The following is a 57671-nucleotide window of genomic DNA, read 5'->3' as shown; positions in this document are numbered from 1 at the left end:
CTGCTCGAGCGGGTCGAAAGCAAGGTGCAGATCGAAATCGACCGCATCATGGCGGCGTACGACCTGAAGGTGTGGCGCGAGAAGGTGGCGGAGCTGCTGCCGCAGCTGGAGCGCGATGCGATCCGCGAAGCCGGCGCCACCGCCGAAACCAGCGAAGACCGCATCAAGCGCCACACCACCGAACTGATGGACCGCCTGAAAGGCCGCGCCCGCACCCAGTTGTATGCGCTGCTGGACGACCGCAAGCAGGGCGGCCTCGAATTCGTGCTGTCGCTGCTGGAACAGGTGAAAGGGCGCCTGCACCAGCGCGACCTGACTAACGCGGAGCGCAACGGCAAGCGCTATCGCGACATCCGCGACGCGCTGCGCACCCGCCAGGTCGAGGAATCTCTCAACCACCTGTCGCAGGCCGCGTCCAAACTGTTCGGCAAGGACGCCCAGGCGCGCGAAGTGATGGCGCACCTGAAGCGCGACATCGCCGACTACCTGCGCTTCCACCTGCTCGCGGTGGCGGCCGGCCAGTCGGTCGAAGTGATGCGCGGGATGTCGGCCTGGCTGGGCGACCCGCAGTCGCTCGATGAACACGGGCAGCCGCGCTGGAGCGGCATCGCCGGCGAATTCCAGGAGGGCCGGCGCAGCGTGCAGGCCATGCTGGGCGCGGTGGACCAGCGCATCGGCCAGTTGCGCGCCGACGCGCAGCAGGAGCACGCGACCTACATCAAGCTGGCCAGCGACCTGGTGCCGGAGCCGGCCAAGCTGACCGGCGATATCCGCGAGTGGAGCGAAGAGGTGCTGCTCGAATTCGGAGGTTCCGCGCGTTTGTTCCCGCAACTGGGCGACGACCGCATGCGCGCCAGCCTGCTGCTCAAGCTGTTCCGGCGCGCGCAAACCCAGCTCTCGGTGGAACTGGCCGCGGGCGAGGCGCCGTCCGACCCGCTGCTCGAACGGCTGTCGGCGATGTCGCCGCAGGAACGCGCGCGCATCTTCGGCGAGTGGCTGCGCAGCGCCATGCCGTGGATTAATGCGCGCTTTTCGGCCGAATTCACGCCGCGCGCCGACCAGTTCAAGTGCTTCATCGGCGTCGGCGACGTCAACGCATGGCGCCGCATGGAGGCAGAGATCCGCGCGGCCGTGCCGACCGGTTCCTTCCACGGCGACCTGGTCAACATCGTCAACACAGGTATCTCCGGCAAGGCGGTGTGCTACATCGAGCTGTCCGGCTACCCGATGACGGTGCTGCGCGGCCTGCCGACCTGGCGCACCTCGTACCAGATCGAGAACCCGAAGATCCCGACCCACCTGCACTTCGACTCGACCCGCTTCCGCCATCCGATTTCGCCGTCGATGGACGAACTCAATCGGCTGGCCGACGACTACGAATGGTTCCTGCAGGCGAACGCGCTCGGCGTCATCAAGCGCAAGCCCGACCTGGCGGACCGTGAGGCCTCGTTTCAGCCGCGCGGCCAATACCTGTTCGAAGTCGAACCCGGTTCCGGCGAATGGCTCCAGATCGGCAACGAGTTCGCGATCCGCTCGAACGGCTTGCCGCCTTACTACCGCGAGCAGGTAATCGCCGCGGTGCAGCGCAAGCTGGCCGGTATGGGGCCGAACCAGTTCATCCTGCTCGCTGCCCTGATGCGGCATTACCAGCAGCGCGTGTACGAGCCCAAGCTGGAGATCGACGAGACCGGCGCCCAGCTGCCGTCGCCGTCGCTGCCGAACATCACCGCGCGACGGCTGTACGACCAGTGGCTGCGGCGCGCGACGGCCTTGAATCCGGCGGCGAGCGGCGCGCGGGTCGATGCCGCGATGGCGAGCCTGGCGCAGTGGACCGAGCCGGTGCCGGATTCGGCCAGCGACGCTTATCACTGGGAAGTGGAGCGCGAGGCCGACAAGCGCGTGATCCGTGCCGACGTGCTGGCAAGCGACGAGCGCGCCGGCGAGGTGCTTGAAGCTGGCGCGGCGCCCGCGGCGCCGGCCGGCGCGCGCTACAAGCTATTCCTTGGCGGGGCGCAGCAGGGACCCTACGCGGTGGACGACCTCGCGCGGCGCATCGCGCGCGGCGAAGTCACGCGCGACACCAGGGTGTGGAACATGCAGTGGAATCCGAAGGCCGACAAATGGCAGTACGCCGGCCACATGCCGGAGCTGGCGCCGCTGTTCGCCGACGCCATCCCCGATCCCGACGACGACATACCCGATCCGACGTGAACATCGACCTGCAAAACGAGGTGATTTACCGCTGCGTGAGCAGCGGCTGCAAGCGCCCGATGCCGCGCAGGGTGAACTTTTGTCCGTACTGCGGAACCAGCCAGGATACCGGGCTGCCGCCAGCCGGGGAGCCGGCGCCGCGTCCGGCGGTGTCGATCGCAAAGTCCGAGCCGCCGCTGGCCTATCCGGCGCCGGCGGCGCCTGTCCCGGCGCCGCCACCGATGGTCGCTGCGCCTCCGCCTTCGGTGCGCGCCGCCGTGCCCGCGGCGCCCCCGCAGCGGGAGCCGGTGCGCTTGCGATGGTGGCTGCTCGCGCTCGGCGCGCTGTGGCTGATATGGATCGTGCAGCGGCCCGACACGAAGAACTTCGATGCGCGCATCGAGAAGGCGATTGCGCTGGCGACGGACTGCAAGCCGGCGCAAGCGCAGTCGGAGCTGATTGCGCTGCAGGAGAATGGGGCGACGCCGGCACAGCTGCTGCGCGTGCAGGCGGCATTGAACGACGCCGACGCCGCATGCACCGCCAAACGCGGACGTGCGCGCGCGGCGCCGAAGCCGGTCCGGCCGCCGCCTACCCAGCAGGCGCAGTCGGCGCGCAACCTCATCGCCGATGCGCGCGAGGCGCTCGACCGCGGCGACTACAAGGCGGCGTCGGACAAGATGGAGGTGTGCACGGCGATGGTCGATGCGGGCAACCGCGACTGCATTGCCTTGAAGGCGCGGGCGGACCGGCTGCAGATGGACTTCCAGCGCTGCCTGGCCAGCGGGCGTAACTGGATCGGCGACCAATGCCAGTAATTGGCGTCAAGGGCAAGTTCACGCGGCGCCGGCAAACCCGGGGTCAGGTCCGGCGGACCTGACCCCGGACCTTGGTCCGCGGCGTGTGTCATTTTTACAGTGGCGCGATTTGCACCGGTATGCCCGAAAGCACCGCGTTGCCCGACAGCGGATCGCGCAGGTTTTCGTCGAGCAGCGCGTTCAGGTTGGCGCCCGGCCGTTCGGCGGCGACGCCCATGCGCACGCCGGGCTGGTCGTGGCCCCAGCCGTGCGGAAGGCTGACCACGCCCGGCATCATCTCATCGCTGACCTCGACCTGCGCCTCGATGCGGCGCGCGCCGTTGGCGATTGCGGCCATCGCGCCGTCGGTCAATCCCAGGCGCGCCGCATCCGTCGGATGGACCAGCGCCGTGCAGCGGAAGGCACCCTTCGCGAGTGCCGGCAGGTTGTGCATCCAGCTGTTGTTGGAGCGCAGCTGGCGCCGGCCGATGATGACCATGTCCGCGGCGGGCGCATCGAGCTGCGCGGCCGCGCGCGCCAGGTCGTCGAGCAGCATCCGCGGCGCCAACTCGATCTTCCCGGATGGCGTGCGCAGCACCTCGGGTATGCGTGCCTCCAGCGGGCCCAGGTCGATGCCCGACGGCGCCGCCTGGATCGCGGCCAGGGTCAGTCCCCCCGGCTTGCGGCCGAACTGGTCGCCATACGGACCGCTGCGCAGCGCGAGGTCCAGCATCCTTTCGACACCGCGCCGCGGCGCCAGCGCAGCCATGACCGCGCCGGCCGCATCGCCCACGGCGCGCTTCAGTTCCTCTTCCAGCGCGGCGTCGTCGATCGCTTCGATGTCGGCATGCGCGCCCACTCCTTGCGCGATGGCGCCGATGCGCAGCATGCTTTCCCACTCGTCGGGCATGCCGTCGGCGCGCGCCAGCACCGGCGCGCTGTAGCGCGCGTGATTGCGGTGCGACAGCTGGGTGAAGCTGACGTCATAGTGGGCATCCTCCAGCGGCGCCGGCCCGGGCAGGATCACATCCGCATGGCGCGTGGTCTCGTTGAGGTAGATGTCCAGGCTCACCATGAAGTCGAGCTGGCCGAGCGCGGCGGCCAGGCGCGGCCCGTTCGGCGCCGACAGCACGGGGTTGCCGGCGATGGTGATCAGGGCCTTCACCTGGCCGGCGCCCGGCGTCTCGATCTCCTCGGCCAGGCAGGTGAGCGGCAGTTCGCCGGCCACCTCCGGCGCGCCGGACACGCGCGAGGCATAGCGGCCGGTGATCACGCCGCGGCCGGCGCCGGGCTTGCCGCGCGTGTTGGCCGAAAACGCCGCGGCCTTCGGGAACATCGCCCCGCCTTCCTCGTCGAGATGGCCGGTCAGCACGTTGATGACGTCGATCAGCCAGGAGGCGAGGGTGCCGAATTGCTGGGTGCAGGTGCCGATTCGCCCATAGATTGCGGCGCGGCGGGTCGTCGCGAGCGTGCGCGCGAGCCCGCGGATCACCGGCGCCGGAATCGCACAGCGGGCGGCCACGCGCTCGGGCGAGTAGGGTGCGAAGGCCGGCTCGAGCTGCCCGAGCCCTGCCACGTGACCGGCCAGGCGGCCGAGGTTCACCAGCTTCTCGTCGAACAGCGCGTGCGCGATCCCGAGCAGGAAGAACACGTCCGATCCGGGCCGGATGAAATGGTGGGCGTCGGCGATGCCGGCTGTCTCGGTGCGGCGCGGGTCGACCACGACGATCCTGCCGCCGCGCGCGCGCAGCGCTTTGGCCTTGCCGCGGAAGTCCGGCACGGTCCACATGCTGCCGTTCGAAACCATCGGGTTGGCGCCGAGGATCAGCAGGAAGTCGCTGCGCTCGATGTCGGGCACCGGCACCGTCAGCCAGGATCCGAACATCAGCCCGACCGACAGCATCTTCGGGACCTGATCGACGCTGGACGCGGAGAACAGGTTGCGCGTGCCGAGCGCGCGTGCCAGCCGCGGGAAGTACAGTTGCAGGCTCATTTTGTGGGCGGTGGGGTTGCCCAGCACCGTGGCGACGGCGTTGGCGCCGCCGGCCGCGATCACCGGCGGCAGGCGCCGTTCGATTTCGGCATACGCTTCGTCCCAGCTGGCTTCGACGAACACGCCGTCGCGCTTGATCAGCGGCGTGCGCAGGCGGTCGGGATCGTCCTGCAGCTCTTTCAGGCCGATCGCCTTCGGGCACAGGTAGCCTGCCGAGAACACGTCGTCCTGGTCGCCGCGGATGTGCACCACGCGCTGCTCCTCGAGCTCGACCCGCAGGCCGCAACATGCTTCGCAAAACGGACAGATTCGATATGCTGTACTGGCTTGCTCGGGCATGGCGGGCTCCATTTGAAATCGCACGGTCGTTCGATTATCGTGAGGAGTATGCGAACTGTCAACCGCGATGTCGCCGCGCGGTGTATGCTTGCAGGCAACAAAACCCGACAGGAGGAATCATGAAAGCAGTATCGATATTGGCGGCGCTGGCGCTGGTCGCCGGACTGTCCGGCTGCACCAGGAAGGACGAGACGATGGGGCCGGCGCAAAAGGCCGGCGCCGCGGTGGACGCGGCCGGCGACAAGGTCGCGAACGAGATGCACGAGAAGATCGACCGCGCCAACGCGGCGGCCAAGCAGGTGGCCGATTCGGCGGCGCAGACGCGCGAAAACATCGAGAAGCAGACCGCGGATGCGGCCGCCGATGCGAGCCGCGGGCTCGAAAAGGCGACCGAGGAAGTGGGCAAGAAGGTCGAGCGCGCCGGCGAGAAGATTCAGGAAGCGGCGAAGAAGTAAAGTCGCCCCGTACTAGGCGCTGGTTGTATCCGCGGGCGCGGCCGCTCTCGCCGCGTCGCCCAGCACCACGGTCATGTCGACGAAGCCGGCGCGCCAGGCCTGCTCGAGGTCCTGCTCGATGCGTTCCATCGTGGTCTCGCCGAACCTGGCGAAGCCGCGCACGCCATAGGCCCGGTTGCGGCCGTGGCCCTTCGCCATGTACAGCGCCATGTCGACCAGATTGACGGCGCGCTCCCACGGCAGCGGATCCTTGCCCGGCGATAGCGGGAAGGGCGCGAATCCGATCGACACGTTCACCGATATCTGGCTGCCCTGGTAGTCGATGGTGTGCGACGAAATCCCTTCCAGCAGGCGCCGCGCCACATCGTCGACACCGTTGCGCGGCACCGCCGGCAGGAAGGCCAGGAATTCTTCGCCGCCCCAGCGCACGATCATGTCGGTTTCGCGCAGGATCTCGCGCAGGTTATCCGAGATCATGGTCAGCACCGCGTCGCCCGCGGCGTGGCCATGGGTGTCGTTGACGTGCTTGAAATGGTCGACGTCGATCAGGAACAGGGCGCCGACGATGTCCTCGCCGGCGGCCGGCGTGGCGCGCTGCTCCACCGGCACGGCCACCGTGCGCATGAACTCCTGGAAATGGCGCCGGTTGTACAGCGACGTGAGCGGATCGCGCGAGCTTTGCTGCTTGAGCTCGAGGTTCTTCACCTCGAGCTGGGCGTTCGCGTGCCGCACTTTGCGATACAGCATGCCGACGATGACCGCGGCCATCGCGAACACCACCGCCAGCAGCCACCACACGCGCTGCTGCAGGCGGCGATTGTCGATCTCGGCGGACTTGACCTGGTTTTCGCGGCGCAGCAGCTCGATCTGTTTTTCCTTCTTGTCGGCCTCGTAGCGTCCCTGCAGTTCGAGCACGGCTTTCTGGCGCCGCGTTTCGAACAGCTCGTTCGACAGCGCGCGCTCGCGATGATAGGCGCCGACCGCGGCCACCATGTCGCCGGCCCGCTCGAGCGCGAGGCCGTACTCCATCATCAGCTCCTGGAGCTGCGGCTTGTCCCCGGCCTTTTCGTACACCGCCAGGCCCGCTTCGAAGCTGCGCTTGCCCTCGGTGAGGCGGCCCATGCCCAGGTAAGCCTGGCCGATGTTCACGCGCGCCGTGGCTTCGGTAGTGTCGGAGTGGATCGGCCGCGCAACCGCGATGGCCTGGTTCGCGTAGCTGACCGCCCTGAGGTAATCGCGCTCTTTCAGGTAGCTGTCCGACAGGTTCACCAGCGTGGTCGCGACCATCTTGTCGGCGCCGATCCGGCGCTCGAGCAGCAGCTCGTCGAGCAGCGCCTTGAGCGCGCGCTTCGGCTGGTTGGTTTCGATCGCCAGACCGTACTCGGTGCCCTTCAGGCTCGCCAGGCGGCCGATCGATCCGGTCTGGATCGCTGCCGGCGTGGCTTCGGCAAGCGCCTCGAAGCCTTTGTCGTATTCCTTCATCTTGGTGTACAGGACCGCCAGCGCATTCAAGGCCATGACGGTCTGGATCGGGTGGCCGTACTGGCGCGCCATCGCCGCTGCGGTCTGCAGCTTGTTCAGCGCCTCGGGAAAATTGCCGTCTTCCGCGTACGCATTACCCGACGTGATGGTGGTGCTGATCTTCAGCGACATGTCGGCGGTGGTGTGGGCGACCTTCTCGCCTTCCCATGCATAGTGGTGCGAGAGCTTCAGGTCGTTCATCGACGAGAAGACGTACGCTTTCGCCATCAGGCCCTTCGCCCGCGCCACTTCGTTGTGCTGGTCGCGGCCGAATGCGATCAGTTCCTCGGCCAGCGCCATCGCCTCGGTCTTGCGTCCGACGTTGCGGTGCGCGAGGCAAAGCTGGTTGAGGAATTCGGCTTTGGCGTCGACGCCCGCGGCGCGCCCTTCCTGCTCGATACTAAGCAGCATCGCCAGGCCGCGCTGGGGGACGTAGCGGTTCATTTCGCGGATCTCGTCGAGCCGCTGATCGAGGTCGGCGCGCGGCTGCGCAAACGCTGCGCCGACGGCCAGCGACAGCGAAACCAGCAACGCGGCGATTTGGCGTTGCGATGAGCTGGGTGAACCTGCCAATTCGTTTTCCTTGTGGACGGCAAGACTGTGAATCGAGTATAGAGTAGTTGCTGAACGGAAAATCTCTTTCGTGTGGGTTTTTTGGAAAATTGGCCTGCATTGCATGCCACATCGATACCGCATTTCACGAACCTGTTGGCCCCATGCCACGCTTGCCGTTATGTCATCTGTCGGGCGTTTTCGGGATTCCGTCGCAGATTGGCGATCCGACCGCCGGCGGCTTGGCGATCAACGGCGCCGCTAGACCGACAGCTGCTGCAGCAGGTACAGGCGCTGGTACAAACCGCCGTCGATGCGCATCAGCGCATCGTGCGTGCCGGATTCCGCGATGCGGCCGTGATTGAGCACGACGATGCGGTCGGCGTCGCGGATCGTCGACAACCGGTGCGCGATCGCGACAATCGTCACGCGGCCGCGCAATTCGTCCAGCGCGACCTGCACGATTTGCTCGGTCTGGCTGTCGATGTTCGAGGTCGCCTCATCGAGCAGCAGGATCTTCGGCTGGCCGGCCAGCGCGCGCGCGATGGCGATCAGCTGCTTCTGCCCGGTGGACAGGCGCGAACCGCCTTCGCCGAGCGACGTGTCGTAGCCCTGTTCGAGCGCCATGATGAAGGCATGCGCGTGCGCTGCCCGGGCCGCAGCTTCAATCTGCTGTTGCGACAGGCCGCGTCCCATGTCGATATTCTCGCGCGCGGAGGCCGCCAGCAGGAACGGGTCCTGCGGGACCAGTCCCACATCGGCGCGGAAGCGCTCGTTGTCGATGCCGGCCAGTGGCTGGCCGTTCATCTCCATCGTGCCTTCCTGCGTGCTGTAATAACGCAGCATTAACGACAGCAGCGTCGACTTGCCGCTGCCGGTGTGGCCGACGATGCCGACGAAGGCGCCCTGGGCGATATCGAGGCTGAGCCGATGGAGCACGGTTTGTCCGGGCACGTAGGCGAAATTGAGGTCGCGGATGCGGATCGCCGGGACGTTGTGCGCCGGCGCTTCCCGAGTCGATTCCCTGCCGGCGGCGTGTTCCGGCGCGCCCGGCTCGTCGAGCAGCGCGGCCACGCGGGCGGTCGCCACAACCGCCTGCTGCAAGCCGCTGAACTGCATCGTGATCTGGATCAGCGGCTCGACCACGCGCGCAATGTAGCTGATGAACGCGTACAGCACGCCCACTTCGACCGCGTTCATCTCGCGCCGGCCGAAGCTGAAGATCACCACCGCCAGCAGCACCACGTTGAGGAAATCGAGCGCGGGGCGCAGCAGGAAAGCGTTGGCGCGCAGTTCGGCCAGCCGCGCCTTGTAATGGGCATGGTTGGTGTCGCCGAAGCGCTGGGCGAAGCGGGCCTCGGCATTGTTCGCCTGCAGCACGCTCATGCCGCCGATCGACTCGGCCATCTGGCCGTTGATGTCGCTGCGCAGCGCGCGGGCGCGAGTAACGGCGGGCGCGGACATGCGCTGGTACAGCCAGACGATCAGCACGACCGCCGGCACCAGCGCGAGCACGATCAGCATCAGGCGCCAGTCCAGCCACGCCATCGCCGCCATCGTACCGACCAGGACGATGGTGCTGTCGAGGATCACGAACAGCACCTGTATGTACAGTGTCTTGACCGCTTCGGTGTCGTTGGTCACGCGGCTGACGAGCTGCCCGGTGATGGCCTGGTCGAAGAACGCCATCGGCAGCCGCAACACGTGGCCGTAGACCCACTCGCGCAGGCGCTGCACCGAGCGCATCGCCAGGCCGGACAGGCGTACCAGTTGCAGGTAGCGCAGGCCGGAGGCGATCCAGCCGCTGATCAGCATCCCGCCCAGGAGCGCCGCCATGCGCGGCCAGTCCATGTGGTGCGGCAGCAGGTGCTGGTCGATCAGCGCCTTGCCGAGAATCGGCCCGAGTACTTCCAGGCCGGCGGCGAGCGCGAGCCACAGCACGGCCCAGCCCAGGTGGCGGCGGTCCGGATGGGCGGCGCGGCGCAGCAGGCCGACCGCGCGGGCGCCTTGCTCGTGCATGGACTTCGCTTGCGAATCAGGCGGCATCGAGGCTGGCCTCCAGTTGTTGATAGCGCCACTGGCTGGCGTACCAGCCATCCGCCGCGAGCAGGGCGTCGTGGCTTCCCGATTCGGCGATGCGGCCGTCGCGCAGCACCACGATCAGGTCGGCGCCGGCGACCGCCGACAAGCGGTGGCTGGCGATGATCGCGCTGCGTCCAGGCTGCTCGCGCCGCAGTTCTTCCAGGTGCTCGAGGATGCGCGTTTCGGTGCCGGTGTCGACTGCCGACAGCGCGTCGTCGAGCAGCAGCAGGGAGCTCTCGGCCAGCAGCGAACGCGCGATCGCGACGCGCTGGCGCTGTCCGCCCGACAGCGTGATGCCTTTTTCGCCGACGTGGGTCTCGTAACCTTGCGGGAAGCGCAGGATGTCTTCGTGGATCGCCGCCATGTGCGCCGCATGTTCGAGCTGGGCGCGGGTGGCGCCCGGCCGGCCCAGCGCGATGTTGTCGGCGATGGAGGCCGAGAACAGGAACGACTCCTGCGGCACCCAGCTGATCGCCGAGCGCAGCGTCGCCAGCTTGTAGTCGGCCAGCGCGTGGCCGCTCCATGTCACGTGGCCGTGCTGCGGCGTGGCCTGGCGCAGCAGCACCCGCAGCAGCGTGGACTTGCCGGCGCCGGTCGGCCCCACCAGCCCGAGCGTCTGGCCGGCCTGCAGCGACATCGACACCTCCGCCAGCGCGGGCGCATCCTGCCCGGCGTAGCGGTAGGTCACGCCGTCGAGCGCCAGGCGTCCGGGCTTGAACGTGGTGACGGCGCCGTGGTCGTCGACCGAGAGCGGCGCATCGAGCAGCGGCTGCAGGCGCGCCCACGCCGCGCGTCCGCGCTCGATCAGCGACAGCACCCAGCCGGCCGCGAACATCGGCCAGATCAGCTGGCCCAGGTACATCGTGAACGCGGTCAGCGCGCCGATCGTCAATTCGTTGTGCCAGACCAGGTAGCCGCCCAGGGCCAGGGTGAGGAAGCCGGCGGCCGTCAGGGTCAGGCCGACCGCCGGTTCGTAGGCGGCTTCCCACTGCTGCGCGACCAGGCTGGCGTCGGATGCGCGCGCCGCCAGTTCGCCGAACTGCTTCGCGCTGCGCTGCTCCAGCCCGAGCGCGCGCAGGGTGCGCACGCCGGACAGCGATTCCTGCACGTGGTCGTTGAGCGCGGCGAAGCGCTTGAGCGAGTCGGTCGACGCGGTGTGGATATGGCTGGAGATGCGCCAGAACGCCAGCGCCATCAGCGGGAACGGCAGCAGGGCAATGGTCGCGAGGCGCCAGTCGACGCCGAGCATCATGATCGCCAGGACCATCACCAGGGTCAGGCTGCCGTCGAAACCAGCCAGCATCGCTTCGCCGGCCGCCATCTCGATGGCGTCGATGTCGTTGGTGGCCAGCGCCATCAGGTCGCCGGTGCGCTGCTTCTGGTAGAACGCCGGCCCCTGGGCCGACAGGCGCGCATAGAAGCGCGTGCGCAGGTCGACGCCGAGCTGGTAGGCCGCGGCGAACAGGCGCAGGCGCCAGCCGACCCGCAGCACGTAAATTGCGACGCCGAGGCCGAGCAGCTGCGCAAGCTGCAGCCACAGATCGTGCTCGCCAAGGCGGTGCGCGGCGAGTCCGTCGATCATGGCGCCGATCTTGCGCGGCACCCAGACCGTGCATACGGCGACGCCGGCCAGCATCAGCCCCGACGACGCGTACGCACGCCAATGCCGGCGCACGAAGCCGCCGATCAGCCTTGATAAACTCATTCCCATTCCCTGCCGGATGCGCCCGCAACAAAAAAGCGGGCCGAAGCCCGCTAATTTACTACCTTTGGCGTTCCGGCGTGCGCCGGCGCGTTACTTCTTGCGGGCCGGTTTCGACGCCGGCGCGCCGGCCTTTTTCGACACGATCTCCGGCGTGCCGGACACCGGCGCATGCGGCGGCTGCGCTTCGACCGGCTTGACCGGCGCGACCGCAATCGGCTTGGACGACGACGGCACCGGGAACGATGCGGCGCTCGGTTTCGGCATGCTGTCCGCCTGGCCGGTCGCCTTGGCGATCGGAGTCGGTTCTGCGATCGGCGCCGGCTCGGCGGCTGGAGCTTCGGCGACCGGAGCCTCGCCGAATTCGAGCACCGGCTCGGGCATCACCACCACAGGGCGCGGCTCGGGAGCCAGCGCCACCAGGGTGAGCGAAGCCTGCGCAGGCGTCGTCGGAGCAGGAGCGGCCGCTACCGGCACCACCGCCAGGCTGGTGGCGATGCCGAACAGCTGGCGACTGTACGAGAGCACGCTCTCGAACTGCGACTGGGTCTGGCGGGTGATGAAGATCAGGTCGCGCGGATCCTTCGCCGCCGCCACCTGGCGCACCAGGTCCGTCGACTTCTCGAGCGCGGCGCGGGTGGTGTCGAAATTGAGGGCGATGAGCTTTTCCGCGCCTTCGAAGGCTTTGCCGGTGAGGGTGCGGAACAGGTTGAACTGCGCGTCGAGCTGCTGTGCGCGTGCTTCGGAAAACTGTGCGGGAATGAGGGCCATCTGGATTCCTTGTGGTCGTTTATGATGCGCTGCAATATTAATCCTAGTTTATCGGCGAACGCTGGGCTTGCAAAGCATTATTTCGGGCAACTTTCGTTGAGATATCGTGCGATGCAACATGCATTGCTGGGTCGCAATTAGATGCGCGAATTCTGTCGCAAAGCCGCTACAATCGAGGCGTCCCCACGCACAACAGGAGCGCACATGGATCTCGTCGTTCGCAACGCCAGCCTGGCCGATGGCCGGCACGGAATCGACATCGCGATCGCCGACGGCCGCATCGCCGCGGTAGGGCCGAAGCTGGCGCTGGCCGGCGCGCGCGAGATCGACGCCTGCGGCGACCTGGTCACGCCGCCCTTCGTCGACGCTCACTTCCACATGGATGCGACCCTCAGCTACGGCCTGCCGCGCGTGAACCAGTCCGGCACGCTGCTCGAAGGGATCGCGCTGTGGGGCGAGCTGAAACCGCAATTGCAGCAAGACGCGCTGGTCGAGCGCGCGATGCAGTACTGCGACTGGGCCGTGGCGCGCGGCCTGCTGGCGATCCGCTCGCACGTCGACATCTGCGACGACCGGCTGCTGGCGGTGGAAGCGCTGCTCGAGGTGCGGCGCCGGGTGGCGCCCTACATCGACCTGCAGCTGGTGGCGTTTCCGCAGGACGGCGTGCTGCGCAGCGCGACCGCCTTCGACAACCTGAAACGCGCGATCGGCATGGGCGTGGACGTGGTGGGCGGCATTCCCCATTTCGAGCGCACGATGGCCGACGGCGCCGAGTCGGTGCGGCTGCTGTGCGAATTCGCCGCCGAGCGCGGTCTGCGCGTCGACATGCATTGCGACGAATCGGACGATCCGATGTCGCGCCATATCGAAACGCTGGCGCGCGAGACCCATCGGCTCGGGTTGCAGGGCAGGGTGGCCGGATCGCACCTGACGTCGATGCATTCGATGGACAACTACTACGTCAGCAAGCTGCTGCCGCTGATCGCCGAATCGGGCGTGGCGGCGATCGCCAACCCGCTGATCAACATCACGCTGCAGGGGCGCCACGACAGCTACCCAAAACGGCGCGGCATGACGCGCGTGCCCGAACTGATGGCGGCCGGCGTCGACGTCGCGTTCGGCCACGACTGCGTGATGGATCCCTGGTACGGCCTTGGCTCGGGCGACATGCTGGAAGTGGCACACATGGGACTGCACGTGGCGCAGATGACCGGGCAAGCCGCGATGCACCAGTGCTTCCTCGCGGTGACCGAAACGCCGGCACGCATCCTCGGCCTGGAAGACTACGGCATCGCCCCCGGCTGTCACGCCGACCTGGTGATGCTCGATGCCGGCAGTACGGTCGAAGCGATTCGCCTGCGCGCCGCGCGCCGCATGGTGATCCGGCGCGGCCAGGTGGTCAGCGAAGCGCCGCGCGCGGCTTCCGCGTTGACCCTGCCGGGCCGCCCGAACGCGGTCGATTTCAGGCTGGGACGCTAGCGGCGATGCTAGAATCGGCGGCATTCGAACCAGTGGGGACACACTTAGCCATGCAGATTTTGGAGACAGAGCGCCTGCGCCTTCGCTTGCTGACGCAGGACGATGCGCCGATCTACCTGGAGGTCGTCAACACGCCAGGCTTCATTAAATTTATCGGCGACCGCGGCATCCGAACGGAGGACGCAGCGCGCGAAGCGATCGCGGCCGGCCCGATCGCGATGCAGGCGTCGCTCGGGCATTCGCTGTACCTGGTCGAGCGCAAGGAAGACGGCGCTCCGATCGGCATGTGCGGCCTGATCAAACGCGAAACGCTGGAGGACGTGGATATCGGCTACGCCTACCTGCCGCAGTTCAGCGGCAAAGGCTATGCGACCGAGGCGGCGGCCGGCGTGCTGGCCTATGCGCCGTCGATCGGCATCCGGCGCCTGGTGGCGATCACCTCGCCCGGCAACGACGCTTCCGACGCGGTGCTGCGCCGGATCGGCATGCGCCTGGAAAAGCTGGTGTACCTGACGCCGGAAGACAAGGGCACCCAGCTGTTTTCCTACGACTACTGAATTAGTACTTCGTGCTCCCGAACGGGAAGAACCAGGCCAGCGGCTTGTCCACGCGTGCCGCCCACGATTTCTCGTTGTGGGAGCCGCCTTCCGCCGCCACGAAGAACAGGTCGACCCCGGTCAGGTAGCCGCGCGCCAGCATCGCGTCGCGCATCAGCTGCGTGTCCTCCAGGCCGTCGTCATTGGTGCCGGCGTCGATGTAGAACTTCACCGGCACCCGCTTCGGCAGGTTGGTCACCAGCGAGCGCTTGTTCCACCAGAATGAGCTGGACACGCCGCCCGCTTTCGAGAACACCTCCGGATGGTGTTCCGCGATCACGACCGAGGCGATTCCTCCCAGCGACGAGCCCATGATGGCGGTGTTTTCCTTGCCGGGCAGGGTGCGCAGCGTCTTGTCGATCATCGGCTTGACCGTGTCGACGATGAACGCCTCGTAGGCATCGAGCTTGCCGCCTCCGTGCTTCGGATCGCAGCAGGGCGTGTACTCGGAAATGCGCGCCGGCGTATTGTCGATGCCGACCACGATCACTTCATCCATCGCGCCGGTGGCGACCAGGCGGTTGATGGTTTCGTCGATGCCCCACTCCACGCCGAAGGCCGCGGTCTTGGCATCGAACAGGTTCTGCCCGTCGTGCATGTACAGCACCGGATAGCGTTTTGCGCGGTTCTCGTTGTAGCTGGGCGGGTAGTAGATGCGCAGCGAACGCGTGTCGCCAAGCTGCGGCGATGCGACGCCCGGCATGATCTCGACCTTGCCGAACGGCGCGCCGAAGAACGGATAGATGTCGACCGTGCTGCCGGCGGCGAGCTTGTAGACGCCGCCTATCGAGACCTTGTCGCCCAGCGAAGGCTTCATGCTGACGTCGCCCAGCGCATCGGGCCAGTCGTAGGTCCACACATTGGCGGCGCCGGCTGTCGCGCGGGCGCTTTTCGACCACGTCATCGGCCCTTTGTCGCCTAGGACTGCGATGCTGCCTTTGCCGGAGTCGTAGTGGATGCGGACCGTGGTGGCGCCGGCGCTGGCCGCCAGCAGGAGGGAGAGTGCGCCAAGGGAGATTGTTTTTTTCATTTGACCTTCAACAGGCGTATGCCGTAAATATCGAACTTGTTCGACGCGCCATCCGCGCCGCCTGCCGCACTGAAGGTGCTGTTACTTTGCAGGTAGCTCATGTTATAGAAATCGGAGAGTTCAAGCTGGATTTTTCCAGCGGCGAGGCGAACCGCCATCGGGGTAGACCAGTTTTCGGCGCGCCCGTGCGGCAGCTGGATCACATGGCGCGCAAGCAGGCGCCCCGCCATGTCCTTCACGGCCAGCCATTTGACGCCGCCGCTGATCCCAAGGTTGATCTGGTTGGCAGAGTTGCGGTATTTGACCTGCACCTGGTAGATGCCGGCTTGCGGCACATCGAGGCTGCCGACCGCAAAAGTGTCGGCCGGCTTGCCCCATCCCTTGAGTGCAGGGGTGACCGGATATTCAATCGTGGGCCCCGCACACATCGGCGCACTGTGATGGCTGCGGTTGCCGCTGTCCGGATACACCGCTTCGACGGCATAGCAGCCGGTGTAGCTACGGTCCGACCATGCTCCCGCGGACAGGTTCGTCGCGACGACCTTGCCGTCGCGGTAGACGTTGTAGACCGCGCCGGCGCTGCCGCCTGCAATGTCGAACCGCACCGTGCCGGTGTCGTCGCGCGTGAAGTTGGCGATCGCAGGTTCGCGCGGGCCAAACACCGCGCTCGATTCCTTGTATGGATCGGCGCCGACGCGGCGGATCGCCTGCTGCCCCGGCGCCAGCCTCCCGAGCCGGATCTCGATGGTGTTCTCTGCCTTCAGGCCGTCCCAGGACACCGCTGGCGACGCCCGAGCGCCATTCACGATAACTTCATCGACGAGGTAGAACCCATTGACGGATGATGCGGGAGGCAGTTTGATCGTCACCGAGATCGACTTGCCGTGCAAGCGCAGCCTGTTCAGCGTGATGGAATCAGATGCGCCGAACGTCTCGCGGCGCAGGCGGCTCGTGATGAATGGATTGATGTCCATGCCGTGCGTGCTGGTGGAAATGCCGAACACATTCTCGACCACCATGCCGAGATAAGCGCCGACGGACCACAGCTGGCGTTTTGAATTTATGACGGGACCGATCAGCGACGGGTTCTTCTCGTCGAGCAGCAGCGGCTGGCCGGAAAGCCACTCGAGGTTCTCCATATTCGACACGTTCAGCGCGGCGCCGCGCATCAGCGACTCGTACGCGGCGTCGGCCACGCTGACATTCCCGATCTTTGCTGCCGCCTTCAAGCCGTAGGCCGTCACGAACGGCCACATCGCGCGGTTGTGATATACCGGCATCCTTTGCTGCTGCGGGTAGATCACAGGCGCGCCCATCGGGCCGTGCGGATAATGCGCAAGAATCGAGCGCGCCCGGTCGCCGCTGACGATGCCGGTGACGATCGCCAGCGACTGCCCAAGCCAGTCGAACTTGTGCATCGGCGCGCCATCGAAGTGGGGCGCGGTCAGGCTGCTGTACATGCCTTCGTCCTGCAGCCACAATCGCTGGTTGATCGCGCGCTTCAGGTCCAGCGCCCAGGCGTCGTGTTTCTTCGCGATTGCTGGCTGTCCCTGCTCGCGCGCGAGCATCGCCGCCAGGGTCAGCGCCTTGTAGTGGGCGACGTTGGTGGACAGGGCTTTGGATGTCGCCAGCGAGGCGATGTCGCTGGTGATCCAAGCGGCGTAGCTCTGGTCGCGCCAGTCGAGGAAGGACTGCTCGCCGGTGTACAGACCGTCGGCCGGATCGTAAGCGGCCAGTCGGTCGTTTTCGATGGTGTTGACCAGCGCCTTCAGCGCGCGCGGGGCGAAAGCCTTGCGCTCCGCCTCCGGCAGCGTCTTGAGCGCTTCCTCGGCGCCGAAAGCCCAGGTCACGCGGTCGGTGCTTACCGGCCAGCTGCCGCCGCTGCCGGTGTCCTGGATGATCTGCAGGCTGTCGGCGGGGCCAAGCCCTGGCCGGTAGCCGGACAGCTTGAAGTCGAGCGAATGCATGACGCGCACGGGATCGAGCATCGCCAGGCCAAGGTCGGCGGCGTACGACAAATCGCGCGTCCAGACGTAATGCCATTTTTCGCCGGTCTCGAAGCAGTCGCACGGGATGGCCGCGCCGCCGTTGTAATTGCCGTCCTTGATCTCGCCGACCGAATCCTGCTTCATCTCGGCGCCGGCGAGTGCGAACAGCGCGTCGAACGCGAGATTGCCGCTGCGGACCGTCGGCAGGTCGGCCGATTCCTGGTAACGCGCGAACTGGGGACCGGGATCGCGCAGCTGCAGCGTCGTCGATTGCACGTACTCGCGCAGCGGCGCGCCTGCATCCTTGACCGAGAAACGGGCGGTTTCCTGCTTGCCGTCCCAGGTTGGAAACGTCAGGGAAACGGTGGGCTGCTGGTGTGGATCGCCCGCTGCTACCGGCGCGTCGGCAATCCGTACCACCCGCAATACCGGCGCTGCCGACATGTCGACAGTGAAGCGGTAGGCGCCGGTCCGTTTCACGAACAGGAAATCCTCGGCGCCGGCGTGCTTGTCCAGTTTGTAGTCGGCGCCGGGTGCCACCGACACGCTGGCCGCCGGATCGATCACCCATTCCGCCGACCAGTCCTTCGAACCGAGCTTGAAACCATGGTAGCCGGGGCTGATCAGGATCTGGGCTTCGTACACGCCGTTGCCCTTGAAGACGAGCGGGTTGTCGATGCCCCAGCCGTTGAAAGCGCCGCGCACGTATAAATCCGGCGGCGCGGCGACGGCGGCGCCAGAAAGCAGCAATGAGCCGATCAGAAATTTTTTCATCGGTATTCGCCCCGTTCGATGATGCCCTTGAGGGCGTCTTTCGATCGCAGCATCGGGAAGTTTGCGGGGATGTACTGCGCCGGCTTGCGGAAATCCAGTTTGCCGATGACGGTGGCGTATGAAGCCTGCATGGCCTGCACCGGCAGCGCGCGGCCCTCCAGCGACGCCTTGCGGTTGCCGAGCGTGAGGCTCAGCGGCTTGCCAGGCGAAAGCGTGAAGGAGACCTGCGAGCGGCTCTTGTCGGGATTGAGGAAGCTGAAGCGGACGGCGCGCGGCGCCGCACCTTTCAGCCGAAAGGTCCAGCGCTGGCGCTTGTAGTCGACTTCGACCGACTCGCTGGCGCCGAACGGCAGCAGCGCGTAAAAGGACGTCCACGCGGCCGGAATCGCCGGAGTGAACGCCAAGGTGTTGGCCGGCAGGTCGGGCCGGAAGCCGACGTAGTCCTGGTAGCCGTTGCGCGCATATTCGGCCACGCTCCACGACTGCGCGTAGGTGCCGGACGGTTTCAGCTTGCCGCTTGCGTCGGGCAGGGCGTCGAGCAGCTCGCTCATCGTTCCAAGCGTGCCGAGGCCGAGGAACTGCCGGCCGAGGTTCTGCGTCAGCGGCCATGCCAGGTCCTGGTAGCCGAATTTGTCGAGCGCAGTGACCGTGAAGCCGGCGTTCCAGCCCCATATCGTGCCCTGGTGATAGGCGGCGTCCTTGTGGTGGAAGGCGGGGTTCTCGTGGCGCGGATGGAAGTAGGGATCGTCCTGGCTCAGCGAGGCGATGCCGTATGGGTAAAGCAGTTCGGACACGGCGTTGCGCGTCACCTTGGCCTGCACGGCCGGCGGCACGAAGTCGTCGAACGGGATAGAGACGAGCATCAGCTGGTTCGGGCGGACCTTGGTGTCGCGGCTGCCGTCCTCGCGCAGTCGGTCGGCCATCACAGCGCCGTCCCAGAAGGCGGAGAGGAAGCTGCGCTGAACCTGGGCGGCAAGCGCCGACCACTCGAGCGCTTTGGCCTTGTCGCCGGCCTGCGCCGCCAATTCGGCGCCGGTCTTCAGGGCGGTGTACCACAGCGCCTGGATCTCGACGGCGCGCGGGCCCCGCGCGGACCATGGCTGTCTGTTTTCGATGCGCGCGTCCATCCAGGTGTCGGCGCTGTCGTGCGACAGCAGGCCATTGGCATCGGTGTAGTTGGCGATCGCGCCTTCGAAGTAGGGCAAGGCCAGCTTGTACATCTGCGCGGCGAACTCCTTGTCGCCGGTGTAGCGGAGGTATTCGAGCGCTTCCCGCAGCATCCACGGCGTGCCGTCGACGGTGTTGTAGATGGTCTTTTCGGTGGCCGACACGCGGTTCGGGATGCGGCCGTATTCCTTGTCGCGATTGAGGTTCTGGTAGCGGGCGAAGTTCGCCAGCACGGCTTTGGCCTGATCGAACTGGCCGGAGACGAGCAGTGTTCCGGGCAGCGCGATGAAGGTGTCGCGGCCCCAGTTGTCGCGGAACCACGGCAGGCCGGCCCAGATGCCGGTGCCGAATTCTTCGACCACGAACATCGATGCGGAGGCCTTGGCCCAGTTCAGCGCCTTGTTGTAGTCGGCGTCGCTGGTGGCGAGGTAACTGCGGGTGAGGGCGGCGTGGCGTGCGGCTTTCTCGGCGCGGATTGGATCGCCGGCGGCCAGTTGGCGCGCATTCCGCGCCGCCTCGGCCTCGCTGGCGCCGAATGCCGCCACCACGGTGAACGAACGCGCCGGCCGGGCGCTGCGCAGCACCGTTGCGTCGAGCGTGAACGGCTGGTCCGCGGCGAATGCGACGAACATGCTGCCGACCTGGCCCACGACCACGTCGCCGTCCTGACGCAGCGCGCCTTGCTTGACCAGCAGCGGGGCGATCGCGAGCGACGCTGGACGCGGGCTCGCGACGGAGAGGGCCAGCGCATGCTTCTTCGACAGCAGCGCCATCTCCTCGGAGGCGCCGTTCGGGAAGCGCGCGCGACGCCCGTATGGCAGCACCTGTTCGATCGAGTGCGCGCGGTCGTTGGCGACGCCGTCGACGATACTTGAGTAGTCAAGTAATAATGTGCCTGCGCGCGTGACGTAGCCTTCACCCTTGCCGACGCTCTGGGTGATGCCGGCGAAGTAGCCGTCAAGGTTATCGCCGGCGACAAACTGCGACTGCTGTCCCGGCGCGACAGTGATGGCCATCGCGTCGAAGAAAGCGTCCACGCCCGGCACCTGCGCCATGGCTGCATTGACCGTGAGCGCCGCGGCGAGCGCCAGCAAGCTGCACTTCATGTCAGATCTCGAGGATGACGACCGAGCGCGCCGGCAGCGTCAGCGCGGTCGACAGGTCGAAGGTCTGGCCGGTCAGCGCATCGACGCCGGAGCGCGCGCCCTTGAGGATCTCCTGGAAGCGCGCGGTCGGCAGGCTCATGGCCTTCGTGTTCTTGTTGAAGGCGACCATGACCTTCTTGCCGTCGTTGTAGCGGAAGTAGACCCAGGTGTCGTGCTCCGGGCCGAACTGCATGGTCTTCCCGTGATGGATGACGGGCTGCGACTTGCGCCAGTTGGCCAGCTTCGACACGAAGGCCTGCGCCTCGCGCTGCTTCGGCGTGAGGCCGGCGCCGGTGAAGGCGCTGACCTTGTCGCCGGCCCATCCGCCCGGAAAGTCATGGCGGTAGCTGGCGTCGTCGCGGCCCTTGGTGGCGCTGGTCATCAGCACTTCGGTGCCGTAGTAGAACTGCGGAATGCGCGGGGCGGTCATGGTGAACACCAGCGCCATCTTGTACAGGTCGAGGTCTTCGCCGACCACGCTGTAAGTACGCGAGATGTCGTGGTTCCCTTCGAACAGCACCAGGTTGCCCGGATCGGGATACAGGTAATCCTGCGACAGGGTTTCGTACGCTTCGTTGAAGCCGGCGTCCTTGTCGGTGAGCGCGGTGCGCATCGCGTACATCATCGGGAAGTCCATCAAGCTAGGCAGATAGTTGACGTAGCCGTTGGCGTTGACCTTCCCGCGCTGCCAGTGCGATACCACGGCCGGCGACTTGTGCCACTCTTCTCCCACCATGTTCAGGTTCGGATATTCGGCCATGATGCGTCGCGTGTACTCGGTGAGGAAGGCGGTGTCGGAATAGCCGTAGGTGTCGACGCGCAGGCCGGACAAGTGCGCGTATTCGATCCACCAGATGTTGTTCTGGATTAGATAGTTAGACACCAGCGGATTGGTCTGGTTCATGTCGGGCATGTGCGCGCCGAACCAGCCGGTGGTGAAGTTCTGGCGGTCCGCCTCGGCGCCATATGGGTCCTGAACGGACACGCGATGGTGCTCGGTCGGGACGAATTTGCCGCCGTGGTTAGTCCAGTCGGGCGTCGGCATGTCCTTCATCCACCAGTGTCCGAGGCCGATGTGCGACAGGACCACGTCCTGGATGATGCCGATGCCTTTCTTGCGCGCTTCTTCCGACAGGCGCAGGAAGTCGGCGTTGCTGCCGTAGCGCGCGTCGATCTTGTAGTGGTCGGTCGCCGCGTAGCCGTGGTACGAGTAGTCGGGCATGTCGTTTTCGACCAGCGGGGTAGGCCAGAGCTGGGTGAAGCCGAGCTTCGCGATGTAGTCGAGGTGGTCGATCACGCCCTGGATGTCGCCGCCGTGGCGTCCGCCGCCGTTCTTGCGGTCGGACTTTTCGGCCAGCGCCGCCACGTTGTCGTTGGACGGCGCGCCGTTGGCGAAGCGGTCCGGCATGACCTGGTAGATCGCGTCGGCGCTGTTGAAGCCCTTGCGTTGCGCGGAGCCGGCGTCGCGCGCCATCAGCTGGTAGCTGTATTTGATGCCGGCGCCGGCGCCGCGGAAGGCGATGTCGAATTTGCCCGGCGCGGCCTGGTCGCCAATGGTCAGGTCGATGAAGACGTAATTACGGTTGGCCACGCGCGTCACGCCGTCGATGCGCACGCCAGGATAGTCCAGCACCGGTTCGAGATCGGCGATGCGAGTGCCATGCACCATCAGCTGGAGCTTCTTGTTCTGCATGCCGGTCCACCAGAACGGCGGCTCCAGGTGATCGATGCGGTAGTCCGGCGCGGCGGCTGCCGGCAGGGCGGCACATGCGGCCAGGGCGAGGGCGAAGAAGTTTTTCATTGTTCAGGCTGGAGAGTAGGCGAAGCTAGTTTAACTACATCGTGGCAAAAAATGCACAACCCTGGGGCGGATTCGAATGCTGCAATGCACCAAAACGCGGCACATTTCTTTTGTAATGGCACAAAGATACAGAATGTAGTCGTACTACAGCTAGCCCTGTAGCCCAAATACAACGTGAAACCGCATACATACGCCTTTAAACGCACCAATTTATGACATTTTTGTAGCTCGCCTCAACTGTCGTTGACAATGAATCTAGTTTTAATACAGAATCGGCTCAGAACGTCTTTAGAACGTTAGCTTTGAGGAACCCGGCAAATGGCTCACAGGTGCGGTTTGCGGGAAATATGCATGTATGTAGTTTCAATGAAATGAGGGGACAAATGAGTATGTTCGCAAAACCGCAGCGCAAGAACGCGTCGTTCCGACTGAATCCGGTCGCCGCCGGCTGTACCGTATTTCTGTCGCTGATGGCCGGATCGGTTTACGCGCAGGAGACCACGCCGGTCCAGGCCGCACCGCAATCGGATGTCGCCGCGCCGGAAATGAAGACCGTGGTCGTGTCGGGCATCCGCCGCGGCATCGAAGCGGCGATCTCCGTCAAAAAGAATTCCTCCTCGATCGTTGAAGCCATTTCGGCCGAGGACATCGGCAAGCTGCCCGATTCGAGCATCGCCGAATCGATCGCGCGCCTGCCAGGCCTGACCGCGCAAAACATCGGCGGCCGTGCCGTCAACGTCAGCATTCGCGGCATGTCGGGCGACTTCTCGACCTCGCTGCTGAACGGCCGCGAGCAGGTCAGCACCGGCGACAACCGCAGCGTCGAATTCGACCAGTACCCTTCCGAACTGCTGTCGGGCGTAGTCGTCTACAAGACCCCCGACGCGGCATTGCTCGGCCAGGGCCTGTCCGGCACCGTCGACCTGCAGACCGTGCGTCCGCTGGCGTTCGGCAAGCGCACGGTCGCGCTGAACGCCCGCGCCGAGCGCGATGGCCAGGGCACCAAGTTCAAAGGCGACGGCAAGCGCTTCAGCATGTCGTACATCGACCAGTTCGCCGACCGCACGATCGGCATCGCCCTCGGCGCCACCCGCTTCACCTCGGACCTGACCACCGCCAACGCCGAAAACTACGACGTCTACACCGGCACGACCAAGATCAACGGCCAGGACGTCAAAGTCGTCAACGGCTTCAAACTGTTCAACAATACCAGCAGCAAGAAGCGCGACGGCCTGATGGGCGTGCTGGAATACCGTCCGAACAAGGACTTCCACTCCCAGATCGACCTGTTCTACTCGAAGTTCGACGATGTCGTGATCAAGCGCGGCCTCGAGCTGCAGGTCAACGACAGCTGGAAGACCGGCAACGGCGATCCGTTCATCGCGTCGCAGGCGCCAGTGCTGCAGCCAGGCGCAGTCGTCGCCGACGGCAAGCTGGTCAGCGGCACCTGGCTGGGCGTCAATCCCCTGTCGCGCCACATCTACGACCCGACCAACGACAAGCTGACCTCGGCCGGCTGGAACAACGAATGGCGCTTCAGCCCAGGCTGGACCGCAACGACCGACCTGAGCTATTCGAAAGCTAACCGCAAGGAAACGATCTCGGAGCTGGAAGCGGGCGTCGTCGGCGCCAACGGCCGTCCTCAGTCCGAAGCGGTCGGCATCGTCAACGGCAACACGATTTCGTCGCTGCAGTACAACCATGGCGATCCTGCGCTGATCAAGCTGACCGATCCTGAATCGTGGGGGCAGAACGGCTACACCAAGTCGATCACCGTGAAAGACGAGATCAAGGCCGGCCGCGTCGGCTTCCAGAAGGACCTGGAAGGCATGTTCAGCAAGGTCAACTTCGGCGTGAACTACTCGGAGCGTTCGAAAGACAAGAACGCGGAAGAGGCGATCCTGCGCCTGAAGAGCGCACCTGGCGCGCTGCCAGCCGGCGCCGGGTCCGTACTCGTCGGCGGTTCGCAGTTCGGCAGCATTTCGTTCGACCCGGCCGCTGTGTTCCCGTCTTCGTACAACCTGATCCAGAACGTCAACGGCGACATCCTGCTGAAGGACTGGAACGTCACGGAGAAGGTCACGACCGGCTACATCAAGGGCGACCTCGACACCAAGGTCGGCGGCTTCGACCTGCGCGGCAACATCGGCGTGCAGATGGTGCGCACCGACCAGCGCTCGACCGCACCGCAGGTCGACAACGCCAAGCAGGACGTGATCTCGCTGCAGACCGCCGGCAAGTCGTACACCGACTTCCTGCCAAGCGCCAACCTGGTGTTCGACCTCGGCAGCGACCAGGCCCTGCGCTTCGGTATCGCTAAGGTGATCGCCCGTGCCCGCATGGACCAGCTGAGCGCGGCCCGCCGTTCGGAAATCGACGCGACCACCCACGTGTGGACCGGCAGCGGCGGCAATCCGCTGCTCGACCCGTTCCGCGCCAAAGCGGTCGACGTGTCGTACGAGAAGTACTTCGGCACCAAGGCTTACGTCAGCGCCGCGGCGTTCTACAAGAAGCTCGACAGCTACATCTTCGACTTCAACGACAACGCTTATTCGTTCGTCGGCTTCCCGAACCTGACCGGCCGCACCTCGACCACCACGGTTGGCAAGTTCACCCAGCCACGCAACGGCAACGGCGGCAGCATCAAGGGCGTCGAACTGGCGGCATCGATGCCGTTCAATGTCCTGACCCCGATGCTCGACGGTTTCGGCGTGCAGGCGAACTTCTCGCATAACGACAGCAAGATCAACCCGTTCGGCGATACCGATGCGCGTCCTTTGCCTGGCCTGTCCAAGCAAGTGGCCAGCCTGACGCTGTACTACGAGAACTACGGCTTCTCGATCCGCGCCGCGGCACGTCATCGCTCCGACTTCCTGGGTGAAGTGCAGGGCTTCGGCGCGGCGCGCGAGTACCAGTACGTCAAGGGCAACACGGTCGCCGACCTCCAGGTGGGCTACGAGTTCCAGACCGGCATGGCCAAGGGCGTGACGGTGCTGCTGCAGGTGCTCAACGCCAACAAGGCGCTGGAACAGCAGTTCCAGGCGTCGACCGGCACGATCACCAGGACGGACGACTACGGCCGTACGATCCTGCTCGGCGCGAACTATAAGTTCTAATTGATGCTTTACAATTGAAGCCCTTGTCGTTGCGAAACGACAGGGGCTTTTTTTTCGACATTTTCATCACGTTCTGAACTGATCCCCATGCCGCATCCCCAAATTCGCAATATCGTCATCGTCGGCGGCGGCACCGCCGGTTGGATGACCGCCGCCGCCCTGGCCAAGGTGCTGACCGGACCGTGGAACATCCGCCTGATCGAGTCCGAGGAAATCGGCACCGTCGGCGTGGGCGAGGCGACCATCCCGCTGATTAACATCTACAACCGCGCGCTCGAAATCGACGAGAACGAATTCATGCGCGCGACGAACGGCACGTTCAAGCTGGGCATCGAGTTCGTCAACTGGGGCAAGCTGGGCGACTCCTACATGCACGGCTTCGGCAACCTCGGGCCGGACATCGGCCTGACCAAATTCCACCAGTACTGGCTCAAGGCGCAGCAGCAGGGCTACGCGCTCGACATCGACAACTATTCGATCTGCTCGCTGGCCGCGCGCCACGGCAAATTCATGCGCGCGCAGAAGGACATGGGCAACTCGCCGCTGGCCGAGATCGCGCACGCCTACCACTTCGACGCCGGCCTGTATGCGGCCTTCCTGCGCAAGTACGCGGAGCAGCGCGGCGTGATCCGCATCGAGGGCAAGGTCAAAGGCGCGACCACGCGCGCGGCCGACGGCTTCATCGAGGCGGTGGTGATGGACAACGGCGAGCGTATCGAGGGCGACCTGTTCATCGACTGCTCGGGCTTTCGCGGGCTGCTGATCGGGCAGACGCTGGAAACCGGCTACGAGGACTGGAGCCACTGGCTGCCGTGCGATCGCGCCTGGGCGGTGCCGTGCGAATCGGTGGCGCCGCTGACGCCGTACACGCGTTCGACCGCGCGCGAGGCGGGCTGGCAGTGGCGCATTCCGCTGCAAAGCCGGATCGGCAATGGCCATGTCTACAGCAGCCGCTTCACCGACGACCAGCGCGCCGCCGACATCCTGATGGCGAACCTGGACGGCAAGCCGCTGGCCGATCCGCGCCAGCTCAAGTTCACCACCGGGCGGCGCGACAAGACCTGGGTCAAGAACTGCGTGGCCATCGGCCTGTCCAGTGGCTTCATGGAGCCGCTCGAGTCGACCAGCATCCACCTGATCCAGTCGACCATCGCGCGCCTGACCACGTTCTTCCCGGACCAGGGCTTCAACCAGGCCGACATCGACGAATTCAACGCGCAGTCGACCTTCGAGGTGGAGAAGATCCGCGACTTCCTGATCCTGCACTACAAGGCCACCAGCCGCACCGATACCGAGTTCTGGAACTACTGCCGCACGATGGACATCCCGGAATCGCTGCAGAAGAAGATCGCGCTTTACGAGAGCAACGGGCGACTGTTCCGCGAGCACAGCGAGATGTTCTCGGAGATCAGCTGGTTCGAGGTGATGCACGGGCAGGGCATCCGGCCGCAGGGCTACCATCCGCTGGTCGACGCGCTGCCCGAGGAGAAAATCCGCACCTTCCTGGAAAACATCAGCGGCACCACCCAGCGCTGCGTGGCCGCGATGCCGATGCACGCGGACTTCATCAAGGCCAACTGCGCCGCGCCCGGGATGATGAAGTAAGCAATGTTCAATCCGCATCCGCGCATCGCCCAGCTGCCGGTCGGCGACGGCAAGGTGTGCGTCGTCGTCGACGATTTTTTCAGCGACCCGCAGGCGCTGCGCGCGCTGGCGATCGAGCACGCGAGCGGTTTCGCGCCGGCCGCGGCGAACGCCTTTCCCGGCCTCGAGCTGCCGATGCCGGCATCGTTCTGCGACCGGCTCGACGAATTTTTCATGCAGCACGTGCGGCGCCTGCTGGGCGCGCGCCGCACCATCGAGCTGCACAGCCGGCTGGCGATGGTGACGACGCCCGCCGGCGCGCTGCGGCCGATCCAGCGCGTCTGCCATCGCGACCGACTGTCGGTTCCCGAAGGCGAAATGGCGGCGGCCAGCGTGGCCTACCTGTTCGATGATCCGTCGCTGGGCGGGACCAGCTTTTTTCGGCCGCGCCGGTCCCCGGCGCAGACAGAGGCGCTGATGCGCGAGCTGGCGGCCATGTCCGGCGCCGAGGCGGACCGGGTGCTCGGCGCGCAGGCAGGCTACCTGGCCGGGTCGAACGATTGGTTTGAATTGGTACGCACCGTGCCGGCGGCGTGGAACCGGGCGATTTTCTATGACGGCGGCATTTTCCACTCCAGCCATATCGCGGACGCGGCCGGATTGTCGCCCGATCCGGCGCTGGGACGGCTCACTTTGAACGGATTTTTCGTCTGCCGCAAGCAGGCGGCGTGAACGCCCGCGTGCGATAAAGCGGCAGCGAATCCAGCAAGAGAGTAAACTGTCGCCTTTACGCGTCATATAAGTGAGCATTTCCATGTCCGATACCCCCCTTCCGTTGTTTTCAGAGCTGAATCTCTCCACCGCCCTCGTCAAGGTGATCAAGGAGATCGGCTACGAAACGCCATCGCCGATCCAGGCCGCCACCATCCCGCTGCTGCTGGCCAATCGCGACGTGCTCGGACAGGCCCAGACCGGCACCGGCAAGACCGCCGCCTTCGCGCTGCCGATCCTGTCGCGCATCGACATCAAGCAGCACTCGCCGCAGGCGCTGGTGCTGGCGCCGACGCGCGAACTGGCGATCCAGGTGGCCGAGGCGTTCCAGACCTATGCCGCGCACATCAAGGACTTCCACGTGCTGCCGATCTACGGCGGCCAGAGCTACGGCCCGCAGTTGTCGGCCTTGCGCCGCGGCGTGCACGTCATCGTCGGCACCCCGGGCCGCGTGATCGACCACCTCGAGAAGGGCTCGCTGGACCTGTCCAAGCTGAAGACGCTGGTGTTGGACGAAGCGGACGAAATGCTGCGCATGGGCTTCATCGACGACGTCGAGCAGATCCTGCAGAAAACGCCGGACACGCGCCAGACCGCGCTGTTCTCGGCCACCATGCCGTCGGCGATCAAGCGCATCGCCAAGACCTACCTCAAGGACCCGGCCGAAGTGACCGTGGCGGCCAAGACCGGCACCGCCGAAAACATAACCCAGCGCTACTGGATGGTGTCGGGCATGCAGAAGCTCGAAGCGCTGACCCGCATCCTGGAAGCCGAGCCGTTCGACGGCATGATCATCTTCGCCCGCACCAAGCTGGGCACCGAAGAGCTGGCGAGCAAGCTGCAGGCGCGCGGTTTCGCTGCCACCGCCATCAACGGCGACATGCAGCAGACGCAGCGCGAGCGCACCATCCAGCAGCTCAAGGACGGCAAGATCGATATCCTGGTCGCGACCGACGTCGCCGCGCGTGGCCTGGACGTGGAACGCATCAGCCACGTGATCAATTACGACGTGCCGTCGGATCCGGAAAGCTACACCCACCGCATCGGCCGCACCGGCCGCGCGGGCCGCAGCGGCCAGGCGATCCTGTTCATCACCCCGCGCGAGCAGGGCCTGTTGAAGGCAATCGAGCGCGCCACGCGCCAGCCGGTGTCGCCGCTGACGCTGCCGACTGTGAAAACCATCAACGACGTGCGCATTGCGAAGTTCAAGGACCAGATCACCGAGACCCTGGCCGCGGGCGGCATCGACGTGTTCCGCACGCTGATCGAAGAATACGAGCGCGAACTCAATGTGCCGGCGGTGGAGATCGCCGCGGCGCTGGCCAAGCTGGCGCGCGGCGATGTGCCGCTGCTGCTGGAAAAGCCGGACCGTTCGCCGAAGGCCGCGCCGGCGTGGGAAGAGCGTCCGGCACGCGCGCCGCGCGCCGACGCACCCGCGCCGCGTTTCGCCGACCGTGGCGATGCGCCGTCGTTCAAGCGCGAGCGCACGATGCGTCCGGCGGAAGAGGGCATGGGCACGTTCCGCATCGAAGTGGGCCATTCGCACGGCGTCAAGCCAGGCAACATCGTCGGCGCGATCGCCAACGAAGCGGGCATCGAATCGAAGTACATCGGCCGCATCGAGATTTACGACGACTACAGCACGCTGGATCTGCCGTCCGACATGCCGCCTGACCTGATCGATCACCTGAAGACGGTGTGGGTGGCGGGGCAGCAGCTCAACATCACGCGCGACGGCGAGCCGCCGGCGGTGAAGAAGGCCGGTTCGTTTGCCGGTCCGAAGAAAGCGGGCGATCGCCGCTTCGCCGAGAAGGCGGGCTACGCAAAAGGCCCGAAGAAGGAACATCGCAAAGGCCCGCCAAAGGCCGAGTGATAGAAAAAGCCACCGGAGACGGTGGCTTTTTGGTAGATGGCATAATCAGCGAACAAAAATAACCCTGGAAGCCACATGACCCGCCCAATTCTCGACGAAGCCCATATTCATCCTGCGATCCGCCAGGTCATCTCCGACAAGCACTCCGACATCATCCGCGAAGTGCAGGACGCCATTGCCGCAAACGACGTGGTGGTGGTCGGCATGAAGCAGAACCCGTTCCCGAAGAAAGCGCGCAAGGCGCTCGATGCGATTTCGGCGCCTTACAAATATCTGGAGTACGGCGGCTACTGGAGCGAGTGGCGCCGTCGCAGCGCGCTGAAGATGTGGACGGGCTGGCAGAGCTTTCCGATGGTGTTCGTCAAGGGCGTGCTGGTGGGTGGCGCCGATGATTTGCAGCGGCTGATCGACAGTGGTGAGTTTGTGAAGATGGTCGCGAGCACAAAAAGCTTCTGAATGCCCGCCAAAAATCTAGCGCACCATTGAGATTCCTCCGGTGGCGAGCAGGCTCCGGTGCGGCAAACTCCAATTGGTGCTGATAGGATGTATCGCATGAAAATCGCTAGTACCGAAGGGTGGTGGCAATGAATTCCATGACTGACAACATTCGTGTCACTGCACAGGTCTCTGATCCTTTGGCGGAGAAGCTGCAAGCCGCCGCCGAGCTTACCGGTGTATCCCTCGACGATTTTGTGATTCAAGCTGCGCTGGAGAAGGCCGACGCCGTTATTGATCGAGAGGAGACCATCTGGTATTCGCGAGAGGAGGCGGAGTGGCTGCTCAGTTTGCTGGATAGCCCGGCGCAACCAAATGCCAAGTTGGGCCAGGCGTTCGAGCGTTACAACAATAAGGTCAACGATGGCTCTTTGCGTGAGGACACTGAAGACGACGCATGAGACCGGCAGTTTCGACAGCGGCAGCGACATTCTGAACAACTGGCTTCAGACGACAGCTCGCCAGCACCAAAAGAAGGGAATTTCCAAGACCTACGTGTTGGTTGACGATGCAGCTCCTGATTCCATTCTTGGATTCTATACTTTGGCAATCAGAAAAATGACTCCGAAGGAAATCATGCCCGGAGCCATTGCGAAGCGGCTACCCCAGAGCATTCCTGGGTACCTGCTTGCGCGGCTCGCCGTCGCTAAGCAATTTCAATGTCAGGGATTTGGAGAGATCTTACTGACTTCAGCACTTCGGAAGGCGCGGGCCGCTGCCGCGAAAGTTGGTGGCGTCGCTATTTTTGTCGATGCCAAAGATGAGCGGGCTGCTGAGTTTTACAAAAAGCGTGGATTTTCTCCCTCTCCGGTGCAGCCGACGCTGCTCGCGATCGCAATCGATCAAATTCCCGACTAGGCGATTATTTCTCTTTATTTGAACAATCTTGATGCCCGCAGTGTTCAATCGCTCCATCGGATCATACTGGCCGAAAATCCATCCCTCCGGCATCGAATCTCGTATCACCTTGTTGAGAATCTGAGCTTCTTCCACGGTTATGCGGACGATGGAAGGTGTGCGTCCATTCCCGATCCTGCCTCCCAATGGTCGAAAATTATTTCGGCAAGTCGCTTGATTCGTCGAGGCCTTATCTGCGCTTGTGAAAATTTGTTTTTGACCGTCACGGCAATGTCCATTCGAAGGTCGCTCGATCGCATACTCGCCGCCTGATTCACGCTGCGGCGACAAGACCGGGATCAGGTCCAGCGGACCTGACCCCATTTTTCAATGCGCCGGCGCCAGCGCTGGCGCTGCAACCACCGTGGTCTTGGTCTCTCTGACCAGGCACCACAGCACCGCCGACACGCTCAGGCAGCCGCCGCAAATCAGGAACAGCACGTTGGAATCCGCAGCGGACTTCAGGATGTAGCCGACGCCCGTCGACAGCAGCTGCGGCAGCACCACCGACAGGTTGAAGATCCCCATGAAGAAGCCCATGCGGCTCTTGTCGACCTTTTCGCTCATGATCGCGAACGGCAGGCTGACCACCGCGCTCCAGCCGATGCCGACGATCGCCATCAGCGCATACAGGCGGTGCGGCGTATTGCCCGCGAACGCGATCGCGAAGTAGGCGGCGGCCATGATGGCGATGCAGCCGGCCTGCGTCTTCACGCGGCCGATGCGCTTGGCGACCGGCGCCAGCACCAGCGCCGGCAACAGGAAGCCGACCACGTTCATCACCGCGAACGAAATCGAAATCACATGCCCCGACTGCTGCGCCACCACGTCAGGCGTATTCTGGCCGTCGACGATGTGCTGCTGGATGAAGGCGATGATGTAGACGAACATCGACTGCACGCCGATCCACGAGAAGCCGTGCGCGAAGTAGATGCGCCACAGCTGGCCCCATTCGGTCTTCGTCGCGGCCACCGTGTCGCCTGTGACCGCCAGGTCGCGCGGCTCGGTGACGAAGAACATCGGCACCACCGAGAACGCGAACACGATCACCACACCGACCGAGATCAGCGTGTAGTTGTCGATGAAGGCGCCGATCAGGTAGGCCATCACGCCGAAGAAGCCGGAGATGGTCTGCATCCAGGTGAAGCCCCTGGTGCGGGCGTCGCCTTCGGGCGTGACGTCGGCGATCAGCGCGCGCGTCGGATTGAAGCCGATGTTGATCGACAGGTCCAGGGTCAGCGCCACGATCACCGCGACCACCAGCAGGTTGCCGATGCCGAGGACGCTGGCGACCAGGTCGATCCGCGGAAGAAGGAACACCATCAGCGCGGCCAGCGTGCCGCCGATCAGGATGAACGGGCGCCGGCGCCCGCCCCAGAACCAGGTGTTATCGCTGATCAGGCCAATGATCACCTGGCCGAGGATGCCGGCCAGCGGCCCGGCCGCCCAGACGATGCCGATTTCGTGGATGTCGAGGTGGTACTTGGTGCTGAGCAGCCAGCTGAGCGCGGAAATCTGGATGCACAGCGCGAAGCCCATCGCCGTCGACGGCAGGCTGATGATCGCGTTAAAGGAATTGCTCAGGCGCTTCTGCATGTCCAGCATGGTGTCCCCATCGTTCTGTTGTTTGACTACAAAATGTCGATTTTTGTGTCGATTCTGCACCGATTCTACTATGGAATTGTTTAGATTGACACTCAGAAATCGGCGTGTTATTTTCCTACAAATAATGGGGTCTGACCCCAATAATATTCGGAGACTCAGATGGAAATGCAAACGGCGTCCTTAAAGCCACGCCTGTCGTTCTGGCAGCTGTGGAACATGAGCTTCGGCTTCTTCGGCATCCAGTTCGGCTTTGCGCTGCAAAACGCCAACACCAGCCGGATCTTCTCGACGCTGGGCGCTTCGCCTGACGACCTGCCGCTGCTGTGGCTCGCCGCGCCGGTCACTGGCCTTCTGGTTCAGCCCATCATCGGCTACCTGAGCGACAACACCTGGCATCCGAAATGGGGCCGCCGCCGCCCGTTCTTCTTTGCCGGCGCCGTGTTCGCGGCGATCGCGCTGTTCCTGATGCCGAATTCCGCCAGCCTGTGGATGGCCGCTGCGGTCCTGTGGATGATGGATGCCGCGATCAACGTGTCGATGGAGCCGTTCCGCGCTTACGTCGGCGACAAGCTCGATGCGACCCAGCAGACCGCCGGCTACGCGATGCAGACCTTCTTCATCGGCTGCGGCGCGGTGATCGCCTCGCTGCTCCCGACGATCTTCTCCGACGTTTTCGGCGTCAGCAACGTGCCCGTCGCCGGCATGATCCCTGACACCGTGCGCTATTCGTTCTACGCCGGCGGCCTGGTGTTCTTCCTGTCGGTGCTGTGGACGGTGCTGACCTCGACCGAAACCCCGCCGGCGGACATGGCGAAATTCGACGCCAACCGCAAGCATTCGAAAAACATCGGCGTCATGCTCGGCGAGATCTTCGGCGGCTTCGCCACCATGCCGAAGACGATGGTGCAGCTGGCGCTGGTCCAGTTCTTCACCTGGATCGCGCTGTTCGCGATGTGGATCTACACCGGCACCGCGATCGCCGACCACGTGTACGGCACGACCGATGCGCAGTCTGCCACTTACCAGAGCGCCGGCAACTGGGTCGGCATCATGTTCGGCGTGTACAACGGCGTCTCGGCGCTGGCGGCATTCATCTTGCCGATCTTCGCGCGGGCCACGAGCCGCAAGATGGTGCACACCGTCTGCCTTCTGATCGGCGGAGCCAGCCTGGCCAGCATCTTCCTGATCCACGACAAGCAGATGCTGATCGTGCCGATGATCGGCGTCGGCATCGCCTGGGCCAGCATCCTGACCATGCCGTATGCGATCCTCGCCGGGTCGCTGCCGGCCAACCGGATGGGGTACTACATGGGCCTGTTTAACATCTGCATCGTCGTCCCGCAGATCGTCAGCAGCGTGCTGCTTGGCTGGATCACCACCCACCTGTTCGCCGGGCACACGATCAATACGCTGATCCTTGGCGGCGCCTGCATGGCGCTGGCCGGCGTCCTGACCCTGTCCGTGACCGACAAGGCGGCAGCGCCGAAGTGATTCGCGCCATGCTTTTGTCGGGTGTCGTATGGTAGCGGATTGTCTACAATAGCAATCCATACGATAGCGAACAGGAGCTCGGGATGACCATACAAACAGTGGCGACCACGCCATACGCCGGGCAACGCCCCGGCACCTCAGGCCTGCGCAAGAAAGTCGCCGACTTCCTTCAGCCGGGCTACCTCGAAAACTTCGTCGCGGCCATCTTCAGCACGCTGGGCGAGTGCGCTGGCCAGACCCTGGTGGTGGGCGGCGACGGCCGCTATTTCAACCGCACCGCGGTCCAGGTCATCCTGCGCATGGCGGCCGCGCACGGCTTTGGCAAGGTGCTGGTCGGGCAGGGCGGCATCCTGTCGACGCCGGCCGTCAGCTGCGTGATCCGCAAGCACCGCGCATCCGGCGGCATCATCCTCTCGGCCAGCCACAATCCCGGCGGGCCCGATGGCGACTTCGGCATCAAATACAACATCGGCAACGGCGGCCCCGCGCCGGAGAAATTCACCGAGGCGGTGTACAACGCCACCCAGTCGATCTCCGTGTACCGCATCAGCGACGAGCAGGCGCCGGATTTCGACCGTCTCGGCGAGTTCCGCATCGAGCAGATGCAGGTCGAGGTGATCGATGCGGTCGCCGACTACGCCGAACTGATGGAAGGGCTGTTCGACTTCGCCGCCATCCGCAAGCTGTTTGCGGGCGGCTTCACGATGCGCTACGACGGCATGCACGCGGTCGGCGGCCCGTACGCGCACAAGATCCTGGAGGGCATGCTGGGCGCGCCCTCAGGCACCGTCATCAACGGCACGCCGCTGGAGGACTTCGGCGGCCACCATCCCGATCCGAATCCGGTCAACGCGGCGGAACTGATCGACGTGATGTTCGCCGCGGATGCGCCGGACTTTGGCGCTGCCTCCGACGGCGACGCCGACCGCAACATGATCGTCGGCCGCAGCCTGGCGGTGACGCCGTCGGACAGCCTGGCCATCATCGCCGCTAACGCCACGCTGGCGCCGGGCTACCGCGACGGCTTGAAGGGCATCGCGCGCTCGATGCCGACATCCACCGCGCCGGACCGCGTGGCGAAGGCGCTCGGCATCAAGTGCTACGAGACGCCGACCGGCTGGAAGTACTTCGGCAACCTGCTCGACGCCGGCCTCGCCACCTTGTGCGGCGAAGAGAGCTACGGCACCGGCTCGAACCACATCCGCGAAAAGGATGGCGTGTGGGCCATCCTGTTCTGGCTGAATTTGCTGGCGGCCACCGGCAAGCCGGTCGACACGATCGTGCGCGAGCACTGGAACCGCTTCGGCCGCAATTATTATTCGCGCCACGATTACGAGGCCGTCGATTCGGCCGCCGCGGAAGCCATGATGGAGCACTTGCGCGGTCTGGCGGACGGACTGAGGGGCCAGCAGTTGGACGGTTTTACGGTCGATTTCGCCGACGACTTCGTCTACACCGATCCGGTCGACCACTCGATCGCGACCAGGCAGGGCGTACGCATCGTGATGACCGACGGCTCGCGCATCGTGTTTCGCCTGTCGGGCACCGGCACCGAAGGCGCCACCGTTCGCCTGTACCTGGAAAAATACGAGGCCGATCCGGCACGCCACGACATCGATCCGCAGCAGGCGCTGGCCGGGCTGGCCGGCATCGCCGACAAGCTATCCGATTTGAAGAAGCGCACCGGGCGCGACCACCCCACCGTCATCACTTGAGACAGGACCGCAACGCATGAAATTGACCACACTGGCCTTATCCCTCGCGCTGGCCGGCGCCTTCGCCAATCCGGCCGCCGCGCAGCAGGCGCGAACGCAGCCCTTCTCTTGGGATAACGCCACGGTCTACTTCATGCTGACGGACCGCTTCAACAACGGCAATCCGGCCAACGACCACGCATACGGACGCAAGGACGATGCGGCGCCGCTGCGCGGTTTCATGGGGGGCGACCTGGCCGGCATCACGGCGAAAATCCGCGAAGGCTATTTCAAGGACCTGGGCGTCGATGCGATCTGGATCACGCCGCCGGTGGAGCAGATCCACGGCAGCACCGATGAAGGCACCGGCAAGTCCTACGGTTTCCACGGCTACTGGGCGCGCGATTTCACGGCCGTCGACGCCAACCTCGGCACCGAGGCGGACGTGCGCGAACTGGTCGACACGGCGCACGCCAACGGCATCCGCGTGCTGCTCGACGTGGTGATGAACCATACCGGGCCAGTGACGAATGAAGATCCCGTGTGGCCGAAGGAGTGGGTTCGCACGGGCCCGAACTGTACTTACAAGGACGCGGCGACCACGATCGACTGCACGCTGGTGACCAACCTGCCGGACTTCCGCACCGCCGACAACGGCGCGGTTAAGCTGCCGCCGGCACTGGTGGCGAAGTGGAAGGCGGAAGGGCGCTACGAGCGCGAGGTGAAGGAGCTGGATGCATTCTTCAAGCGCACCGGCTATCCGCGCGCGCCGCGCTACTACCTGATGAAGTGGCATGCCGACTGGGTGCGCAAGTACGGCTTCGACGGCTTCCGCGCCGACACCGTCAAGCACGTCGAGCCTGGCGTGTGGAAGGAGTTGAAGAAGGTGGCAAGCGCCGCCTACGAGGACTGGAAGCGCGCCAACCCGGCCACGCGGCTGGGCGACGACAAGTTCTACATGACCGCGGAAATCTACAACTATGCAATCGGCCACGGCCGAAAATTCGACTTGGGCGGCGGCACCACGGTCGACTACTACGCGCAAGGGTTCGACAGCCTGATCAACTTCAGCGCGAAGGCGGATGCGCAGAAAGACATCGACGCGATGTTCAGCAGCTATTCGCAGGCGCTGAACGATCCGTCGAGCGGCGGCTCGGTGTTGAACTATATGAGTTCGCACGACGACTCGGCGCCGTTCGACGCGCTGCGCATGCGGCCGTTCGACACCGCCAACCGCCTGCTGCTGGCGCCCGGCGCGGCGCAGATCTACTACGGCGACGAGACGGCGCGCGTACTGAAGGCCGACGGCGCCGAGGGCGATGCTAACCTGCGCAGCTTAATGAACTGGGACGAGCTGGCGAAGGACGCGCAGCGCGGCGCGCATCGCATCGGCGACGTGCGCGCGCACTGGGCGAAGCTTGGCACGTTCCGGCGGGCGCACATCGCGGTGGGCGCCGGGGTTCACCAGATGATCCAGTCGGCGCCTTACGTCTTCAAGCGCACCTACGACAAGGGCGGCGTGCGCGACCAGGTAGTGGTGGCGCTCGGGCTGCCGACCGACAAGGCGGCCAGCATTCCGGTGCGCGGCGTGTTCAGCGACGGTCAGACGGTGCGCGATGCGTATTCGGGGACCAGCGCGGTCGTCAGCGGCGGGACGGTGAAGTTCCCGACGCCGGCAGGCGTTGCGCTGATCAGCTACTAAGCATCAGCAAGGGAAGGTGTCCACTTCGGACGGCGAGAGGCTGAACAGCTCCTCGACCGTCACGCCGAGCGTGCGCGCCAGCTTCAGCGCGAGCACGATCGACGGTACCATCCGTCCCGACTCGATCGCGTTGATCGACTTGCGCGTGATGCCGGAGAGGTCCGCAAGCTGCGCCTGCGTCAGGTTGCGCCGCGCGCGCTGCAGCTTCATCGTGGTGAACAAGGAGTCATCCATTGTGGCCTCAGCGATCGTAGAACAGAAGGCTGAGCAGCGTCACGACCACGCCAGCCACCAGCGTCGCGCACGCTGCTGTCGCAATTGGCTGGTCGAAGCTGATCGCCACCGATGCAGCCATCAGCAAAAACTGCGTAATCAGAACGCCGAAAAATCCATTTCGATAGGCGCGGCTCAGGCTTGCTTTGTACAACTCGTCGCCCAGCATCGACTCGACCGCGTCACCGAGCGGATCGATATCGGCCTTTCGCTTCGCGGTGCCGAGGGCGCCAACGGCTATCACGCACACGATCGAAATGATCGGCCAAATGGATCTGGCGAGACCGCCGGCCTGGGTGTCGGGAAAGCCCAGCAGGGCGATCGCCAGGCCGCCCATCAAGCCGACCACGGAGAGCGCGGTCCACAATGCGCTACGGTAGTAATGCGCCAGGCGGTCGATCTCGTTCATTTCCTCGGGAAGCATTTTGTAATCCTTTCATAATGAATGTCAGTGGATGATAATGTAACACATCGGTTTCTAAATGCAACCTATGAGTTACATCCCACATCGGTCTTTGATGTATTTCAGTCAATGCGGTATGCTAGCCGCGATCCGACGATGCTTCCCCACGCCCCCTTGATGACCAAAGACCTCGACTCCGAACAAAAATTCAGCCGCAGCGCGTATGCCGACGGCCCGCGCCTGCTGGCCGACATCGGCGCCACGCATGCGCGCTTCGCGCTCGAGACCGCGCCCGGCGTGTTGCGCGCGGTGCGGGTGCTCAAATGCGACGACTTCCCAGGCATCGTGCCGCTGCTGCATTCCTACCTGGCCGACCACGAGGGCACGCGTATCAACCACGGCGCCTTCGCGCTGGCCAATCCGATCAGCGGCGACATGATCCGCATGACCAATCGCGACTGGCAGTTCTCGACCGACGAGGTGCGCCGCGAGCTGGGCCTGTCGACGCTGTTGATCGTCAACGACTTTACCGCGCTGGCGATGTCGCTGCCCGGCCTGTCCGGCCAAGACCTGATGCAGGTCGGCGGCGGCGCACCGGCCGCGAACGCGGTGGTCGGCGTGCTGGGACCGGGCACCGGCCTGGGCGTGTCGGGCGTGATCCCGACCATCGACGGTTTCGTCACCCTCGGCAGCGAGGGCGGCCACATGAATTTCGCGCCGGCCGACGAGCGCGAATTCGCGATCCTGCAATTCGCCTGGAAGGAGTGGCCGCACGTGTCGAACGAGCGCCTGATCTCCGGCCCGGGCATGGAAATCGTCTACCGCGCGCTGGCGCAGCGCAACGGCATCGTCACCGCGCCGCGCACCTCGCCGGACATCATCAGCGGCGCGCTGGAGCAGCACGACCCGCTGTGCCTCGAGACTCTGGAATGCTTCAGCGGCATGCTGGGCGGCGCCGCGGCCAACCTGGCGGTCACGCTGGGCGCATTCGGCGGCATCTTCATCGGCGGCGGCATCGTGCCGCGCATGGCCGAGTGGTTCGCCACCTCGCCGTTCCGCGCGCGCTTCGAGGCCAAGGGCCGCTTCACCGGCTACCTGGCGCAGATTCCGACCTACGTGATCATGACGCCGAACCCGGCGTTCTACGGCGTCGCGACGATCCTGTCCGAGCACCTGCGCGGGCGCAGCGGCGCCAACACGCTGATGGAGCGCGTGCAGCACCTGCAGCACGAGCTGTCGCCGGCCGAGCAGCGCGTCGCCACGCTGGTGCTTGAGCATCCGCGCAAGGTGCTGGGCGAGCCGATCGCGGAAATCGCGCGCCTGGCCGACGTCAGCCAGCCGACCGTGATCCGCTTCTGCCGCTCGCTCGGCTTCCTCGGCCTGGCCGATTTCAAGCTGAAGTTCGCCAGCAGCCTGACCGGCACGATCCCGGTGCGCCACAGCCAGGTGCGCGTGTCCGACAGCACCCACGACCTGTCGGCCAAGGTGATCGACAACACGGTGTCCGCGATCCTGAAGTTCCGCGACCAGCTCGACGTGGTGTCGATCGACCGCGCGATCCAGCTGCTGCGCAAGGCGAACCGGGTGGAGTTCTACGCGATGGGTAACTCGCGCGTCGTGGCGCTCGATGGCCAGCACAAGTTCTTCCGCTTTCGCATTCCGACCGCCTCGTATGGCGACTCGCACCTGTTCACGCTGGCCGCCGAACTGCTCAAGCCGGGCGACGTGGCGATCGCGATTTCGACCACGGGCGAAATGCCGGAGCTGCTGGCGGCGGTCGATGCCGCGCGCGCGGCCGGCGCCGACGTCATCGCGATCACCGGCAGCAAATCGGCGCTGGCCAAGAAGGCCAGCATCTGCCTGGCGGTCGATCACAGCGAGGACAGCACGACCTTCCTGTCGATGATCTCGCGCATCCTGCAGCTGCTGCTGATCGATATCATGTCGGTCGGGATTTCGCTGGGCGCGGCGGAGGAAGGCGAGTCGGACCAGCGCCGCCTGCTCATCTCGCACCTCGACCTGTAGTTTCGGATCAGCGGTTGCCGTTGGCCCGCTTGCTGCGCAGCGGGAATGCGAACCACAAGCTGGTGAGGACCACCAGCGTCGCAACCGCGCCGCAGGCCCCCGCGACGTGGTTGTCGATCGCGGCGACGGCGACCACGTACACGTCGATGGCGAACGCGAACATCAGCGGGATCATGCCGGTGGTGACCAGCTTCGACGACAGCTTGATCATGTGCAGCGAGACCTGCCCGGGTTCGGCCAGGCGGTGATAGGCGGCGGGCGTCATCAGAAGCCCGATCGACACGATCAGCAGGCCCAGGGCGACCAGGTAAGCCACTTCGACGAAGACCGGCATGCGGGCGAAGCGCTCGCTGAAGACGGCCATCGTCTGGAAGCCGAATAGCGCCTGAATGCCGGGCAGGACCATGCGCGCCTCTTCCAGCACGTTGCGCATGTCGTCCTTGAGGGACTGTTGTTTGATGCTTGGGTCGTCTATCATTTTGATCCCGAATCGTGTGTCCTTGCTATCTTACTCGACGAATACGACGGCGGTGCGCGCGGGAATGCTGAAGGTTCCGGTCGCGCGGTCGTACGTCGCCGCCACGGCGCGCGGGTCGGCGCGGTGCGCGGGATGCAGGCGATAGCGCTTCGCCTTCTCCGCGTCGATGGTCACGCTGTGCGCGACCTTGTCGACGTTGATGAAGTAGCTGATGCCCTCGAACCCCGCGCCGGGATAGCCCTCGCCATCGAGACGGGCGGCGATCACTGTCGGCTCCTGGCCTGGTCCCGTGTTGTGGAAGTGCAGGCGCTGGGCGACGTCGGCGGCGCTGCGCATCCGGAACAGGGTGGAACTGGCGCGGATCGCCAGCAGGTCACGGAAGGCGTCGCGCGCGAACGCGATGTCGGCCGGCGCCGGCTTGAGCGCCGCATTCGCCAGCAGCGGCTTGATCAGCGCGTAGTCCTTGGCGTTGTCTTCAGCCGGCGGCGCGCCGGTGCCGAAATAATTATCGCGATAGCTCCAGTCGATCCGGTTGAACCAGTCGCCCGAATTGAAGCTGTTGCGGTCCAGCGATTTCGAGCGCAGCGTGTCGACGCCGGCGTGGAAGTAGGCCACGCCCTGGCTGAACGCATTGATTGCGGCGCCGAGCACCTGCACGCGCGCGCGGTCGGCGCTGGTGGTGGCCAGCGGCAGCTTGAACACGTTCATGTCGTACAAGGTCTGGTTGTCGTGGTTCTCGACATAGTTGACCGCTTCGCCCGGCTGGACCGCGTAGCCGGCGGGCTGGCCGTTGTAATCGATGTCCTGCAGCGCGCGCGTCGCGCCGTCCTGCGTCGCCAGCCGGTAGGTGCGAACCGAGCCGGCCAGGCCAACCCTGACCATGTCCGCGGCGTGCAGCAGGTCGGAGGCCGGGCGCTTGCCCGCCAGCGCGTTGGGATCGTAGACCAGGCCGTTGATGTAGCCCTGGCGCGAGATCATCTGCTCGCCGGCGTCGCTGGCCGATCCGCCGCGGACGGCATCGCGCGCGCGATCGCTGAAGGTGCCGATGCCGGTTCCGCCGAGCGACAGCTGCGAGGCCTGCACGAAGCGCGCGCCATCGGCCACTTCGCCGAAGTTCCAGCCTTCGCCGATCAGCTGCACATGGCGGCCGGCGGCGGCATCGACGCGCTTTTGCAGCTGCTCCATGACGGCGCGCGGCTGGTGCCCCATCAGGTCGAAGCGGAACGAATCGATCTTGTAGTGCTTCGTCCACAGCACGGTCGAATCGACCATGAGCTTGCCCATCATGAGGTTCTCGGTGGCGGTGTTGTCGCAGCAGGTCGAGCGTTCGACCACGCCGGCCGCGTTCAGGCGATGGTAGTAGCCCGGCACGATCCGGTCGAGCACCGATTTTTCGTCCTGCCCGGAGCGGAAGGTATGGTTGTAGACGACGTCCATGCCGACCCGCAGGCCGATGCGGTGCAGGTTCTGCACCATCGCCCGCATCTCGACGATGCGGCGCGCGCCGTCGGACGGATCGGTCGAATAGCTGCCTTCCGGCGCGCTGTAGTGGAAGGGGTCGTATCCCCAGTTGAAGCAGTCGGTTTCGGCGGTCTGGTGGACCAGCGCCTGCTGCGCTTCGCTGTCTGGCGCACCGGACGGCTTGGGAACCGCGCAGCCCTTTTCGGGCACGCTGCCGATGTCGTACACCGGCAGCAGGTGGATGTCGGTCAGTCCGGCGCGGCTCAGTGCGGCCAGGTGCTTCATGCCGTTCGAGCCGCGCTCGCCGAAGGCGGCGAACTTGCCGCGGTGCGGCGCTCTGACGGTGGCGTCATTGATCGAGAAGTCGCGAACGTGCAGTTCGTACACCACCATGTCGGTCAGGGCCTTTACCCTGGAGGGGACTGGCGTGCTGTCCCAGCCCGCCGGCGTGAGCGACGGCGACGCCAGGTCGGCGATGTAGCTGCGCTTCGAATCGGTGGTCAGGCTGGCGGAATACGGGTCGGTGACCTTGTTGCGCACAATGCCGGCGCCGTCGACCGCTACGTCGACCAGGTAGGTGTAGTACTTGCCGGCGGGGGCAGCCGGTGCACTCCAGACGCCGGTGACAGGGTCGGCGCGCATCGGCAAGATCGATGACGCTTTCGCATTGCCGCTGTCGTAGATGCAGGCCGCTGCCTGTTGCGCCGTCGGCGCCCAAAGCTTGAATGCGGTGCGGCCGGCGCCCAGATCGGGCACGGCGGCAGCTTGCGCGAACAGGTCGTCGAGCGCGCCCGCGGATTGAATACGGGTTGCCGCGCGCACCGTGCCGTCAGCGTTCTCCTGAACCAGCACCAGTTGTTCGCGATGCAAAGCGGGGAGTTGCGCGAGATCGCCATCGCGCACCTTGAATACGGGGCCGCGGCCGACGTACTTGAAGCGAACGCGTTCGGCCTCGGTCACGGGCTGCAACTCGGAGTAGACGAGGGGCAGGGCGCCGGCTGCGCCGGTGACGGCGGACCCCGGCTTTGCGACGATGGTGCCGTTGGGAGAATGGTACAGCTTGACGGAGTGGAGGAATCCGAGGGCGCCCGGCCACTGCACGAGGCGCCGGTTCAGCCACACCGCGCGCGCTTCGAAATGCTCGGCGGATGGATGCAAGACCGTCTGGTGGGAAGCGCTGTCGCACGCGGCGAGCGGCGCGTCGGCAGCTGCAGCGAAAGTGGTTAACAGCGCGCCGAAGCCCGCGATAAGGACGCGAGCATGGCGCGTGTGAATACTCATTGAATCTCCTGATGATCGGCGACGGGGTCAGGTCCGGCGGACCTGACCCCTGGTCTTAGGCGCGGTAGTTGTCGGTCACTGGATAGCGCTTGGCGTACCAGCCGAAGACCAGGGCGGCGGCGAACGCGAACGCGGCGAAGAAATACATCTGGAAGGCGATGACTCCGAGTCCGCTTTCCTTGATGTGGCCAAGCACCGCATCGTTCTTGACGCTGGAATTGACGATCAGGACCCACAGGCTGCCCACCGTGACGGCCAGGCTCCACAGCGCCATGATCACGCCCTTCATCGACTTCGGCGCCTGGCTGTAGGCGAATTCGAGGCCGGTTGCCGACACCAGCACTTCGCCCAGCGTCAGGATCGCGTACGGCAGGATCTGCCACGCCATCGAGGTGGCATTGCCGGCGTCCATGTGCACCTGGATGGTTCCGATGACGATCCACGACAGCGCGGTGAAGACGATGCCCGCGGTCATGCGGCGCAGCGCGGTCGGCTCGATGCCCATCTTGCGGATCAGCGGGAACAGCACGATGTTATTGAAGGGGATCAGGATCATCACCAGCAGCGGGTTCAGTGCCTGCATCTGCGCCGGCACGAACTTGAAGTCGTTGCCGAAGAAGGAGAAGGTCGGCTGCGTCATCGAGTTGGCCTGCACGATCCAGGTCGAGGCCTTCTGGTCGAACAGGGACCAGAATGGCGTGACCAGCGCAAACACGATGAGGATGCGCAGCACCGCGCGCACGCCGTCGACCGCTTCGTCGGGATGGGCGCCGCGTGCGCGCTCGAGCTGCATCGAGGTGCCGATGCCGCCGAATGCGATCAGCAGCACCAGCGCCAGGCAGGCGCTGATGACGAAGCCCCAGTCGCCGGAGCGCGCCAGCGAGTACACCGCGCCGATGGCGCCAATGACGGCGACCACCAGGCCCGGACGGCCGCAGCCCGCCACGCGCGTGACCAGCGCGGTGCGCGCGACGCGCATGAACGAGTGCGGATCGGCCGGCGCCGGCGGCACGTGGACGTACTTGCGCTTGCCCAGCCAGAAAATGATGGTGGCGATGAACATCAGGATGCCGGGAATGCCGAAAGCCACAGAAGGGCCATAGCTCTTGAGGAAAATCGGCATCAGCAGCGACGCGAAGAAGGAGCCGAAATTGATCATCCAGTAGAAGGCGTCGAACACCAGTTTGGCCTTGTGCTTGTTGGTCTGGTCGAACTGGTCGCCGACGAAGGACGAGACCAGCGGCTTGATGCCGCCCGAGCCGAGCGCGATCAGGAACAGGCCGAAGTAGAAGCCTTTCAGGTTGTCGTCGAACGCGGCCAGGCAGGCATGGCCGGCGCAGTAGACGAGGCTGAGCCAGAACACGGTATTGTATTTGCCGAAGAAGCGGTCGGCCAGCCAGCCGCCAAGCAGCGGGAAGAAGTACACGCCGATGACGAAGGTATGGAACACGTGCTTGGCTTCGCCGGCGCGGTCGGCCTCCGGAAGGAACAGCAGCAGGGTGCTGATCAGGAACGGCGTGAGGATGTTGCGCATGCCGTAAAAGCTGAACCGCTCGCAGCCTTCATTGGCAATGATGTAGGGGATCTGGCGCGGCATGCGCCCGGTGGCGGTTGGCGTTTCCGCCGATGCGTCGAGCGTCGTGGCTGCGTGCGACATATGTAATCCCCTCGTAATGACCAGACGCGATACTAAGATGAAGCTGCAATACTGGCAACTGCTAATTGCAGCAGCCAACAATGTTGAAGAAATAGATGTAGTTTAACTACTACAGCGACTGTAGGAATGCGGGGAAGTTCGTCGCAAACGGTTGAATTTAAAGGGATTTATCCCGCTGATGCTGATCGGGGTGCAAATTGTCGAAAGCCTGATCCTGATGTATATTATGTACAAACTCACACATTACCTCGGACCCACATGAACATCCCCGACACGCCATGGTGGCGCGAAGCCATCATCTACCAGGTTTATCCGCGCAGCTTCCTCGATACCAACGGCGACGGCGTCGGCGACCTGCCGGGGATTACCGCGAAGCTGGACTACATCGCCGGCCTGGGCGTGGACATCGTGTGGATCTCGCCATTCTTCAAATCGCCGATGAAGGATTTCGGCTACGACGTCTCGGACTATTGCGACGTCGATCCGCTGTTCGGCACCCTGGCCGACTTCGACCGGCTGATCGCCAAGGCGCATAGCGTGGGCCTGAAGATCATGATCGACCAGGTGCTGTCGCACACGGCCGAAGCGCATCCGTGGTTCGAGGAGAGCCGCAAGAGCCGCGACAATCCGAAGGCCGACTGGTACGTGTGGGCCGACCCGCGCCCGGACGGCAACCCGCCCAACAACTGGCTGTCGGTGTTCGGCGGCTCGTCGTGGCAGTGGGACAGCCGGCGCAAGCAGTACTTCCTGCATAACTTCCTGTCCAGCCAGCCGGACATGAACTTCCACAATCCGGAGGTGCAGCAGGCGCACCTGGACAACCTGCGCTTCTGGCTCGAGCGCGGCGTGGACGGCGTGCGCATGGACGCCTGTAACTTCCACTTCCACGACCAGGAACTGCGCAGCAATCCGGCCGCCACCACGCGCGACACCGCCACCGTCACCGACGTCAATCCATACGGGATGCAGTCGCACGTGTACGACAAGACGCGTCCGGAGAACGTGCCCTACCTGCAGCGCATCCGCACCCTGCTCAACGAGTTCGGCGCCGTGGCGATCGGCGAAGTGGGCGCGGACGACGCGCTTGGCGTGATGGCCGAATACACCGCCGACGGCGACAAGCTGCACATGGCGTACAGCTTCAACCTGCTCACGCCGCAGTTCTCGGCGAAGCACATCCGCACCCAGGTCGAGGAGTTCGAGGCGCGCGTGAAGGGCGGCTGGGCCTCGTGGTCGGTCGGCAACCACGACAGCATCCGCGTGATGACGCGCTGGGGCGGCGAGCATCCGACGCCGGCGCTGGCCAAGGTGGTGCTGGCGATGCAGCTGGCGCTGAAAGGCACGCCGTGCCTGTACCAGGGCGACGAGCTGGCGCTGACCGAAGCGGACGTGCCCTACGAACTGCTGCAGGACCCGTACGGCATCACCTTCTGGCCCGAGTTCAAGGGCCGTGACGGCTGCCGCACGCCGATGCCATGGACGAACGAGGCGCCGAACGCCGGCTTCACCACCGGCAAACCGTGGCTGCCGGTCGATCCGGCGCATATCGCGGCGGCCGAATCGGTGCAGGAAAACGACCAGGACTCGGCGCTCAACGCCGCGCGCCGCCTGATCCACTGGCGCCGCAACCAGCCGCAGCTCACGCGCGGCGAGATCGTCTTCTTCGACGCCCCCGAGCCGATCCTTGCGCTGCGCCGCGACCTGGCCGGCCATCCCGCCATGCTGGCGATCTTCAACCTCGGCGCCGAGCCGGTGACGTTCGACTGGGCCGAAGCGAGGGGCGCGGCCGCGGTCGAGGGCCACGGCTTGCCGGGCAGCGCGCAGGACGGCGTGGTGACGCTGCCGCCATTCGGCGCCTGGTTCGGCCACGCCGCGTAATGGCGGGCGCGGACAGCGAAAAAGCCGGCCGCAGCGCATTTGCCGACGGCCCGCGGCTGCTGGCCGATATCGGCGCGACCCATGCCCGTTTCGCGCTGCAGACGGCGCCGGGCGTGTTCCGGTCTGTGCGGGTGCTGAAATGCGTGGAGTTCGACGGCATCGTACCGCTGCTGCGCTTCTACCTGGCCGACCACGCGGACGTGACCTTGCATCACGCCGCGCTGGCGGTAGCCAATCCCGTGACTGGCGATTCGGTCCGCATGACCAATATCGACTGGCAGTTCTCGACCGATGCGGTGCGCCGCGAGCTTGGCTTGCAGACGCTATTGATCGTCAACGACTTCACCGCGCTGGCGATGGCGCTGCCAAGCCTGAAATCCGATGAACTGATGCAGGTGGGCGGCGGCACTCCCGCGGCCAACGCGGTGGTCGGCGTGCTGGGACCGGGAACGGGACTCGGGGTATCGGGCGTGATCCCGACCATCGACGGTTTCGTCACGCTGGGCAGCGAAGGCGGCCACATGAACTTCGCGCCGGCCGACGAGCGCGAGTTCGCGATTCTTCAATACGCGTGGAAGCAGTGGCCGCACGTGTCGAACGAGCGCCTGATCTCAGGCCCGGGCATGGAGATCATCTACCGCGCGCTCGCCGAGCGCAACGGCGTGCGGGCGCCCGAACGCGGCGCCGCCGCCATCATCGGCGGCGCGCTGGAAGAGGGCGACGCACTGTGCCTCGAAGTGCTCGAATGCTTCTGCGGCATGCTGGGCGGCGCCGCGGCCAACCTGGCGGTCACCCTCGGCGCGTTCGGCGGCATCTTCATCGGCGGCGGCATCGTGCCGCGCATGGGCGAGTGGTTCGCGTCCTCGCCGTTCCGCGCGCGCTTCGAAGCCAAGGGACGCTTCACCAGCTACCTGTCCGACATACCGACTTACGTCATCACGACGCCGAATCCTGCCTTCTTCGGGGTGGCGACTATTTTGTCGGAGCACCTGCGCGGGCGCAGCGGCGCCAACACGCTGACGGAGCGTATCGGCCATTTGCAGCACGAGCTGACGCCGGCCGAACAGCGCGTCGCCGCACTGGTGCTGGAGCAGCCGCGCCTGGTGCTCAACGAGCCGATCGCCGAGATCGCGCGGCTGGCCGACGTCAGCCAGCCGACCGTGATCCGCTTCTGCCGCTCGCTCGGCTTTCTCGGCCTGGCCGATTTCAAGCTGAAGTTCGCCAGCAGCCTGACCGGCGCCATCCCGGTGCGCCACAGCCAGGTGCGCACCAGCGACAGCACGCACGACCTGTCGGCCAAGGTGATCGACAACACGGTGTCGGCGATCCTCAAGTTCCGCGACCAGCTCGACGTGCGCTCGATCGACCGCGCGATCGAACTGGTGAGCCGCGCCAGGCGGATCGAGTTTTACGCGCTGGGGAATTCGCGCGTGGTGGCGCTGGACGGCCAGCACAAGTTCTTCCGGTTCCGGATTCCGACGGCGTCGTATGGCGACTCGCATCTGCTCACGCTCGCGGCGGAGCTGCTCAAGCCTGGCGACGTGGTGATCGCGATTTCGAATTCAGGAAATATGCCGGACTTGCTGGCGGCGGTGGATGCGGCGCGGGCGGCGGGCGCGGACGTCATCGCCATCACCGCCAGCGGCTCGCCGCTGGCGAAGAAGGCCAGCGTGTGCCTGGCGGTCGATCACGCAGAAGACAGCACCACGTTCCTGTCGATGATTTCGCGGATCCTGCAGCTGCTGCTGATCGACATCATGTCGGTGGGGATCTCGATCGACGCGCACGCGGACGATCCGCGCCGCTCGCTGATCTCGCACCTCGATAGCTGATCGGAGGGGGTGGCCAGGTCCGTCGGGCCTGCCCCCTGGTGATCGAGCAGCGCCGCGGCTTCGTTCAAAAACGCTTCGCGGGCGCGCACGCCGGCAGTTCCCTGCGTCGGCTTTTCATCGCGCGCCAGGCGCGCGAACACCAGGGTGCGATCGCCCTTGGTCATCCAGCCGATGAACCAGCCCACCGCGTGGCCGGCGTTGCGCTCCGGCGGCTTCGGCGTGCCGCTGCCAGTTTTTCCATGCACCTGCCAGCCGTTCGGCAAGTCATGCACCATCACGATCCGGCTGGTCATGTCGAACGCGCTGGCGCTGACCGGCAGTTCGCGCCGCACCATCTTGCGCAGGAACGCGACCTGTTCGACTGGCGAGATTTTCAGCGACGAACCGATCCACGAGCGATCCAGTCCATTGTGCTGGCCCGCATCCCCCGATACGTCGGCATTCCCGTAACCGAAGTCGCGAACGTACTGCTGCAGCCGCTGCGCGCCGAGGGCGTGCGTGATCCGCTGCGAGTACCACACCACCGAATACTCCAGCCAGCGCGCCGGATCGGTCGGCTGACGCCAGTTCTCGCCGCCCCAGTCGACGTCTCCTTTTTTATATTGGAGCACTGGAGAGTGCTCGTCCTTGAGGAAGCCGGCGTCGTAGCCCATCACGCTTAAAGCGACCTTGAAGGTGGAGGCGGGCGTGACGCGGGTGCGGCAATCGCCTTGCTCCATGAGGACCGAGCCGGTGCCGGCATCGGCGATGACGGTGCAGACGACCTTTGCCTGCGCTGACGCCGTGGCGAGCGCTGCGCCGAGAATGCAAATGCGCGTGTAGTTGATCATCAGGACAACTGCTTGGTAAGCGAATAGCGCGCGCCACCGGGCGGGAAATCAGGAAGGCAGCTATGCACCGAGTAGCCGCACTTCTCATAGAAAGGCAGCGCCTGGAAGCTCAACGTCTCGACGAACACGCGAGGACAACCGCGCAGCAAGGCCTCGCGTTCGGCGAGCTCCATCAGTTTGGCGCCATATCCTTTTCCGCGCGCCGCTTCGTCCAGCCAGACGATTTGAATTGTCAGCCAGCCGAGATAGGTCGCGCCCAGCAGGCCGCCCATCAGCGCGCCATTATCGTCGCGCACGGCCACCAGCAGATTATTCTGCTGTTCGCCATCGGTTTGTGACGCGTTGAACGCTACGAGCCCTTTGACCAGGGCGTGGATATCGGCCGGATTCGGCTCCGCTTCAACCCTCACTTGAAAGCCGCTGTCCATTCGCCGCCTCCGATTCAGTTTGCGCTGGTGCGTTTCATCGGATGCTTGATGTTGCGCCACTGCTCCAGTGTCAGCGGCTTGTTGGTCGCGGCGTCTTCGACCAGGATCTGGTCGCCCGATTCAGCGACCAGGAAGCTCTCCCAATGGCGCGTGGCGTCGCTGGCGTTTTCCACGAAGCTGAACTGGAAGTAGCGTTTGCCCTTGATTTCCCTTAACGTCGGATCGTATTCGACCAGCGCGCCGTGCACCTTGCCGCCGGAGTTTTTCTCGATCAGCTGCAACCAGGCTTTCAGTTCGGGCAGCGCGATCAGCGCATTCATCGCTTGTTCCCGCTCGCGCGCCAGCGGCGTCGGCGCGGAGGCCGACGCGGCAGCAGGCGCTGCAGCCGGCGCTGCAGCCGGCGCGCTCGCCACTGGAACCGCCGGCGCCGGCGGCGCGGCCTTGTCGCGGCAGCCGAAGATCGTGGTGGTCGCGGCGATGATCAATACCAGGGCCGTAAGCTGGATTTTTTTGGACGGCGCGTCTCGTTTGTGCATGGGTCAACCCTTGTTGTATCTCTTCATATTAGACCAACAATGGCTTCACAGCAACATTCATTGGCCGAGTGCGACCTTTTGCGCCGTTGCGGGCAGCGCGCCGTTGGCCTTCATGGTCTGTTCGAGGAATTTGGCCAGCTCCGTATCGGGCGCCGGCACGGCCGGTCCGCCGAGGTGCTGCTCCAGCATTTTCATCAGCAGGTACAGGTAGGCCTGGCGCGTCAGCGGCTTGCGCAGGTTGTGGCCTTCGTCCGGAGCGACGAGCAGGCTGACCGGTTTGCCGCCGGCCTGCAGCGTGGCGACGTAGTCGGTGATGGCCGCGATATCGACCATCGGATCCTTGGCGCCAGCGATCATCATCAGCGGCCGCGTCACTTTGCCGGCATTCGCGGCCGGCGAACTGTCGGTGACACGCTTCATCGCCGCCGCGTCATTCAGGTCGACGCCGACTTCGCGGAGGTGCAGCGCGAGCGGCAGGTCGCCTTGCGTGCCTGGTCCGCCGGCGGCATTGCGCATGGTTCGGCCGAAGTCGGTCGGCGCGACTGTCGCCATCCCGAACTGGAACAGCTGCGGCGTATGGGTCAGCGCCTGCAGCGTCGAGTAGCCGCCGAAGGAATCGCCCATTATGGCGAGCCTGTTCTTGTCGCCCACGCCGTTCGCCGCCAGCCACCGCACGCCTTCGATGATGTCTGCCTGCACCCGGCCGTTGCCGAAGTCGGATTGCGGCGCCAGCATGTACTTGTCGCCGTAGCCCGTGGACGAGCGGAAGTTCGGCTGGAACACCGCAAAGCCGCGGTTGACCAGCATCTGCACCAGCGACTGGTAATCGTTTTCGAAGGCGCCCCATGGGCCGCCGTGCACCATGGTCAGCATCGGCACTTTGGCCGCGTCCTTGCCGGGCGGGAGGCTCAGGTAGCCGTGAACGATCACGCCGTCGGATGCGCGGTAGTCCAGCGCGCTCTTGCGCGCCAGATGCTGCTCTGGCACCGGGTTTCCGAGCGCGCGCTCCTGCTCGAACACCTGCTGGAAGCTGCGGGCCTTGCGATCGTACAGCCAGAAGCGTTCCTGCGTGAGGCGCGCGCTGCGCTCGGTCAGCAGCCAGCGCAATGCGTCTTCGCTGGCGCTGACGCTGATGCTGGCGTCCTGGAAGCGTCTGGCGATGTCGCCGGCGGCCTGCTTTGCCGGCGCGGTCAGCCCGAAGTTGTGGCGCCGCGGCGCATCGTACACGGCGAACAGCGGCTCGCCGGTGCGCGGCGACAGCTTCACCTGCGACAGGTCGGCCAGCGCGTCCGGGTCGGCATGCAGCACCTTTCGGCGGCCACCCGGCATGTCGAGCTGAACGAGGCTCTTGCGGTCATCCGCTTCGTTAAGGACCATGGTCAGCACGCGGCCGTCGTTCGACGCCGACACCAGTTGGCACGATTGCAGGCGCTTGCAGCGCAGCGTTTCGGTCCATTTTGCATCCTGCTTGCGCGACACCAGGTGGCGGTAATCGTCGTCCAGCGTGTGGATGAAGCTGACCTGGCCGGCTCCATCGATCAGGAAGTCGATCAGCTTTTTCGGTCCTTCGTACAGCACCTCGCCGGCGCCGTCTGCGCCGATGCGCGACAGACGGTAGCGCTTCGCGGCGGCGTCGAATTCGCTGACCAGTGCGTGGCGCGGGCGGCGCACATCGACATCGATGAACTGCTGCTGCAGCTTGCGGTCGAAAGCGGCAATGCGCGTGCTCACGCCGTCCTTCACGCCAACCACCGACAGTGCTTCGCCGGTGTCGACAAACAGCGCCTGGCTGTCGGTCGACCAATGCAGCTGCGCGCGGCCAATGTCGGCCAGCAGCTGCTTTTTCTCGCCGGTGGCGACATCGAGCACCTTGAGGCTGGCGTTCTTTTCGCCCGATTCGAAATAGGCGATCCAGGCGCCGTCGGGCGAGAGCTTGACTTCGCGCAGGCGCGAACGGCGGCTGAAGTCTTCGTCCTTCAGTTGCGGCGCCGCGGGCAGCGCCAGGTTGGCGGCCACGATCGGCTTGAGGGAAGTCGGCGCGGCCTGTGCCGCGGACAAAACGGAAACCAGCGCTACCGCAGATACGAATCGCTGCAAGAACATGGATACTCCTGTGAGGGCGAAAAGGGTTACGCCGCGGCGGGAGCCGTTGCGTCGATCGATTTGCGCAGCGGGCGCGGAGGGCGCGGCTGCAGCAGCATCAGGGACGGGATGGCGGGCAGGCCGACCAGCAGGCTCGCGGCGATCCAGATAGCCTTGCGGCGCGCCCCGATTGCCATGGGGAGCAGCCACAGCCACGCGGCGCATGCGGCCAGCAGTGTGCAGATCAGCGCAGCGGCCAGCACTGGCGCCGGGCGTGTCCGTTGCAAGGGATTCGAGTAGGCAGCCAGGCCTTTGTCGAGAATGAAGCCTTTGTCGAGCAGCAGGTCGGGCAGAGCGACAATCGCTTGCAGCACAGGCGACAGCCAGAATTCCTTGTGCTCGAACAGCGGCGGGAAGTCGTGTGCCAGCGCGCGCCGCGCCACCACCGCCGCCTTGCCGGCATCATCGACGAACATCACTGTCTGGGCGGAGTCCGATGCGCCCTGGATCATCTGGCGGCCGGCGTTGAACGACAGCAGGGTCCCATCCAGAAGACGCGCGATGTCGATGCGATCGAGGTCGCTGAATGGACCGGGAAGCGCGACACTGAAGCGCTCGACGAGCATCGCGTCGGCGTCGACGGGTTTGTCATACGCGATCAAGCGGTGGTTGGTCAGCGCATACAGGCGGCCGCCGATCTCCCTGGTCGCGCCGGACAATGTCTCAGGCGCCTTCAGCGCGATCAGTTGCCGCTGCGTCTTGGCGTTCGGGTCGATTGCGTAGAACTGCTGCGGCGTCATGAAGCCGTGTTTGACCAGCACGGGAACGCCGGCGAACGGCGTCATGTCCCCTAACCCGCGAACGCCGATCCACCCGCGATGCGCGTTGGTGTATAGGTCGCGACCATGGAAGCGCATCGCGTCGTGGCTGAAGGTCCACTGAATGTGCTGCGTCGGATCCTCCAGCTGCAACATGTCCTGGTTGCTCACCTGATGGCGTACGGGATACTGGCGGCCGGCCGGTTCGATGTCGGCGACATCGAGCAGCGCGACCTGGCGGCGCCATTGCGCCGCGCGCGGATCGTTCGATTCCTTGAGGCCTTGCAGGAACGCCTCGCGGCCGCTGGACCGGGTCAGCTCGATGAAAGCGCCGGCAGGCGGCACCGCCCGATTCAGCGGGTGCACGTTCGCTACCATCTGGCCGTACTGGTACGTCACCGAGCCGGCCCACAGCATCGCAAAGTAGAAGCCCAGCTGCAGCGGGATGGCGTTGGCGGCCAGCGCGACGGCGGTTTCGGGAGGACCGAGCCGGTTAGGCTTGAAGACGGTGTAGACCAGGTACGCCAGCAGGCCCACGCACAGCAGCGCCGGCACAAGCATCGCCCGACCTGAAGCGAGATGGGCCAGCATCAGCCAGGGCAGCACCAGGATCACCGCGGCGAATCGGCTGCGGCTCAATACCACGTAGGCACCGGCCAGCCAGGCCACGAGCGTGAACAGCACCACGTGCGCCACCAGCAGGTAGTGGCGGGTATCGACCGTCAGCTCGCCGAGATACGCCTTGCTCAACACGGTGAGCAGGGCCGGCACGCCCACCGCGAACAGGATCAGCGCCGTAGAGGCCATCGTGATGGCGCCGAAGATCGCCGCGCGCGGCATCGGCCGGTGCAGCAGCCATAGCCAACGGCTGGGCTGGCGGTAGGTGCCGAACTGGTACAGGGCGAAGCCGAAGCCGCTGGCCAGGTACAGCGCCAGCGCCACGACCTGCTGCTCCCAGCGCATCTGCAGGATGTCCGACAGGCGGCTGACGAACAGCTGCAGCGCGAGGTGGATGGCGGCGAAAATCAGCGCGGCATTGCGGAAACGCCGGCACTCGCTCATGAACAGGTCTCTCATTGCAATCCTCAGGCAGCTGCCGCGACCGGCATGTTGGAAATGTGGCCGCGCGCCAGGAAGCCGTTGACGGCGCGGTCCAGGCTGACGGACATGCTGTGAACGGTGCGCGCGCCGAGGAGGGTCAGGCGCGACCCGAAGTCTTCGGGCTGGTCGAATACGACCAGGTGGGTCAGGCCGTCGATCTGCTGGACCTGCAGCACGCCGGGCAGCTGGCGGGTGTCCGGCGCGCGGAACGGGAACTCGGCGATCCACAGCGTGACGCGCTCGCAGAATTCGTCCGGCGCCGACATGTGGCGCAGGGCGCCGCGCTCGAGGATCACCAGGTTGTCGGCGATGCGTTCGATTTCTTCCATCTGGTGCGAGCAGTAGACGATGGTGGCGTCCTCGTCGGTGGCGGTGAACATTAGCGCTTCCAGGAAGGCGCGCTTGGCGACGACGTCGAGGCCCAGCGTCGGCTCGTCGAGGATCAGCAGGTCGGGCGACTGCGCGAGCGCCAGCGCGAGGTTGACGCCGGCCCGTTCGCCGCGCGAGAGCTGGGCGATCTGCTGGCCGGGCAGCACGTTGAAGTTGCGCACCACGTCGGCGTAGCGCGCGTCGCTCCACTTCGGATATTGCCGGCGCTGCATCGCGCTGAGCTGGTCGACGCGCATCCAGCCGGGCAGGGTGTGCTCTTCGTTGACGAAGCCGATACGCGCGCGCAGTCCGTGCGGCAGGCGGGTGCTGTCGCAGCCGAGGATGCTGGCGCTGCCGCTGGTGGCCGCTTCGAATCCGAGCAGCACGCGAAACAGCGAGGACTTGCCGGCGCCGTTGGCGCCGACGATGGCGTGGATGCCGCCGCGCGCGATGTCGAGCGAAAGGTGGTCGATCGCGAGCTTGCCCTTGTACTGCAGGCACAGGTCGCGGGTCTGGATGACGGACGTGTTCATCATGCGGTCTTTCGCGGGAGGCAGACATCGAGTTCGCCGGCGACGCGTTCGAGCACGGTGCCGGCAGGGTAGTCGAGGCCGATGACGTCGCCGACGAAGCGCTGCACTGCGTCGTCGAGGCGGCGCGCGCACTCCTCGTCGGACAGGCGCTGGCGCGGCGTCGCGACGAACAGGCCAAGGCCGGCGCGCGCATCGAGCCACCCTTCGGCGGTCAGCTCGCTGTAGGCCTTGGCGACGGTGTTCGGGTTGATGGTGAGTTGCTGGGCCAGGCCGCGCACGCTGGGCAGGGCAGCGCCGACGGTCAGTTCGCCGCTGGCAATCAGGCGGCGCACGCCGTCGACGATCTGGCGGTTGATCGGGCGCGGGTCGCCGGGGGCGATTTGCAGCATTAGCGGGGTGCGGCGGCTCATTGGGGCTCCTGTCTACTGTACTATTACGGTTAGTACAGTAAACATAATTCGACACGACGTCAAGTCGCGGCAGTGCGGGCGCTGCGCAACTGCGATTTCCGGGCCCGGCCGCCGCGACGGCGGGTCGCTGTGCCCCGTGGCCTTACCCACCACGGGTATTCCCGCCAGTGTTTGCGATATATCAATTGCCAACTCATCTGCCCGGCTACGATTGCGATCCGGCGTCAGGAACTGAGCCAGTTTTCGTGCTTTGAATGTCTCCACGAGAAACCTGCAGGCACGCGAACAAACGGAGCCGTTCACGAGGTAATCACAACAGGGGGAATCATGTCTAATTGCGATGGAAAGCAGCAGCGCATCACCGAAGGCACCAATGCCTTGGTCGGCAAATTGACCGAGCAATCGAAACAATTGGCGTCGGAGATACAAAACCGGGCGAAAGAGATCACGCCGGACATCGACACCACGGGACCCGATGTCTGGATCGGCATGGATATCGATGTGTCCTGGAAACGCGTCGATTTCAGTCTCGACCTTCCGGAGGTGACGGTGAAGGACCAGACCTGGTCGCTCGATTTACCGCAGGTAACCGTCAAGGATCAGGCGATCATTTTCGACACGCCGTCGGTCCGGATGAAGACGGTCAAGACCGGCGAATATCCCGAGACGTTTTGCACCATGACCACGAAGGATATCGGCTTGGGAATCAAGATCGACGTGCCAGAGTGCACGGTCAGGTGGAGTCCCATTTACATCGATGTTCCCGAGCCTTTCATGCAGGAACAGCGGATCGTCATGGGAATTCCCGAGTTTCGCGTGGACCGGACGGAATTCGTCCTCGGCGTGCCGGAATTCGAAATGAAGACGCAGAAATTTTCGCTCGATCTGCCGCAGTTCACCGTGAAGAACATCAGCGCTGAAGCGAGCAAGGCAAAAGACCAGGGCGATGCCCTGACGCAGGAGGCGAATGTTCGCGCCGCCAAACTGAAAGAGCATTTCAAGGAAAACGCCAAATTCGAACTGGGCGGTGACGTGACGGCGCTGTTCGATTGCTATCAGAAGGAACTGATGGACAAGAAGAACGAAGCGATGACCCAGTTCGAAAATGGGTTGAATCTGATCCAGGGGACAATCTCGGCGATGGTCGGCAGCAAAGTCCCCGATGATAACGAGTCGCTGGTGAAGATGCGCGCGAGCCTCGCCGACCTGATCGCCAAGCGCGATGCATTCGCTGCCACCATCGAGCAAAAATTCGTCGAGCTCGGGTTGCAGCAGCAGCAGTTTTTCGAGCGGCTGCTGGGCGACAAGAAGGAACTGAAAGCCGCCTGATCGGGGTGCGAGCGGTCGCGCCATTCGACTCCGCCGCAAGAAAAATGGGCGCCCGAAGGCGCCCATCTTATTAGTGGCAGGAGGCGCCGCGGCGCCCCCGGGCCGGCAATTACATCATGCCGTCCATACCGCCCATGCCGCCCATACCACCCATGCCGCCCATGCCGCCGGCTGGCTTGTCTTCCGCCAGTTCGCAGACCATCGCGTCGGTGGTCAGCATCAGGCCGGCGATCGACGCTGCGTTCTGCAGTGCCGAGCGGGTGACCTTGGCTGGATCGAGCACGCCCATTTCGACCATGTCGCCGTAGGTGCCGTTGGCTGCGTTGTAGCCGTAGTT

Annotated in this window: 41 protein-coding genes and 1 pseudogene (2 of these 42 running past the window's edge); 19 read left to right on the top strand and 23 right to left on the bottom strand. The window is 65.1% G+C overall.

Annotated features, from left to right (window positions below):
* Both AC1D02_RS15500 and AC1D02_RS15495 read left to right on the top strand, forming a co-directional pair.
* On the top strand, nucleotides 1-2211 hold the 3' portion of the coding sequence (locus AC1D02_RS15500; RefSeq protein ID WP_477318378.1) for a tubulin-like doman-containing protein. Its footprint begins 1398 nt before the window's first position; the window shows 2211 of its 3609 coding nt (coding positions 1399-3609); its start codon lies off the left edge, out of view; it ends in the stop codon at nucleotides 2209-2211.
* Nucleotides 2208-3008 carry a hypothetical protein gene (locus AC1D02_RS15495; RefSeq protein ID WP_477318376.1) on the top strand — a complete coding sequence of 267 codons (801 nt, stop codon included), beginning with the start codon at nucleotides 2208-2210 and terminating at the stop codon, nucleotides 3006-3008. Before AC1D02_RS15500 ends, AC1D02_RS15495 begins: the two co-directional genes overlap by 4 nt.
* Nucleotides 3009-3102: 94 nt before the next feature.
* Here AC1D02_RS15495 and AC1D02_RS15490 read toward each other — a convergent pair whose 3' ends face one another.
* Nucleotides 3103-5319 carry a molybdopterin oxidoreductase family protein gene (locus AC1D02_RS15490; RefSeq protein WP_477318374.1) on the bottom strand — a complete coding sequence of 739 codons (2217 nt, stop codon included), beginning with the start codon at nucleotides 5317-5319 and terminating at the stop codon, nucleotides 3103-3105.
* Nucleotides 5320-5438: 119 nt separating this feature from the next.
* Between AC1D02_RS15490 and AC1D02_RS15485 the strand changes: the two genes are divergently transcribed.
* Nucleotides 5439-5774, top strand: coding sequence for a hypothetical protein (locus AC1D02_RS15485; protein ID WP_477318372.1), 336 nt, complete (start codon nucleotides 5439-5441; stop codon nucleotides 5772-5774).
* 12 nt (nucleotides 5775-5786) lie between these two features.
* On the opposite strand, the gene AC1D02_RS15480 is transcribed toward AC1D02_RS15485, so the two are convergent.
* From AC1D02_RS15480 to AC1D02_RS15465, 4 genes are all read right to left on the bottom strand, one after another.
* The gene (locus AC1D02_RS15480; protein WP_477318370.1) at nucleotides 5787-7868 is read right to left on the bottom strand and encodes a tetratricopeptide repeat-containing diguanylate cyclase; all 2082 of its coding nucleotides are present in this window, start codon (nucleotides 7866-7868) and stop codon (nucleotides 5787-5789) included.
* A gap of 240 nt (nucleotides 7869-8108) precedes the next feature.
* A complete protein-coding gene (locus AC1D02_RS15475; RefSeq protein ID WP_477318368.1) occupies nucleotides 8109-9866 on the bottom strand; it encodes an ABC transporter ATP-binding protein in 1758 nt (585 codons plus the stop codon).
* A 16-nt stretch (nucleotides 9867-9882) separates the two neighbouring features.
* Nucleotides 9883-11634, bottom strand: coding sequence for an ABC transporter ATP-binding protein (locus AC1D02_RS15470; RefSeq protein WP_477318366.1), 1752 nt, complete (start codon nucleotides 11632-11634; stop codon nucleotides 9883-9885).
* A 90-nt stretch (nucleotides 11635-11724) separates the two neighbouring features.
* Complete coding sequence (locus AC1D02_RS15465; RefSeq protein ID WP_477318364.1) at nucleotides 11725-12402, bottom strand: phasin family protein; 678 nt, start codon at nucleotides 12400-12402, stop codon at nucleotides 11725-11727.
* 204 nt (nucleotides 12403-12606) lie between these two features.
* Between AC1D02_RS15465 and AC1D02_RS15460 the strand changes: the two genes are divergently transcribed.
* Together AC1D02_RS15460 and AC1D02_RS15455 are read left to right on the top strand one after the other, a co-directional pair.
* Nucleotides 12607-13881 (top strand): amidohydrolase family protein, encoded by a 1275-nt coding sequence (locus tag AC1D02_RS15460; RefSeq protein ID WP_477318362.1) that lies wholly within the window; start codon nucleotides 12607-12609, stop codon nucleotides 13879-13881.
* A 50-nt stretch (nucleotides 13882-13931) separates the two neighbouring features.
* Nucleotides 13932-14438, top strand: a complete 507-nt coding sequence (locus tag AC1D02_RS15455) for a GNAT family N-acetyltransferase (protein ID WP_477318360.1) — start codon at nucleotides 13932-13934, stop codon at nucleotides 14436-14438.
* A gap of 1 nt (nucleotide 14439) precedes the next feature.
* Here the strand turns inward: AC1D02_RS15455 and AC1D02_RS15450 are convergent, their stop codons facing one another.
* Genes AC1D02_RS15450 through AC1D02_RS15435 form a run of 4 tightly spaced genes read right to left on the bottom strand, consistent with a single transcriptional unit; the run spans nucleotide 14440 to nucleotide 22382 of the window.
* Nucleotides 14440-15507 (bottom strand): alpha/beta hydrolase, encoded by a 1068-nt coding sequence (locus tag AC1D02_RS15450; RefSeq protein ID WP_477318358.1) that lies wholly within the window; start codon nucleotides 15505-15507, stop codon nucleotides 14440-14442.
* Nucleotides 15504-18269 carry an esterase gene (locus AC1D02_RS15445; protein WP_477318356.1) on the bottom strand — a complete coding sequence of 922 codons (2766 nt, stop codon included), beginning with the start codon at nucleotides 18267-18269 and terminating at the stop codon, nucleotides 15504-15506. Before AC1D02_RS15445 ends, AC1D02_RS15450 begins: the two co-directional genes overlap by 4 nt.
* On the bottom strand, nucleotides 18266-20542 hold the full coding sequence (locus AC1D02_RS15440) for an amylo-alpha-1,6-glucosidase (RefSeq protein ID WP_477318354.1): 2277 nt from the start codon (nucleotides 20540-20542) through the stop codon (nucleotides 18266-18268). The genes AC1D02_RS15445 and AC1D02_RS15440 overlap by 4 nt, the downstream gene beginning before the upstream one ends.
* 1 nt (nucleotide 20543) lies before the next feature.
* The gene (locus AC1D02_RS15435) at nucleotides 20544-22382 is read right to left on the bottom strand and encodes a glycoside hydrolase family 13 protein (RefSeq protein ID WP_477318352.1); all 1839 of its coding nucleotides are present in this window, start codon (nucleotides 22380-22382) and stop codon (nucleotides 20544-20546) included.
* A 383-nt stretch (nucleotides 22383-22765) separates the two neighbouring features.
* Between AC1D02_RS15435 and AC1D02_RS15430 the strand changes: the two genes are divergently transcribed.
* The 7 genes from AC1D02_RS15430 (at nucleotide 22766) to AC1D02_RS15400 (ending at nucleotide 31079) form a co-directional block, all read left to right on the top strand.
* Nucleotides 22766-25498 carry a TonB-dependent receptor gene (locus AC1D02_RS15430; RefSeq protein ID WP_477318350.1) on the top strand — a complete coding sequence of 911 codons (2733 nt, stop codon included), beginning with the start codon at nucleotides 22766-22768 and terminating at the stop codon, nucleotides 25496-25498.
* Nucleotides 25499-25585: 87 nt separating this feature from the next.
* A complete protein-coding gene (locus tag AC1D02_RS15425) occupies nucleotides 25586-27103 on the top strand; it encodes a tryptophan halogenase family protein (RefSeq protein WP_477318348.1) in 1518 nt (505 codons plus the stop codon).
* 3 nt (nucleotides 27104-27106) lie between these two features.
* Nucleotides 27107-27814 (top strand): DUF6445 family protein, encoded by a 708-nt coding sequence (locus tag AC1D02_RS15420; RefSeq protein WP_477318347.1) that lies wholly within the window; start codon nucleotides 27107-27109, stop codon nucleotides 27812-27814.
* Between the two features lie 82 nt (nucleotides 27815-27896).
* Nucleotides 27897-29726, top strand: a complete 1830-nt coding sequence (locus AC1D02_RS15415; protein WP_477318345.1) for a DEAD/DEAH box helicase — start codon at nucleotides 27897-27899, stop codon at nucleotides 29724-29726.
* Between the two features lie 75 nt (nucleotides 29727-29801).
* Nucleotides 29802-30182 carry a glutaredoxin domain-containing protein gene (locus AC1D02_RS15410; protein WP_477318343.1) on the top strand — a complete coding sequence of 127 codons (381 nt, stop codon included), beginning with the start codon at nucleotides 29802-29804 and terminating at the stop codon, nucleotides 30180-30182.
* 137 nt (nucleotides 30183-30319) lie between these two features.
* On the top strand, nucleotides 30320-30622 hold the full coding sequence (locus tag AC1D02_RS15405) for a type II toxin-antitoxin system TacA family antitoxin (protein ID WP_477318341.1): 303 nt from the start codon (nucleotides 30320-30322) through the stop codon (nucleotides 30620-30622).
* A complete protein-coding gene (locus AC1D02_RS15400; protein ID WP_477318339.1) occupies nucleotides 30597-31079 on the top strand; it encodes a GNAT family N-acetyltransferase in 483 nt (160 codons plus the stop codon). The genes AC1D02_RS15405 and AC1D02_RS15400 overlap by 26 nt, the downstream gene beginning before the upstream one ends.
* A gap of 366 nt (nucleotides 31080-31445) precedes the next feature.
* On the opposite strand, the gene AC1D02_RS15395 is transcribed toward AC1D02_RS15400, so the two are convergent.
* Nucleotides 31446-32723 (bottom strand): MFS transporter, encoded by a 1278-nt coding sequence (locus AC1D02_RS15395; RefSeq protein WP_477318337.1) that lies wholly within the window; start codon nucleotides 32721-32723, stop codon nucleotides 31446-31448.
* A 159-nt stretch (nucleotides 32724-32882) separates the two neighbouring features.
* On the opposite strand from AC1D02_RS15395, the gene AC1D02_RS15390 reads away from it, so the two are divergent.
* The 3 genes from AC1D02_RS15390 to AC1D02_RS15380 all read left to right on the top strand — a co-directional run bounded on the left by AC1D02_RS15390 (nucleotide 32883) and on the right by AC1D02_RS15380 (nucleotide 37610).
* Complete coding sequence (locus AC1D02_RS15390) at nucleotides 32883-34214, top strand: MFS transporter (RefSeq protein WP_477318335.1); 1332 nt, start codon at nucleotides 32883-32885, stop codon at nucleotides 34212-34214.
* An 83-nt stretch (nucleotides 34215-34297) separates the two neighbouring features.
* Nucleotides 34298-35929, top strand: coding sequence for an alpha-D-glucose phosphate-specific phosphoglucomutase (locus tag AC1D02_RS15385; protein WP_477318333.1), 1632 nt, complete (start codon nucleotides 34298-34300; stop codon nucleotides 35927-35929).
* Between the two features lie 16 nt (nucleotides 35930-35945).
* The gene (locus AC1D02_RS15380) at nucleotides 35946-37610 is read left to right on the top strand and encodes an alpha-amylase family glycosyl hydrolase (protein WP_477318331.1); all 1665 of its coding nucleotides are present in this window, start codon (nucleotides 35946-35948) and stop codon (nucleotides 37608-37610) included.
* Between the two features lie 3 nt (nucleotides 37611-37613).
* On the opposite strand, the gene AC1D02_RS15375 is transcribed toward AC1D02_RS15380, so the two are convergent.
* Nucleotides 37614-37844 (bottom strand): helix-turn-helix transcriptional regulator, encoded by a 231-nt coding sequence (locus tag AC1D02_RS15375; RefSeq protein WP_477318329.1) that lies wholly within the window; start codon nucleotides 37842-37844, stop codon nucleotides 37614-37616.
* A gap of 7 nt (nucleotides 37845-37851) precedes the next feature.
* Entirely contained in the window at nucleotides 37852-38307 is a 456-nt protein-coding gene (locus AC1D02_RS15370; protein ID WP_477318327.1) for a hypothetical protein, read from the bottom strand.
* 156 nt (nucleotides 38308-38463) lie between these two features.
* Here AC1D02_RS15370 and AC1D02_RS15365 point away from each other — a divergent pair, with 156 nt between their 5' ends.
* Nucleotides 38464-40311, top strand: coding sequence for a glucokinase (locus AC1D02_RS15365; protein WP_477318325.1), 1848 nt, complete (start codon nucleotides 38464-38466; stop codon nucleotides 40309-40311).
* Nucleotides 40312-40318: 7 nt separating this feature from the next.
* Here AC1D02_RS15365 and AC1D02_RS15360 read toward each other — a convergent pair whose 3' ends face one another.
* Genes AC1D02_RS15360 through AC1D02_RS15350 form a run of 3 tightly spaced genes read right to left on the bottom strand, consistent with a single transcriptional unit; the run spans nucleotide 40319 to nucleotide 45188 of the window.
* Nucleotides 40319-40789, bottom strand: coding sequence for a DUF6328 family protein (locus AC1D02_RS15360; RefSeq protein ID WP_477318323.1), 471 nt, complete (start codon nucleotides 40787-40789; stop codon nucleotides 40319-40321).
* Between the two features lie 30 nt (nucleotides 40790-40819).
* A complete protein-coding gene (locus AC1D02_RS15355) occupies nucleotides 40820-43531 on the bottom strand; it encodes an alpha-1,6-glucosidase domain-containing protein (protein WP_477318321.1) in 2712 nt (903 codons plus the stop codon).
* Nucleotides 43532-43586: 55 nt separating this feature from the next.
* Nucleotides 43587-45188 carry a POT-type proton-dependent oligopeptide transporter gene (locus tag AC1D02_RS15350; protein ID WP_477318319.1) on the bottom strand — a complete coding sequence of 534 codons (1602 nt, stop codon included), beginning with the start codon at nucleotides 45186-45188 and terminating at the stop codon, nucleotides 43587-43589.
* Between the two features lie 258 nt (nucleotides 45189-45446).
* Here AC1D02_RS15350 and AC1D02_RS15345 point away from each other — a divergent pair, with 258 nt between their 5' ends.
* A complete protein-coding gene (locus AC1D02_RS15345) occupies nucleotides 45447-47066 on the top strand; it encodes an alpha-glucosidase (RefSeq protein ID WP_477318317.1) in 1620 nt (539 codons plus the stop codon).
* Entirely contained in the window at nucleotides 47066-48898 is a 1833-nt protein-coding gene (locus tag AC1D02_RS15340; protein WP_477318315.1) for a glucokinase, read from the top strand. The genes AC1D02_RS15345 and AC1D02_RS15340 overlap by 1 nt, the downstream gene beginning before the upstream one ends.
* A 47-nt stretch (nucleotides 48899-48945) precedes the next feature.
* Here AC1D02_RS15340 and blaOXA read toward each other — a convergent pair.
* The 7 genes and pseudogenes from blaOXA to AC1D02_RS15305 form a co-directional block, all read right to left on the bottom strand.
* Nucleotides 48946-49728, bottom strand: a pseudogene (gene blaOXA / locus AC1D02_RS15335) (class D beta-lactamase); the annotation flags it as partial.
* Complete coding sequence (locus AC1D02_RS15330) at nucleotides 49728-50156, bottom strand: GNAT family N-acetyltransferase (RefSeq protein ID WP_477318313.1); 429 nt, start codon at nucleotides 50154-50156, stop codon at nucleotides 49728-49730. The pseudogene blaOXA and the gene AC1D02_RS15330, both read right to left, overlap by 1 nt.
* Before the next feature lie 14 nt (nucleotides 50157-50170).
* On the bottom strand, nucleotides 50171-50692 hold the full coding sequence (locus AC1D02_RS15325; protein ID WP_477318312.1) for a hypothetical protein: 522 nt from the start codon (nucleotides 50690-50692) through the stop codon (nucleotides 50171-50173).
* A gap of 57 nt (nucleotides 50693-50749) precedes the next feature.
* Nucleotides 50750-52795, bottom strand: a complete 2046-nt coding sequence (locus tag AC1D02_RS15320) for an alpha/beta hydrolase family protein (RefSeq protein ID WP_477318310.1) — start codon at nucleotides 52793-52795, stop codon at nucleotides 50750-50752.
* Nucleotides 52796-52821: 26 nt separating this feature from the next.
* A complete protein-coding gene (locus tag AC1D02_RS15315; RefSeq protein ID WP_477318308.1) occupies nucleotides 52822-54669 on the bottom strand; it encodes a hypothetical protein in 1848 nt (615 codons plus the stop codon).
* A gap of 8 nt (nucleotides 54670-54677) precedes the next feature.
* The gene (locus tag AC1D02_RS15310; RefSeq protein ID WP_477318306.1) at nucleotides 54678-55598 is read right to left on the bottom strand and encodes an ABC transporter ATP-binding protein; all 921 of its coding nucleotides are present in this window, start codon (nucleotides 55596-55598) and stop codon (nucleotides 54678-54680) included.
* The gene (locus tag AC1D02_RS15305) at nucleotides 55595-56005 is read right to left on the bottom strand and encodes a GntR family transcriptional regulator (protein WP_477318304.1); all 411 of its coding nucleotides are present in this window, start codon (nucleotides 56003-56005) and stop codon (nucleotides 55595-55597) included. The genes AC1D02_RS15310 and AC1D02_RS15305 overlap by 4 nt, the downstream gene beginning before the upstream one ends.
* A 378-nt stretch (nucleotides 56006-56383) precedes the next feature.
* Here AC1D02_RS15305 and AC1D02_RS15300 point away from each other — a divergent pair, with 378 nt between their 5' ends.
* Complete coding sequence (locus tag AC1D02_RS15300) at nucleotides 56384-57334, top strand: hypothetical protein (RefSeq protein WP_477318302.1); 951 nt, start codon at nucleotides 56384-56386, stop codon at nucleotides 57332-57334.
* Nucleotides 57335-57443: 109 nt separating this feature from the next.
* Here the strand turns inward: AC1D02_RS15300 and groL are convergent, their stop codons facing one another.
* Nucleotides 57444-57671, bottom strand: partial view of a chaperonin GroEL gene (gene groL / locus AC1D02_RS15295; protein WP_477318300.1) — the final stretch only. 1419 nt of this gene lie beyond the right edge of the window; 228 of the gene's 1647 nt are visible here — the last part of the coding sequence; the start codon falls outside the window, past its right edge; its stop codon occupies nucleotides 57444-57446.

The sequence above is a fragment of the Massilia sp. P1_C10 genome, assembly GCF_056406475.1.
This window is presented reverse-complemented; position numbering and strand designations above follow the sequence as displayed.

Bases quoted from the DNA above. Each gene is read 5' to 3' on its own strand.
- AC1D02_RS15415 (WP_477318345.1), top strand. From the start codon at position 27,897: ATGTCCGATACCCCCCTTCCGTTGTTTTCAGAGCTGAATCTCTCCACC.
- AC1D02_RS15360 (WP_477318323.1), bottom strand. From the start codon at position 40,789: ATGATAGACGACCCAAGCATCAAACAACAGTCCCTCAAGGACGACATG.
- AC1D02_RS15345 (WP_477318317.1), top strand. From the start codon at position 45,447: ATGAACATCCCCGACACGCCATGGTGGCGCGAAGCCATCATCTACCAG.
- AC1D02_RS15370 (WP_477318327.1), bottom strand. From the start codon at position 38,307: ATGCTTCCCGAGGAAATGAACGAGATCGACCGCCTGGCGCATTACTAC.
- AC1D02_RS15455 (WP_477318360.1), top strand. From the start codon at position 13,932: ATGCAGATTTTGGAGACAGAGCGCCTGCGCCTTCGCTTGCTGACGCAG.
- AC1D02_RS15430 (WP_477318350.1), top strand. From the start codon at position 22,766: ATGAGTATGTTCGCAAAACCGCAGCGCAAGAACGCGTCGTTCCGACTG.
- AC1D02_RS15410 (WP_477318343.1), top strand. From the start codon at position 29,802: ATGACCCGCCCAATTCTCGACGAAGCCCATATTCATCCTGCGATCCGC.
- AC1D02_RS15330 (WP_477318313.1), bottom strand. From the start codon at position 50,156: ATGGACAGCGGCTTTCAAGTGAGGGTTGAAGCGGAGCCGAATCCGGCC.
- AC1D02_RS15420 (WP_477318347.1), top strand. From the start codon at position 27,107: ATGTTCAATCCGCATCCGCGCATCGCCCAGCTGCCGGTCGGCGACGGC.
- AC1D02_RS15435 (WP_477318352.1), bottom strand. From the start codon at position 22,382: ATGAAAAACTTCTTCGCCCTCGCCCTGGCCGCATGTGCCGCCCTGCCG.
- AC1D02_RS15365 (WP_477318325.1), top strand. From the start codon at position 38,464: ATGACCAAAGACCTCGACTCCGAACAAAAATTCAGCCGCAGCGCGTAT.
- AC1D02_RS15390 (WP_477318335.1), top strand. From the start codon at position 32,883: ATGGAAATGCAAACGGCGTCCTTAAAGCCACGCCTGTCGTTCTGGCAG.
- AC1D02_RS15470 (WP_477318366.1), bottom strand. From the start codon at position 11,634: ATGAGTTTATCAAGGCTGATCGGCGGCTTCGTGCGCCGGCATTGGCGT.
- AC1D02_RS15380 (WP_477318331.1), top strand. From the start codon at position 35,946: ATGAAATTGACCACACTGGCCTTATCCCTCGCGCTGGCCGGCGCCTTC.
- AC1D02_RS15350 (WP_477318319.1), bottom strand. From the start codon at position 45,188: ATGTCGCACGCAGCCACGACGCTCGACGCATCGGCGGAAACGCCAACC.
- AC1D02_RS15325 (WP_477318312.1), bottom strand. From the start codon at position 50,692: ATGCACAAACGAGACGCGCCGTCCAAAAAAATCCAGCTTACGGCCCTG.
- AC1D02_RS15425 (WP_477318348.1), top strand. From the start codon at position 25,586: ATGCCGCATCCCCAAATTCGCAATATCGTCATCGTCGGCGGCGGCACC.
- AC1D02_RS15490 (WP_477318374.1), bottom strand. From the start codon at position 5,319: ATGCCCGAGCAAGCCAGTACAGCATATCGAATCTGTCCGTTTTGCGAA.
- AC1D02_RS15405 (WP_477318341.1), top strand. From the start codon at position 30,320: ATGACTGACAACATTCGTGTCACTGCACAGGTCTCTGATCCTTTGGCG.
- AC1D02_RS15305 (WP_477318304.1), bottom strand. From the start codon at position 56,005: ATGAGCCGCCGCACCCCGCTAATGCTGCAAATCGCCCCCGGCGACCCG.
- AC1D02_RS15460 (WP_477318362.1), top strand. From the start codon at position 12,607: ATGGATCTCGTCGTTCGCAACGCCAGCCTGGCCGATGGCCGGCACGGA.
- AC1D02_RS15340 (WP_477318315.1), top strand. From the start codon at position 47,066: ATGGCGGGCGCGGACAGCGAAAAAGCCGGCCGCAGCGCATTTGCCGAC.
- AC1D02_RS15395 (WP_477318337.1), bottom strand. From the start codon at position 32,723: ATGCTGGACATGCAGAAGCGCCTGAGCAATTCCTTTAACGCGATCATC.
- AC1D02_RS15320 (WP_477318310.1), bottom strand. From the start codon at position 52,795: ATGTTCTTGCAGCGATTCGTATCTGCGGTAGCGCTGGTTTCCGTTTTG.
- AC1D02_RS15385 (WP_477318333.1), top strand. From the start codon at position 34,298: ATGACCATACAAACAGTGGCGACCACGCCATACGCCGGGCAACGCCCC.
- AC1D02_RS15310 (WP_477318306.1), bottom strand. From the start codon at position 55,598: ATGATGAACACGTCCGTCATCCAGACCCGCGACCTGTGCCTGCAGTAC.
- AC1D02_RS15475 (WP_477318368.1), bottom strand. From the start codon at position 9,866: ATGCACGAGCAAGGCGCCCGCGCGGTCGGCCTGCTGCGCCGCGCCGCC.
- AC1D02_RS15450 (WP_477318358.1), bottom strand. From the start codon at position 15,507: ATGAAAAAAACAATCTCCCTTGGCGCACTCTCCCTCCTGCTGGCGGCC.
- AC1D02_RS15440 (WP_477318354.1), bottom strand. From the start codon at position 20,542: ATGAAGTGCAGCTTGCTGGCGCTCGCCGCGGCGCTCACGGTCAATGCA.
- AC1D02_RS15355 (WP_477318321.1), bottom strand. From the start codon at position 43,531: ATGAGTATTCACACGCGCCATGCTCGCGTCCTTATCGCGGGCTTCGGC.
- AC1D02_RS15485 (WP_477318372.1), top strand. From the start codon at position 5,439: ATGAAAGCAGTATCGATATTGGCGGCGCTGGCGCTGGTCGCCGGACTG.
- AC1D02_RS15375 (WP_477318329.1), bottom strand. From the start codon at position 37,844: ATGGATGACTCCTTGTTCACCACGATGAAGCTGCAGCGCGCGCGGCGC.
- AC1D02_RS15445 (WP_477318356.1), bottom strand. From the start codon at position 18,269: ATGAAAAAATTTCTGATCGGCTCATTGCTGCTTTCTGGCGCCGCCGTC.
- AC1D02_RS15465 (WP_477318364.1), bottom strand. From the start codon at position 12,402: ATGGCCCTCATTCCCGCACAGTTTTCCGAAGCACGCGCACAGCAGCTC.
- AC1D02_RS15315 (WP_477318308.1), bottom strand. From the start codon at position 54,669: ATGAGAGACCTGTTCATGAGCGAGTGCCGGCGTTTCCGCAATGCCGCG.